General features: G+C 47.7%; 44 protein-coding genes and 2 pseudogenes. 14 read left to right on the forward strand and 32 right to left on the reverse strand.

The window, feature by feature from the left end:
• Positions 1-83: 83 nt before the first annotated feature.
• From KGF65_RS11445 to KGF65_RS11470, 6 genes are all read right to left on the reverse strand, one after another.
• Positions 84-395 (reverse strand): hypothetical protein, encoded by a 312-nt coding sequence (locus KGF65_RS11445; RefSeq protein WP_159255839.1) that lies wholly within the window; start codon positions 393-395, stop codon positions 84-86.
• 23 nt (positions 396-418) lie between these two features.
• A complete protein-coding gene (locus KGF65_RS11450; RefSeq protein ID WP_027822990.1) occupies positions 419-838 on the reverse strand; it encodes a hypothetical protein in 420 nt (139 codons plus the stop codon).
• A gap of 146 nt (positions 839-984) precedes the next feature.
• Positions 985-2379 (reverse strand): virulence-associated E family protein, encoded by a 1395-nt coding sequence (locus KGF65_RS11455; protein ID WP_216748529.1) that lies wholly within the window; start codon positions 2377-2379, stop codon positions 985-987.
• Positions 2379-3179, reverse strand: coding sequence for a bifunctional DNA primase/polymerase (locus tag KGF65_RS11460; RefSeq protein ID WP_216748530.1), 801 nt, complete (start codon positions 3177-3179; stop codon positions 2379-2381). Before KGF65_RS11460 ends, KGF65_RS11455 begins: the two co-directional genes overlap by 1 nt.
• Positions 3176-3394 (reverse strand): hypothetical protein, encoded by a 219-nt coding sequence (locus KGF65_RS11465; protein ID WP_061468359.1) that lies wholly within the window; start codon positions 3392-3394, stop codon positions 3176-3178. Before KGF65_RS11465 ends, KGF65_RS11460 begins: the two co-directional genes overlap by 4 nt.
• Positions 3395-3676: 282 nt before the next feature.
• Positions 3677-3856 carry a helix-turn-helix domain-containing protein gene (locus KGF65_RS11470; RefSeq protein WP_003643619.1) on the reverse strand — a complete coding sequence of 60 codons (180 nt, stop codon included), beginning with the start codon at positions 3854-3856 and terminating at the stop codon, positions 3677-3679.
• Positions 3857-3995: 139 nt separating this feature from the next.
• Between KGF65_RS11470 and KGF65_RS11475 the strand changes: the two genes are divergently transcribed.
• Both KGF65_RS11475 and KGF65_RS11480 read left to right on the forward strand, forming a co-directional pair.
• On the forward strand, positions 3996-4649 hold the full coding sequence (locus tag KGF65_RS11475) for a helix-turn-helix transcriptional regulator (protein WP_015640735.1): 654 nt from the start codon (positions 3996-3998) through the stop codon (positions 4647-4649).
• Between the two features lie 78 nt (positions 4650-4727).
• Positions 4728-5882, forward strand: coding sequence for a site-specific integrase (locus KGF65_RS11480; protein WP_003643617.1), 1155 nt, complete (start codon positions 4728-4730; stop codon positions 5880-5882).
• 440 nt (positions 5883-6322) lie between these two features.
• Here the strand turns inward: KGF65_RS11480 and KGF65_RS11485 are convergent, their stop codons facing one another.
• Positions 6323-6544 (reverse strand): hypothetical protein, encoded by a 222-nt coding sequence (locus KGF65_RS11485; protein ID WP_003637293.1) that lies wholly within the window; start codon positions 6542-6544, stop codon positions 6323-6325.
• A gap of 88 nt (positions 6545-6632) precedes the next feature.
• Positions 6633-6833 carry a cold-shock protein gene (locus tag KGF65_RS11490; RefSeq protein ID WP_003637292.1) on the reverse strand — a complete coding sequence of 67 codons (201 nt, stop codon included), beginning with the start codon at positions 6831-6833 and terminating at the stop codon, positions 6633-6635.
• Between the two features lie 200 nt (positions 6834-7033).
• Between KGF65_RS11490 and KGF65_RS11495 the strand changes: the two genes are divergently transcribed.
• The 3 genes from KGF65_RS11495 (at position 7034) to pgmB (ending at position 11277) form a co-directional block, all read left to right on the forward strand.
• The gene (locus tag KGF65_RS11495) at positions 7034-7477 is read left to right on the forward strand and encodes a pyridoxamine 5'-phosphate oxidase family protein (protein WP_003637291.1); all 444 of its coding nucleotides are present in this window, start codon (positions 7034-7036) and stop codon (positions 7475-7477) included.
• 384 nt (positions 7478-7861) lie between these two features.
• Positions 7862-10582: a glycoside hydrolase family 65 protein gene (locus tag KGF65_RS11500; RefSeq protein ID WP_101872569.1), complete on the forward strand. Its 2721-nt coding sequence runs from the start codon at positions 7862-7864 to the stop codon at positions 10580-10582.
• Positions 10583-10599: 17 nt separating this feature from the next.
• Complete coding sequence (pgmB, locus tag KGF65_RS11505; protein ID WP_050338047.1) at positions 10600-11277, forward strand: beta-phosphoglucomutase; 678 nt, start codon at positions 10600-10602, stop codon at positions 11275-11277.
• A 1021-nt stretch (positions 11278-12298) separates the two neighbouring features.
• Here pgmB and KGF65_RS11510 read toward each other — a convergent pair.
• The 24 genes and pseudogenes from KGF65_RS11510 to dnaA all read right to left on the reverse strand — a co-directional run bounded on the left by KGF65_RS11510 (position 12299) and on the right by dnaA (position 45511).
• Complete coding sequence (locus KGF65_RS11510; RefSeq protein WP_101872568.1) at positions 12299-13066, reverse strand: Cof-type HAD-IIB family hydrolase; 768 nt, start codon at positions 13064-13066, stop codon at positions 12299-12301.
• Positions 13067-13403: 337 nt separating this feature from the next.
• On the reverse strand, positions 13404-15221 hold the full coding sequence (locus KGF65_RS11515) for a glycoside hydrolase family 13 protein (RefSeq protein WP_216748531.1): 1818 nt from the start codon (positions 15219-15221) through the stop codon (positions 13404-13406).
• A 16-nt stretch (positions 15222-15237) separates the two neighbouring features.
• Positions 15238-17640 (reverse strand): annotated as a pseudogene (locus KGF65_RS11520) (glycogen/starch/alpha-glucan phosphorylase).
• 19 nt (positions 17641-17659) lie between these two features.
• A pseudogene (gene glgA, locus KGF65_RS11525) lies at positions 17660-19098 on the reverse strand (glycogen synthase GlgA).
• On the reverse strand, positions 19091-20263 hold the full coding sequence (gene glgD, locus KGF65_RS11530; RefSeq protein WP_101872565.1) for a glucose-1-phosphate adenylyltransferase subunit GlgD: 1173 nt from the start codon (positions 20261-20263) through the stop codon (positions 19091-19093). The pseudogene glgA and the gene glgD overlap by 8 nt, the downstream one beginning before the upstream one ends.
• A complete protein-coding gene (locus tag KGF65_RS11535) occupies positions 20260-21399 on the reverse strand; it encodes a glucose-1-phosphate adenylyltransferase (protein ID WP_003637282.1) in 1140 nt (379 codons plus the stop codon). The genes glgD and KGF65_RS11535 overlap by 4 nt, the downstream gene beginning before the upstream one ends.
• Entirely contained in the window at positions 21389-23296 is a 1908-nt protein-coding gene (gene glgB, locus KGF65_RS11540) for a 1,4-alpha-glucan branching protein GlgB (RefSeq protein ID WP_216748532.1), read from the reverse strand. The genes KGF65_RS11535 and glgB overlap by 11 nt, the downstream gene beginning before the upstream one ends.
• A 459-nt stretch (positions 23297-23755) precedes the next feature.
• Entirely contained in the window at positions 23756-25372 is a 1617-nt protein-coding gene (locus KGF65_RS11545; RefSeq protein WP_101872563.1) for a peptide ABC transporter substrate-binding protein, read from the reverse strand.
• Positions 25373-25403: 31 nt separating this feature from the next.
• The gene (locus tag KGF65_RS17290; protein ID WP_257790726.1) at positions 25404-25529 is read right to left on the reverse strand and encodes a hypothetical protein; all 126 of its coding nucleotides are present in this window, start codon (positions 25527-25529) and stop codon (positions 25404-25406) included.
• A 1214-nt stretch (positions 25530-26743) separates the two neighbouring features.
• The gene (locus KGF65_RS11550; RefSeq protein ID WP_216748533.1) at positions 26744-27982 is read right to left on the reverse strand and encodes a glutamate-5-semialdehyde dehydrogenase; all 1239 of its coding nucleotides are present in this window, start codon (positions 27980-27982) and stop codon (positions 26744-26746) included.
• A gap of 23 nt (positions 27983-28005) precedes the next feature.
• A complete protein-coding gene (proB, locus tag KGF65_RS11555; RefSeq protein WP_003637278.1) occupies positions 28006-28803 on the reverse strand; it encodes a glutamate 5-kinase in 798 nt (265 codons plus the stop codon).
• 20 nt (positions 28804-28823) lie between these two features.
• The gene (locus tag KGF65_RS11560; protein ID WP_101872561.1) at positions 28824-30047 is read right to left on the reverse strand and encodes an MFS transporter; all 1224 of its coding nucleotides are present in this window, start codon (positions 30045-30047) and stop codon (positions 28824-28826) included.
• A 230-nt stretch (positions 30048-30277) separates the two neighbouring features.
• On the reverse strand, positions 30278-31708 hold the full coding sequence (gene dnaB / locus KGF65_RS11565) for a replicative DNA helicase (protein WP_088770332.1): 1431 nt from the start codon (positions 31706-31708) through the stop codon (positions 30278-30280).
• Between the two features lie 15 nt (positions 31709-31723).
• Positions 31724-32176: a 50S ribosomal protein L9 gene (gene rplI / locus KGF65_RS11570; RefSeq protein WP_050338056.1), complete on the reverse strand. Its 453-nt coding sequence runs from the start codon at positions 32174-32176 to the stop codon at positions 31724-31726.
• Between the two features lie 13 nt (positions 32177-32189).
• A complete protein-coding gene (locus tag KGF65_RS11575; protein WP_050338057.1) occupies positions 32190-34202 on the reverse strand; it encodes a DHH family phosphoesterase in 2013 nt (670 codons plus the stop codon).
• A 176-nt stretch (positions 34203-34378) separates the two neighbouring features.
• Entirely contained in the window at positions 34379-34615 is a 237-nt protein-coding gene (rpsR, locus tag KGF65_RS11580; protein WP_003637273.1) for a 30S ribosomal protein S18, read from the reverse strand.
• 38 nt (positions 34616-34653) lie between these two features.
• On the reverse strand, positions 34654-35247 hold the full coding sequence (gene ssb / locus KGF65_RS11585; protein ID WP_050338058.1) for a single-stranded DNA-binding protein: 594 nt from the start codon (positions 35245-35247) through the stop codon (positions 34654-34656).
• A 36-nt stretch (positions 35248-35283) separates the two neighbouring features.
• On the reverse strand, positions 35284-35583 hold the full coding sequence (rpsF, locus tag KGF65_RS11590; RefSeq protein WP_003637271.1) for a 30S ribosomal protein S6: 300 nt from the start codon (positions 35581-35583) through the stop codon (positions 35284-35286).
• Positions 35584-36221: 638 nt separating this feature from the next.
• Entirely contained in the window at positions 36222-38831 is a 2610-nt protein-coding gene (gene gyrA / locus KGF65_RS11595) for a DNA gyrase subunit A (RefSeq protein WP_101872560.1), read from the reverse strand.
• 172 nt (positions 38832-39003) lie between these two features.
• Positions 39004-40950 (reverse strand): DNA topoisomerase (ATP-hydrolyzing) subunit B, encoded by a 1947-nt coding sequence (gene gyrB, locus KGF65_RS11600; protein ID WP_101872559.1) that lies wholly within the window; start codon positions 40948-40950, stop codon positions 39004-39006.
• Positions 40947-42071: a DNA replication/repair protein RecF gene (recF, locus tag KGF65_RS11605; protein WP_216748534.1), complete on the reverse strand. Its 1125-nt coding sequence runs from the start codon at positions 42069-42071 to the stop codon at positions 40947-40949. Before recF ends, gyrB begins: the two co-directional genes overlap by 4 nt.
• On the reverse strand, positions 42072-42305 hold the full coding sequence (gene yaaA, locus KGF65_RS11610) for a S4 domain-containing protein YaaA (RefSeq protein WP_003637267.1): 234 nt from the start codon (positions 42303-42305) through the stop codon (positions 42072-42074). It lies immediately after the preceding gene.
• A gap of 523 nt (positions 42306-42828) precedes the next feature.
• Positions 42829-43968: a DNA polymerase III subunit beta gene (gene dnaN / locus KGF65_RS11615; protein WP_003637266.1), complete on the reverse strand. Its 1140-nt coding sequence runs from the start codon at positions 43966-43968 to the stop codon at positions 42829-42831.
• A 175-nt stretch (positions 43969-44143) separates the two neighbouring features.
• Positions 44144-45511, reverse strand: a complete 1368-nt coding sequence (gene dnaA / locus KGF65_RS11620; RefSeq protein WP_056952913.1) for a chromosomal replication initiator protein DnaA — start codon at positions 45509-45511, stop codon at positions 44144-44146.
• Positions 45512-46018: 507 nt separating this feature from the next.
• Between dnaA and rpmH the strand changes: the two genes are divergently transcribed.
• The 9 genes from rpmH (at position 46019) to lepB (ending at position 57616) form a co-directional block, all read left to right on the forward strand.
• The gene (rpmH, locus tag KGF65_RS11625; RefSeq protein WP_003640225.1) at positions 46019-46153 is read left to right on the forward strand and encodes a 50S ribosomal protein L34; all 135 of its coding nucleotides are present in this window, start codon (positions 46019-46021) and stop codon (positions 46151-46153) included.
• Positions 46154-46265: 112 nt separating this feature from the next.
• Positions 46266-46610, forward strand: a complete 345-nt coding sequence (rnpA, locus tag KGF65_RS11630) for a ribonuclease P protein component (RefSeq protein ID WP_003640224.1) — start codon at positions 46266-46268, stop codon at positions 46608-46610.
• A gap of 15 nt (positions 46611-46625) precedes the next feature.
• Positions 46626-47459, forward strand: coding sequence for a membrane protein insertase YidC (gene yidC, locus KGF65_RS11635; protein ID WP_082230195.1), 834 nt, complete (start codon positions 46626-46628; stop codon positions 47457-47459).
• Between the two features lie 836 nt (positions 47460-48295).
• Positions 48296-49933, forward strand: coding sequence for a peptide ABC transporter substrate-binding protein (locus KGF65_RS11640; protein WP_101874273.1), 1638 nt, complete (start codon positions 48296-48298; stop codon positions 49931-49933).
• Between the two features lie 132 nt (positions 49934-50065).
• Positions 50066-51319: an amidohydrolase family protein gene (locus tag KGF65_RS11645; protein WP_216748535.1), complete on the forward strand. Its 1254-nt coding sequence runs from the start codon at positions 50066-50068 to the stop codon at positions 51317-51319.
• 543 nt (positions 51320-51862) lie between these two features.
• On the forward strand, positions 51863-52948 hold the full coding sequence (jag, locus tag KGF65_RS11650) for an RNA-binding cell elongation regulator Jag/EloR (RefSeq protein ID WP_101874272.1): 1086 nt from the start codon (positions 51863-51865) through the stop codon (positions 52946-52948).
• 231 nt (positions 52949-53179) lie between these two features.
• Positions 53180-54571: a tRNA uridine-5-carboxymethylaminomethyl(34) synthesis GTPase MnmE gene (gene mnmE / locus KGF65_RS11655; protein WP_003640219.1), complete on the forward strand. Its 1392-nt coding sequence runs from the start codon at positions 53180-53182 to the stop codon at positions 54569-54571.
• An 18-nt stretch (positions 54572-54589) separates the two neighbouring features.
• A complete protein-coding gene (mnmG, locus tag KGF65_RS11660) occupies positions 54590-56503 on the forward strand; it encodes a tRNA uridine-5-carboxymethylaminomethyl(34) synthesis enzyme MnmG (protein ID WP_101874271.1) in 1914 nt (637 codons plus the stop codon).
• A 525-nt stretch (positions 56504-57028) separates the two neighbouring features.
• Complete coding sequence (gene lepB, locus KGF65_RS11665) at positions 57029-57616, forward strand: signal peptidase I (protein ID WP_101874270.1); 588 nt, start codon at positions 57029-57031, stop codon at positions 57614-57616.
• Positions 57617-57671: the final 55 nt, after the last annotated feature.

Here is a 57671-nt window from a genome sequence, read left to right on the forward strand (position 1 = left end):
TAGTAATGTTTTCACCAGTGTTATTATTGAACCCTGACATTTTCTCAACGCCAAACTGTACCCGCTTATTTAGTCGACTTAGATTATAGTTCTTCATTGCTACCACCTAACAATCCTGATTTGGGGTTATTGAACCAATCTAGTACCGCTTGGCTTTCCTCTTTGCGTAAGTCTGTTAGTGCCGGATTACCATTTTCTTGATACTGAACAATTGCCACGAAATCAGGCTCTTCGGCAAAATTGTCTTTTGTATTTCGCACAAATTGATAAATATTAAGAACTACCACTTCACTCCCATTTCGTAAATATAAATGTTCATGTTGGTTAGGTTCCCGAGTAACGAATAACTCACATTGCCCCATCTTATTGTCACAGTCAATCATTCTAATTTTCATTATAGTTAGATCCTTTCTATATATTAATCATCTAATTGTTCCAACATCTTGTACGCATTTTTGCGTTGTTCTTCATCGCTTAAAGGATTATTCAAAACTTGGCTTGAAACGTTTCGGATAACGTAGGCGTCAGCTAACCAACCTTGACTTGATTTCTTAAAGTGATCGTCACTAAATTGTGCATATATGGGGTACATGAGTTTTAAGTCTCTTACAGTTTCTGGCTCATATTCTCCATCTTCATTTGGGGCAAAGTTCCCAACCAATCCTTTATCTTTTGCTTTTTGAGTTGGCTCACCATTTTGATCTAAAGCACCTTCTTTAATCAAGGCTCTGTAAATACACGATTTTAATTCATTAACTCTATTTGAGACAATTGGCCCATATTGTTTAACGTAAATGTCAAAAGCTTGCTCAACTAAACTTGGATAAATTACTTTCATTTTTCATTTTCCTCCTGTACTGGAAATGTTTGTTTTAACGTGGTCCACGTGGTCCGGTGGTCCAAACGTTGATATATCAGCACTTCAAAGCCCCCTTGACGTGGTCCATATGGTGGTCCAACGTGGTCCACTTGGTAAATTTCTGATTAAACTTCGCGCATATACCCATGTAGACGTTGGCCATTCATTCTAATTCGTTGACTTTTCCACCCGTCCATATTGTCCATTAACAACTTAATTCGCTTAGCTTCCGAGTTTGTTCGCCCGGTTAAATAACGATCAACTGTTTTATGGAAGACAACTTCCATAATTTCCCGAGTTGTTGTTTGATTGAGCAGTTTCCGTTCATTGCTAACTTGATCTTGTAGCCACTTAGATTGCTGACTGTAGTCACTGACATAGCTTTGTTTTAAGCTGGTACTCATTTTTCCCCAATCTGTGGGAACTTCCATTGCTAAAAATTCTTCAATGGCATCTCGCATAGGGTCAACAGCTTCCGCAGCCATCTGATACGCCTTAGCCTCTTTCACGGTGGCCTGATCCAGATATAGCAGTTCGCCATTCCTAAACCAATACGCGGCCTCCGCCAATACTTGAAGTATATAATTCTCGTCCGGGTGCCATACATCTAATTTGGCCTTGTTGACCCCACATTTAATTGGATAGAAGCGCCGTTCACCGGTCGCGTCCTTTAAATAGTCGGTTTGGTTAGTCGTGCCAATAAATACGCATTTACGCGGGTGTGGCAACGCATAGCGGCCGTAACTATTCCGATATGTGTCGGATTGTGCACTAATAAAATTTTTAATTCCCTCAACGTCCGTTTTTTTCATAGCGGAAAGCTCGGCAACTTCAATAATCCAACTACCTTGTAACTGTTGATAATCGTCTTTCTGTTTCCCCATTCCTTTCAACGAATCATTGAATTTATCCGGGTATAGATTCTTACCAGCCGTACTCTTGCCAAGTCCTTGGCTTCCCTCTAAGATAGGGACAATTTCAAACTTAACTCCGGGAACATAGGCCCGGGCAATAAGACCAGTTAGCCATTTCTTAGTGATGGTGCGGGTGTAGTGATTATCTTCGGCACCTAAGTAATCAATGAAATAACGTTCAGCACGTGGCTGGCCGTCCCATTCTACCGCTTCAATACGAGCCTTAACCGGATTGATTGTCTTGCGGCGTGCTTCTGTAACTACCGCGTCGGTAATGTTTTCCTTGCTGAATAACAAGTTGTAATGATCTTCAATATAGCTTCTCAATAACGTGTCATCACTATCATTCCAAAAACCTTTTTTGAACAGTGAATTGTCTGCTTGTGGTGTTTTGACAATTTGTTCCGAGAACTCGTCAAAGACAACTAGTCCTTTCAACATTTCGTCATGTTCCATAATTAAACGGATATTGTAAAGAGACTGTGTTTTGATCCCATCGTCCGAATTTTTTTTGAAATCATTCTGCCAATCAGCGTCACGTTGCATTTTGATAACATTATTGGCTGCTTCTCGGGTCTCTGCTGGTAAATCCATTGCTTTGCCCATTAATGAACCCCCTTACTCTCTCGTTTTAAAATGGATTGAAAAATAACATTAACTTCCTTGATTGGTAGTGCCGGATCAACGAACGAATCATTGATCACTGACAGCATGTTATAGACTGTCTTGGGACTAGCACCGACGCCAAACATACGACCGGCAATTTTAGTTAACCAAGCATTGCGATTACCTTGGGTTGTCCCAGTTACCATTTCATCTAACAAGCGACCGGTATACTTCTTTTGGCATGTAGCATAGGCGCGTTCTGACGGCCAGTTCACTTTTTGCCCCGTCAACTTATCAACTAACCATCGAGGAGCCGGCTTAACATCCGCCAATGTTCTACCATCTAAGGGTTGATACTGCTTGCCGTTAATCTCGCTTGGTGCGATCACCGTGAAGTCGCTTAACAAGTCAATCCCAGGCCAAACGTCAATTTTGCGAACCTTATCACCGGTATACTTAAAGAAGTAATGAAGACCACCACCAGCGGTCTTTTCAATGTACGTATCTGGCGAAAGTGTCTTGCCTTGACGCTGTAATTTCATCAGGCTATCTTTTCCATTCTTAGTAGAATCATGAATATCAACATCAACTACCAATAAGTGGGACGTGTCTAATCGCAAGCCTAAGTTATAATACGGGCTATTTTTAAACCATGCGAAGATGGTGTTCTGGTCACTAGTTGCGTCTTTATAGCCCGCCACCCCTTTGGGTGGCTTCTTCGTATTCTCAATCAGTGGGTAAACCGTATAGCCTTGCTGGGCCAGCTCAATTGCTTTATCAAGCGTTGCGAACTCTTTCATTGTTCATCACCGCCAAACGTATTAAGATCATCAATATCTGTATAGTGATTTTCTGCATATTGCTTTATGACAGTGATTAGTCCACTCAATTTTTCGGAATGATCAATATTTTTATTAACGAAGTAGTCATAGACAAAATCATCTAAAGCATCTATTGAAGTTACGAGTGATCCAGCCTCAAACACTAGTTCATCTAAATCTTTAGTTTTCTTCATTACAAATTCCCTTCATATAACCGTGCTAACGTGTTAAAATAAGGGAAAGCATATTTTTGATTATTTCTTTCTGACCTACTACCGTCCAAAGTAAAGTAGGTCTTTTTTGTATGCTCTCCCATGCGACTGACCTCACATTCCAAAATACCGACGTGGGTTCTTGATTAACTTAACCACCACGTTGCCGACAAACGACACAATTATAAATTTGATTGCCCATAAGATTGCTGTTGCCATCATGAAATCACCTCCTTAAAATTATTCTGCCCCCGCATGGTGCAATTAAATTGTTTTTGAGGCTAAATATTTATCTAGCTCTTTGCGTTCAATACGTTTTAGTCTACCAATGCTAGTTACCTTTAAACCGTCATTAATCATCTTGTAGACTGTATTCACACTACCAATATGAAGTTCTTCCATCACTTGCTGGTATGTAAGCCAACTTTTTTCTGTGCTGTTCATATAAATTCACCCCCTCTCGATTACATTTAAACAGTAACATAAATTACTGCATGGTTCAATAAAAAAATAACTATCTGCGGTTATTTTTTTTATCCTTTGCAGTCAAGTACGAGTTGTTGTATATTCTAAATATAAGGAAGTGATTGTTTTGATTAAAATAGATTTGAAAAAGCTGGCAAAATCGAAAGGTTTTACTCTGACAGACATTTCAAAGGCTACTGGTATTTCAATGAACACACTATCAGTATTAGGCAGAAACGTGTCAACAGGTATCCAATTCGATACCCTTGATAAAATATGTCGCTTTTTAACCTGTACACCGAATGATATAATCAAGGTTTTACCTGATGATTATATAGTTCAAGTGCCCGCCCAAAAAAGCAAAAACGACGCAATATATGCTATAGGGGTAAAAGAAACAGTCATACACAAATCAATTGTCGAAAATTCTATGTATAATGCTGATGCCGAAGAAAACATTTTTCATGTAAAATTAATTTCATATACTGATAATGAAGCAATCTTTTTTGTTGGCTTGCCAGTTGGTAGTGGTTTTTTAAATACACCAACCGAGTCGGAAGAGAAAACCACAAAATGGCTAGTGTCACTCAACGAAAGAAATCGAGCTTCCATTAGTAAACAAGCTACTGGGATATATTTAGAAAATTATTGGAATAAAAAAATAGCTCTTCCCCAAAAAGTCTCTATTGTATTTAACGTCCCCAATCAAGGAAGCGTATATAGCTTTACATTGCACGAAAAAGATAATCATGTTTTATTGGAAGATCATTAATAACTATGTTTGAGTATTAATATGATTTTTCTCTACATAACACTGCCCCCGCACGGTACGTTATGGAGGAAATTATAAATGGCAACAATCAAGAAATATCAGGACAAGGACGGGAATACCCGTTATCAGTTTCAAGTTTATTTAGGTGTTGATCCTCAAACTGGTAAAAAGAAGTCAACCCGGCGGCGGGGTTTTAAATCAAAAAGTGCTGCCCGTATTGCTTTATCCAGAATTGAAGTAGAGTTACAGCAAGAACCGGTTTTACCAGTTGATAACAATATTCTCTTCGTTGACGTCTATCATGAATGGTACGACCAGTATATTAATACCGTTCGTGAAAGCACTTGGGCAAGGACTGCTGGTATGTTCGATAATCACATCTTGCCGTTGTTTGGTAACAAGCGGTTACGAACCATCACCGTCAACCAGTGCCAGCGTGCTGTTAATCTATGGTTTAAAGAAGTCACGTACAATTACAAGCGTTGGTACAATTATCTGGTATCAGTCTTTGAATACGGCTTAAAACACGGCTATATCACACATAATCCAGCTAGAATGATTACAATGCCGGTCAAGCCTGATAGTTGGGGTGATAAGCCCGATAACTTCTGGGATCGCGATCAACTAAAGACGTTCTTCAAGTGCATTGACCAACAAAAAGAGCCCGAAAAGTATTGCCTCTTCCGGGTACTAGCGTTTGCAGGCGTGCGACGCGGCGAGTGTTTAGCCCTGACATGGCAAGATATTGACTTTGTCCATAAGACCTTGCGGGTTAATAAAACACTTACCCAAGGGAAACGCGGCAAGCAGATTATTCAAGCCCCTAAGACAAAAAAGGGCCGCCGCACTGTCAGCTTAGACAATACGACGGTAGAAATATTACAACGCTGGCATAAACAGCAACGTGAGTATTATTTGTTTTTAGGTTTTAATACGTTACAGCCGGATCAGTTAGTTTTTGCTAACACTAAGAACGGTTTTAAATCGCTTAATACTCCGGGTAAGTGGTTAAAGCGGATCATCACTGATTACCACCTAACCCCTAGTATTACCGTACATGGTTTTCGACACAGTCACGCCTCCGCTTTGTTTGCCGCTGGTGCCACCATTAAAGAAGTACAAACCCGATTAGGCCATGAGGACGTTGCAACAACCCTAAATGTTTACACACACGTCACTAAGGGCCAAAATCAGCAGGCGGCCAATAAGTTAGCTAATTATTTAGGCTTTTAAACTTGGCATATTCAGGCACTTTTTACCAAGTGGACCACGTTGGACCACCATATGGACCACGTCAGGGGGTCTTTGAAGTGCTGATATATCAGCGTTTGGACCACCGGACCACGTGGACCACGTTAAAACAAACATTTCCAGTTCTAGCAGGGAACTGGGTTATTTTAACACTTCATAGTAAAAGTAAGCCAATTGGTAAGCCAAAGGTAAAAAGTCTCACGTGAAACACCGCATAAGCACTGGTTTAATAGCGTTTATGTTTCAGTTGGGTTCAAACCCCTGACTGCCCATCATATAACCACACTAATCAGTTTTCACGCTGTGATAATCCACCGTGAAAGCTGATTTTTTTATACGCCCAAAAAGTGAAAGGACTGATCGCAGCCGTACAGCCGCGCCAGTCCTTTTTTGACATCAGCATCAATCCGCCAATGCTGGGTTTACTTTTCAATGTGGAAATAGCCTTCAGGTGCCTCGCTCGGCTTAGCCTGGTGCCAATGTTGGTTACTGCTTCCGTACTTGGTCGGTTGCGCATCGGGGTCCATCGCGACAAAGCGCCGCCCCACGGCATCCATAAAAATCACGACCCGCTGATACTCACGCGCAGGCGTGACCAACGTACAATTCTCATGCTTAATACCATAAACATCTACAAAATCCATCCTGACCACTTAGCTTTCTTGTTTGTCTGACGGACATCACCAACTGAAAAACCGAACCGTTAACATCAACGGTTCGGCACACTGCTAACTATTGAGGTCGAACGTTCGTCGCTTGCGGACCACGATCACCTTGTTCTTCATCATAGGTTACTTTTTGACCTTCATCTAAGGTCTTGAAACCATCCGTTTGGATCGCTGAGAAATGAACGAAGACATCGGTACCGTCTTCACCCGTAATAAAACCAAATCCCTTATCCGCGTTGAACCATTTTACCGTACCATTTTTCATTAATATAAGTCCTCTCAGAACTGACTGAAGTGGCGACAACGTTAACCCTTAGGACGACCCATCGCTGGAGTGCCCCGCGCGCTAAGTGTTTCAAGTATATCATACCTCGCCCAATTAAGGGCAAATAACGCCATGCATAACGGATGACTTTCCCCCGCAGTTCAGGCATACTAATTAGTAACAAAGGGGGGAAGCTAATCATGCAACATACCACTCGACAAGCAGCGCTCCAGATGATTCAGACAGCCCCCGTCTTCACATTAGCAACCGTTGATGCGGATGGCTATCCGACCATGGTAGCGCTGAGTCCTTTACCAATCAAACGGCGACTGGAAGAACTCTACTTCTACACCAGCCGCCAAACATCAACCACGCAAAATATTCAGAACTGTCGGCAGGCCAGCCTATTTTACTATCAACTCTCGGACTATTCGTCCATTATGTTACGCGGTAAATTGACCCTGGTCGGCAATAATGCGTTTGACCAGGATTGGCGCACGGCGCTGACCGACTTTCAGCAACAACTGGACTACAAGGACCCGGTCATTCTGCATTTTCAGACCAATTCGATCAAAATTCGTCAGATGATGACGATCGACCACCTGGAACTCATCGATCCACCCACTGATGAGCGACCGCATTAAATCTGACCCGCGCGCGCATGTACAGCGTCGTTTCGGGCGTCCGACCGCGTGTGCGCACCTCAAGATATTGCCATTATTATATTCTGAAAGCCGTCATTAGACCGTCGTTTAATGGCGGCTTTTTATGTAAAATCATCCCCGAATTAGCACTGGCCTCTACCTTGACCGTGCACCAAGTTCGCCCCGACAAGGCCACAAGCCCCCCCTTGATTCGTTCATTCACCTTCATAAGTAATGCCGCTTTCATCCCCGTAACGACGTGCTTTCAGCCGCAATATTTGCGAGGCCGCTAAAAAGAGACTAGGCTATAAGTGTACCTAATATTTTCATAGTTATAATTAAATGAATGCAATTTTTAATGACCGAACTAAGGAGTGTGAACTAATGAAACTTATTAGATTGCGAATTGAAAATGATGCGATGGACATCGCCTATCACCCGGTATCGGGACAAGAAGCGACCGTCCATTACCTAATTGCTTATAATCCTGACCAATCAATTGGTGAAAACCTGGAAAACATCAAGGTGCGCCTAGCGGGATTGAAATTTGACGCGGCAATTCTTGAGAACGGCTTATCGTACCCTTTCTCCGATACGATTGTCGGCGTGAACTATGACCGCATTGATGTCGGCTTGGCGTTAACGAACTTGCTGAACATTCCGGTCGTCAGTCAGGCCGCCGTTGAGCAACTCGGACTGGCAGCGGCCGTCAAAGCCAAGAGTGCCTACTTAAAGTGGCATCTCGACTACTACGGCCAGTACCACGGCGTCCGCAATAATGGTCAAGAAGCCATGCTGACGATTGGTAACGGCTACTTCGGGCTACGTGGCGCCTTTTTGGAAAGTCACGCGGACAAGGATAATTATCCAGGAACCTACGTTGCCGGCGTCTTCGACCAAGAAACGACGACCATCAATGACCACCAAGTCACCAACGAAGACTTAGTCAATCTACCGAACGCACAATTCATCACGTTTGGCATCGATCACCAAACGCCATTTCAACTCAATGAACACGACTTACAAGACGTTTATCGGAGCCTCGATCTAAAGACCGGGATTCTGACGACGACCAAACTCATTCAACTGGCTTCCGGCCATCAGCTCAAGATTCGCTCACAAAAGGTCGCTAACATGCAGGACTGGCACCGTTACAGCATCCGCTATCAAGTGACACCGCTCAACTTTGCCGGGAGCTTACAGATTTATTCCGAAATCGATGGCAGCGTCGTCAACAGTAATGTCAGTCGTTACAACGTTTTTGACCAGCATCACTTACAGACGATGGGCATCGAGACTGCGGCCAATACCGTTTTTCTCTCGGGACAAACTAAATCATCGCACATCAACTATACGATTGGTGCCCAACTGACCAGTCCCGACGTACCTGCCATCAAGAATTTCCACAGCACGCAACAATCCCAGGGCGTTCAACAAACCGTCTCGCTAGCCGTCGAAGCTGGTAAGACTTATACGTTTGATAAAGACGTCGTGATCACGACGAGCAACGTCGCTGATGACGCTCAGTTGACCCAGGTCCAAGCCGAACTCGACCAGTCCAGTTTTGACAAAACGGCAAGTGCCAGCAAGGACTATTGGGACGCAACTTGGCGGACGACCGATATCAAAGTTCGCGGCGACATTACTAGTCAGCGCCTGTTGCGGGTGAACATCTACCACAGTTTCGTTTCCGCTGCCGCCATTGAAAGTGGCCAACTAGACGCTTCCGTGGGGGCCCGTGGATTACACGGCGAGGCTTACCGTGGTCACGTCTTCTGGGATGAAATGTTCATTTTGCCGTTCTACACCTTGCACCGACCAGAATTAGCCAAACAACTCCTGTACTATCGTTACCGGCGATTACCAGCGGCTCGTAAAAATGCCCAGGCGGAAGGCTATCGCGGCGCTATGTTCCCGTGGCAATCCGCTTCAAAGGGTGACGAGCAGTCGCAATTCACCCATCTGAATCCCATCACGAAGACCTGGGATCCAGACAACAGCCGCCTACAACGCCACGTCTCGTTAGATATTGCCTACAACGTCTGGTTCTACTACCACGTCACGCAAGACCGCGACTTTCTCAATCATTATGGGATGGAATTATTGCTCTCAATTGCCGCATTTTGGATCAGTAAAGCGACCTATAATGAAGAAACTGGACGATACGATATTAGTGGCGTGATGGGTCCCGACGAATTCCACGAAAATTACCCGAACAGTACTAAGCCGGGATTGAAGAATAACGCCTATACCAATATCATGGTCGCCTGGCTCTTCGATATCATTACGAAGTTCAAAGCACAAATGCCACAGTCGGCCTTCCAACAAGCGGCTGAAGCGGCCAGTTTCGATACGGCCACTAGTCAAAAGTTGACGGATATTAGTCATCATTTGGCCTTAGAAATCAACCGTCGCGGGGTCATTGCCCAATTTGAAGGATACTTCAATCTGCCGAAACTTGATTTTCAGGCTTATCATCAAAAATACGGCGATATTGCCCGGATGGACCGCATCTTGAAGGCGGAAGATAAGACACCGGATGCCTACCAAGTCGCCAAACAAGCGGACGCCCTGATGGCCTTTTACAACTTTGACGTGCCAACGGTCCAGGGTCTGATCGAACAAATGGGGTATCAACTCCCTAAAGAGTATTTGACCCACAACATTCAGTACTACCTGGCCCGCACGACCCATGGTTCGACCCTGTCACGCATCGTTTACGCGGTCTTGAACCAGCTGGATGACAACGATGATGACGCTTGGAAACTATTCTCCGAAGCCCTCGCCTCTGATTACTATGATATTCAGGGTGGGACCACGGCAGAAGGCATTCACTTAGGCGTGATGTGTGCCACTTTAAATCTGACCACCCGCAATTTTGGTGGCGTCAGTCCCCTCGGTGAGCACCTGCAAGTCAATCCGCAGTTGCCAGACCACTGGCAGACTTTGAAATTCAAGCATCTGTTCCGTGGTATCCACTACGTCTTTGTCATTGACCATCAGCGCGTCACCGTCACCGCTGATCAACCAAGCACGATCATTATCGGCAAGCAATCGTACCAATTACAAGCTAAGAAACCACTGTCAGTCACTTATGCCAGTTAAATTAGGAGGAAAAAACGATGGTTGAATTTGCAGCAATCAAAGGATTTGTCTTCGATCTCGATGGCGTCATCACGGATACGTCGGTCTTTCATAGTCAGGCTTGGCATCAAATTGCGGACAAGGTCGGCGTAAGTTGGGATGACCAGTTGGCCGACGCGCTCAAAGGTATCAGCCGGATGGATTCACTGAACTTGATTTTAGCCCGTGGGCATCGAGAAAATGACTTCACCCCTGACCAAAAAGCCGCGTTAGCTGCCGAAAAGAACACTAATTATCTCGCACTGGTCAATCAAATGACGCCCGCTAACATTTTGCCAGGCATCACTGATTTCTTAGCAGAATTGCAAGCCCATGGTTATGCCATGTCGCTGGCTTCAGCCTCTAAGAATGCGCCACTAGTGTTGAGCAAATTAGGCCTGGGGCACTACTTCACCAAGGCCGTTGATCCCGCCACGCTAACGCATGGTAAACCAGATCCAGAAATCTTCCGGCGCGGCGCTGAAATTTTGAATCTGAGCCCCGCTGAATGTATCGGGGTCGAAGATGCGGCTGCCGGCGTCCAATCCATCAACGGCGCCGGCGAAACATCGATTGGTATCGGTGACCCCACCGTGTTAGCTGCCGCCGACATCAACTTCACCGACACCACCCAATTGACCTTAGCCAATATTCAGTCACAACTGGTTACGGCCTGATTACTGCCTGAATGCCAATTTAATTAGTCTCTGTTTTCAACGTTCGCATCAAAGTAGCTTGATGCGGGCGTTTTTTTATTGGGCACATTAGCCGGATTTTGGTATCTGACTTAGTGATTAGTAGGATTCCTGTTCGTCAGCCGATGCGCGCCCGATTCCGACTTCCGGGGCCGGCTGACAATTGCTGGAACGTAAGCCGACATCGATTTGAACTCACGCAGAAGACCACTGCGCAATTTCAAATACGAGTCTTATTCTAAGCCGGAAGAACCCCACTTCCAGCTAAGAATAATTTGGCTACTGAGCATTGTCCGGCGGGCCGGACAGTCGGGAACCCACTCAAATGGCGGATGAACGGCCACCTATCTGGGTGCAATTGACCATTGAATATTAGGTGGATGATCCTTCAGAAAAAAATTTTAAATCAGTATTTATGATGGTTTACGGTATTTAAATGCTGACAAGACGACTTGAAGATTACTGGCTAGCGTCAGGGAAACCAGTCCTGAGATTAGACGCTAGAGTTGTTATTAGTGCAGAATTCAGAGTTTTACTCTCTTAGATGACTCAAAAATGTTGGCGAGATAACTTAGCTATTATTGGGAATCAGCCTTACAGTTGAAAGCCAAGATAACTGTTTACTAGGAACCAACGACCAGTCCGTCAAAAGTTGAGTCCGCAAATGTCTGCCTTTCGAATACTATCCAGGCTGGAGGGCATTCTGGGCAAGGCCCAGTGGTGAAATTTCACTTAGCAAGCGTCCTTTGCTTGGTTAGTGAAAGACCAGTATTTAAGACGTGGGCTGGCGGCTTAAATCTGTGTCCACCACGTTCCGGCCATTGCCCAGAATGCCTGGAAGCCGGCTTAGGACGCGGCATCCAGGCAATTTTACACTAACTCGCCCTATTTCCAGCGGTTCTAAGCTGGCGGGCTTGACTTTATGTCCTAAACCAAAAGCGACAAGCCGTCTAATCATGACGCCTTGCCGCTATTGAATTCAAACTAGTTTTGTCTCAATGCTTCAAATCAAGTCAAAGTGCTTTAGCCCCTGTGCGATCCCATCGTGCATGTTGTCGGCGGTAACGTAGGCAGCGAGCCGTTTGACGCGTGGATGACCGTTGCCCATTGCGATTGGGGTCTGGACCATGCGGAACATCTCAATGTCGTTTAATTGGTCGCCGAATGCGTAGGTCGGGACGGTCGTCAGGTGCGCTTTGGTCAAAATATCGCGGATGCCGACTGCTTTAGAAACACCCCACTGCATCGTGTCCAAGGCGCGCGGATTATTGCGAACGAAATGGAGCCGACCACGGTAGCGACGTGCATACTGCGCGGCATTCAGTGGGTCAAAAGTCAGTAAGAAATTAATGTGGCGGTGTTGGTAGAACTGCGGGTCGACCGTTGCCGTCTGATGGAGCGTTTGATAATTATCGACGGTGAGGGCATCCCGATGGCTCAACGCAAAACCGGCGTTATTATAGTAAGCCAAGGCATGCTGCTGACGATTGGCGAAGTGGGTCACATCCGCCAAGAGATCCTTATCGAGTTCGTGCGCGCTCAAAAAGTGGCCCTGATAAGCCACATAACTACCGTTGGCGCTCACGATCGAATCAATCCCAGTCTGTTGCATGATGTCGCGCACTTCAAAGACGTTGCGGCCCGTCGCAATGACTGGCAAGATGTGATTGGCTTTTAATTGTCGAATGGCCTGAATGCTACTTGGCGCCACCGTCTTGTCGTCGCGCATCAGGGTGCCATCCAAATCAAAAAATACAACTGCTTGATACACACAATTACCCCCTATAATAATTCAACGTGTGACAATCTCAGCTCACACGAAGCTGTGTACAGGTCTATTATAGGCGGGTCGTGCAAATTGAGCTGGAATTGTGCTTGAACTTTCATTCCAGCTGGCCATGCACACGTCCCACTTGGGCAATTATCAAGGCATAACAAAACACGCAGCTTTTCAAGAAAAGCTACGTGCAATCTAATACCGCAACGCAAGGATTGCTAGGATACTTTTTAACATGTCTGATCTCCATGTTATTAGCGGGGTGCTATTAAAAAGTACATCCTTAATGTACTGCAGACTAAGTTATTCAACTATCAATTTTCTGTAAAGTTCAAGTAAAGTTTTCAATAACACGACACTGTTCGCCACCAATCGTCCGGGTCACCAAGCAATGTTGAATCGCCCGTGCTAAGTCCAGCGGCAAGCCGCTTAACTTCAAGTCATGGCTGGTGACCGTCCGCGGCTCAGTCGTCACATTAATCACGACTAAGACAGTTTGGTCGCCTTGCCAGTAACTGTAGCCGATTCCGTAGTCCGCTAAGTAAAACGGCGCAAAGTGGGCCGCATTCAACCAAGGATGTTGCCGGCGCCAGTGCAGCCATTCGGTCACGAACTGCACCTGCGCTTGATCAGCGTCAGCCCACGGATAAAAGGCCCGATTGTCCGGATCCTTGCCGCCAAGCATCAGGGCTTCATCGCCGTAGTAGAGGCACGGTACTCCCGGAAGCGTCAATAGTAACTGGACCGCTAAGCGCAGCCGTTGCTGGTTCTCTTCTAGCATCGTTAGGATTCTCGGCGTATCGTGTGTCCCAATATTATTAAAATTATACTGGAAGGTCGACGCCGGATAGTTTTCCTTCAACGTCATCAGCTCCCGCCACCATTCTGCGGGGCTGAGTATGCCGTTCAACACGTGAATGATCAAGCGCCGGAGTGGGTAATTCATCACGGCGTGCAGTCCGCCGCCTTCCAGATAGTGCCGTCGTAATCCGTACGCGAGCTTGTGCGAAGCATCTTCCCAGACTTCGCCAATCAGCACTTTGTCTGGATAGCGGTCCAAAGTCCGCCGAATCCCCGCGATAAAATCATCTGGCAGTTCATCGGCCACATCCAATCGCCAGCCATCAACGCCCCGCTGCGTCCAATAGTCGATCACCGAGTCGGGTTTGCCGAAGATAAAATCCCGGTAGGTCGGGTCTTCCTTGTCGACCGTCGGCAAGTCCCGAATCCCCCACCAACTGTCATAGTTTTGCGGATAGTGAATGAAGGTAAACCACCGATAGTAGGGGCTATCCTTGGACTGCGTCGCCCCCACGGTGGGATACTTTTCAGCCTGATTAAAATACTTAGAATCCACGCCCACATGGTTGAAGACGCCGTCCAAAATCAAGCGCATCCCGGCTTGGTGCAGCGCGGTGACCAGGTCATCGAAGTCCGCTAGCGTGCCCAAGACCGGATCGATTTTCAGAAAATCACCCGTATCGTAGCGGTGATTGCTACTGGCTTCAAAAATTGGCGTCAGGTAAACGATCGTCACGTCGAGCTGTTGTAAATAAGGAATCTTCGCGCGGATGCCCCGCAGATTGCCCCCATAAAAGTCCCAGCGCAAAATCGCCCGGTGTTCATCACGAACGTACAGTGGCCGGTCGGTCAAACGACCATAGATAAAGCTATTCGCTTTCGGTGCATTGACGTGTCCATCCGCATTGCCATTATTAAAGCGGTCCACAAAAATCTGATAAGCGACGCCCTCTCGGTACCACTGGGGCAAGGTCTCGATCGCCTTTAAAATCGTCAATTGGTACATCTGAACGTGTTCTCGCAAAACGTATTGCACACCGGGGCCGCCATAGCCGCCATCGACACAGCCGTAGAACACCGTCGTGGTGGCCGTTTCGATGCGAAAGTAATAGAAGTAGAGCCCCACCTGAGTTGGGATAAACGTCGTCGTGTAGGTCGTTGGACTCACGGGTCGCAGCGGTAGCGTGGCCTCGTCATCCCACTGGCCATCATGCGCCACACACAAGTCGACCTGTTTGACCGGCGTGACACTTTGAATGCCGATGGTGAATTGGACGGGCGTCTGTTGGGTGACCGCGCCAAAGGGTGTCTTGTATGTCGGTAAAAACGAGTTATACGTGACCTGCATTGTCACCCTTCCTTTCTTAATTCAGCCGCTCGTGCGGCACTTGCCAAATATCGTCCGCATACCGGGCGACGGCCAAATCAGCGGCAAAGTGCCCGGAGGCCGCGATGTTGGCTAGTGACCGTTGTTGCCAGGTCGGCTGGTCTTGAAAATCACGACTGATTTGTTGTTGTTGCGTGACGTACGCGCGATAATCCGCCAAGACAAAGAATTCATCGTTGTACCGCAGTAGTGAATCGTAAATCTCGCGGCCGACCGTTGGAATTCCTGGAATCGTGCCATCGACTAAGCTGTCCAAAATGCGTTTTAATTCTGGATCAGCCTGGTAAAAGTCCGCTGCGTGATAATTGCCACGATGGTAGTAGTCATAGACCTCGTCCACTTTCAGACCGAACGGATACTCATTCTCCGCTCCGGCCGCTTGGATAATGTCGATGTTAGCACCATCATAAGTCGCCAGCGACAGCGCGCCATTCGCCATCAACTTCATATTGCTGGTCCCTGACGCTTCCTTAGAGGCGGTCGAGATCTGCTCGCTCACATCCGCGGCGGGAATGATCAACTCAGCGATAGACACGCCATAGTTCGGAATGAAGACCACTTTCAACCGGTCCCCGATGGCCGGATCCTGATTGACTAGGTCCGCCACCACGTTGATCAGCTTGATAATTGCCTTGGCATAGTGGTAACTCGGGGCTGCCTTAGCGCCAAAAACGTGCACCCGCGGGACGAACGGTGCTTGCGGATGGTCCTTGAGTTCAAAATACTCCCGGAGAATCTCAAACACGTGCAGTAGTTGCCGTTTATAGGCGTGCAGTCGTTTGATTTGGACGTCATAGATGGCATCGGTCCTGATTTTGATGCCCATCGTCCGCTGTACATACGCTGCCAAAGCCTGTTTATTAATCTGTTTGACTTGTCCTAATTGGTGCAAAAAGTGATCGTCTTGTTGATACGGCAGTAACGTCTGCAACAAATCAGGCTGTCGCCGCCAATCCGTGCCGATCGTCTGATCGATCAGGTGTGCTAAGGGTTGGTTGGCAAGTTGGACTCAGCGCCGAGTCGCAATCCCGTTCGTCTTGTTATTAAAACGTTCGGGATAAACTTGATACAGTCCCCGTAACACGTCCGTCTTCAGTAGCTCGGTATGCAACGGTGCGACCCCGTTAACGCTGTGGCTACCAATCACTGCCAAGTAGGCCATCCGCACCTGACCATTGCCCAAAGGCGCCGTCTGATCGACCAGTGCCTTGCCAAAAATGGGCGTCTGTTGTTCCCGATAACGCCGGTCGATCTCCACGATAATCTGGTAGATTCGTGGTAACAGGCCCTTAAACATGTCGATTGGCCACGTCTCTAAAGCCTCCTGTAAAATCGTATGGTTGGTATAACTCATCACTTGGGTCGTCAACGTCCATGCCACGTCCCAGGTGCAGTGATGCTCGTCCATGAGTAGCCGCATCATTTCCGGAATGACGAGCGTCGGATGGGTATCATTGATGTGAATCGCGACCTTTTTGCCAAGATTGCGTAAGCCATGATGACTCGCACAAAAGTCCCGGACGATACTTTGCACACCAGCGGATGAGAAAAAGTATTCTTGGCGCAGTCGCAGCTGTTGTCCGGCTGAATTGGAGTCATCCGGATAGAGCACTTTGGTAATATCGCTGATGCGGTCCCGTTGTTCCTGCGATGAATAACTTTCAGACGCACTAGGTGGCAGTTCTGCCGACCATAAACGCAAGGTGTTCGTGATGTCATTGTGGTAGCCGACGATGCCGACGTCATAGGGAACGGCTAAGACATCATCCGTATTTTCATACTGTGGCTGGAGACTGCCATCAGGTTGCGGCTGGAGCCAGACGTTGCCGCCGAATTGAACGAGGCAACTCTTATTATCACGGCGCGTCTCCCAGACATTACCGTGATGTAACCAATCATCGGGCAATTCGACTTGGTAGCCGTCCATAAAGACTTGTTTGAATAAGCCATAGCGATAGCGGATGCCGTTACCATTACCCGCGATTTTCAAACTAGCCATCGCATCCATGTAACAAGCTGCTAATCGCCCTAAACCGCCGTTACCCAGTGCGGGGTCGGGTTCCGCTCGGCTGATGGTCTCGAAATCTAAGCCCAACTCTTTTAACCCTTTTTTGACCGTATCCAGTAAATTCAAGTTCAGCAGGTTAGAAGCCAGGAGTCGACCTGGCAAAAATTCGATAGAGAAGTAATAGACTTGTTTTTGATGCTGGTCGCGATACAGTTTCGCCGTCCGCGTCCAGCTTTGACTGTTGTAACGCCGGACTAACTGCCCGAGCGCAATAAACTGGCCGATCGTTGACGTGTCATTCAGTGCTGTCGAATACAGCGTCTCAATTTCACTTAAAAAATCTTTCTTAAACTGTGCGCACGTTAATTTCAAACTCACACCCCCACTAAACCTAACGCATTAACTTCAAATAGGTCGTTCGGTACTGTTGCGCCGACCGTTCCCAGCCAAAATCACAGGTCATCGCCTGATGTTGTAACTGTCGCCAGATTTGCGGGTCGTGCCGATATAAGTTCACGGCGACCGTCAGCATCTTGCGGAACACTTCTGGTCGGTAATCATCGAAGCTAAACCCCGTGCCCTGACCAGTATATTGATTATATGGCAGCACCGTATCGCGCAACCCACCGACCGCGTGCACGACTGGCAGACTCCCATAATGCATCGCCATCATTTGCGATAAGCCACAGGGTTCGAAGGCTGACGGCATCAAGAAGAGGTCACTAGCCGCGTAGATTTGCTGAGCTAGCTGCGTATCAAACTGAATCGCGGCCACCACTTTTTGCGGGTACGCCTGTTGATAGGTCCGCCAGGCTTGTTCGAGCGCCGGCTCACCGGTTCCCAGCACGACTAATTGCACATCTTGGCGCTGCAAGAAGGGATTTAATGAATCGAGCAACAGATCAATCCCCTTTTGCCGTGTCAGCCGTGAGATGACGGCCAATAGTGGGACATTTTTTCAGGTAAGCCGAGACGCCGTTGCAACGCCCGTTTGTCCAATCGCTTCGACTTTAAGTCCTTGACCGTATAATTGACCTTTAACGCCGGGTCAGTCGCTGGATCATAGACCTGGGTGTCGATGCCATTCAAGATGCCGCTCAGCTTATGCCGATTGGCCCGCAAGACCCCGTCCAGGTGCTCGCCAAACGCCGGGGTCTGAATCTCCTGCGCATAGGTCGGTGAGACGGTATTGACGGCATCCGCAAAGTTAATGCCACCCTTCAGCCAGTTCACACGGTCATAGAAGGCGACCCCCGACTCGGTATACGTCTCGGTCCCGATGTGAAATAGGCTATCTAAGATGATCGGGTCATAAATGCCCTGAAATTGTAAATTGTGAATCGTCAGCAGCGTCTTGATATCGCGATAGGCTTCGATCCAGTAGTACTTCTCGGCAAGTAAGACCGGGATAAACGCGGTGTGCCAGTCGTTGAGTTGCAAAATGTCTGGAATGTAATCGATGCGTTCCATCATTTCACAAATCGCCATCTGGAAAAAGGCGAAGCGTTCGCCGTCATCCCAGTAACCGTATAGGCCGTCGCGGCCAAAGTAGTCTAAATTATCAATTAAATAATATTGAACGTGCGCCACCGTCAGCGTCTTAACGCCACAATACATCGCGTGGGCGCCCACCTGAACGGTAAAGTGCGTCACCGGTTTTAGCTGCTGCTGATACTCAGCTGGCATCCGCCGGGGATAGTAGGGAATCACGACCCGCGTCTCGACACCTTCTGCTTGTAACGCACGCGGCAGGGCCATGCTGACGTCACCCAGTCCCCCTGTTTTATAAAAGGGGGCCGATTCTGCCGCTGCAAATAACACCCTAGTCATTGACCGCCACCTCCGCTTGCTGAAAGACGCGCTGGCCCTTGCTGATAATTAACGGTGCAGTTGGCGTGCCTTTGAGTACCAGGTTAGGCCCAATCACGGCATCCTTATCAATAATGACATTTTCGAGCTTACAGCCAGCTCCGATCCGGGCGCCTTGCATAATGATGGCATTCTTGACTTGGGTATCGCGATTGACCAGAACATCTCTGAAAATAACGGAATGCGTGATTTGACCCTCGATGTAACCACCCGTTCCGCAGAGGCTGTCACGACACAGTGAGCCCGTCGCAAAGAAGGTTGGAATCTCGTTTTTGACCTTGGTATAGATTCGCCGTGAACTGTAGAACAGCGCCCGGAAGTTGGCTTCATCCAGCACGGCCATGTTGGCGGCGAAATAACTCTTTATATCATGAATATTGGCTTCAAAACCAGTGTATTCAAAGGCGTTCGCGTTGTGCTGAATCACGGCTTGGCGCATCAATTCTTCCAAACTGATCATGTCGCCGCGCTGGTTTGCAGACTGTAATAGTTCAATCAGGTCGACCGTACTCATCAGATAAATCGCCATACTTTTGGCCACTTTTTTAGTCCGCGGCCCGATTTTCGCCTTACTCATTGGCACTACCGCCGTTGCGTCACCCTTGGCGGTCAATTGTAAAATGGTGTTTTCAGGGATCAAGCTGGCCGGGTCGACCCGTTTGTAAACAGCCGTTACGGGACTATTACGTTCCTCGTGATAGCGTAACAACGCCTTCAAATCAATGTTACCGACGTTGCGAGTACTCATGACGACCGAATACTCACTCTGACTGCATTTGAGGAACTGAATCGAATTGTCGTAGTAGTGATGCAACAGCGCCGCTTTCTTCTCCGGGGCGACTAGCTTCAAATCGTTATAGGGCGATAGGAACAGTCCCCCGCGAATCGTGTTCAAGCTCCAATCACGGCCGCTTCTGAGATGGTCAGCAACGGAGCGACCAGAACGGGGCACCGTCACCATCACATTTTGAATACCGGCATTAATCACGCTTGAAAGTTGAAAATCGACTAAGCGGTACCGCCCGCCAAATGGTAGCATACCGACGGGTCGCACGGCCGTTAAGGGCTGTAACTCATCACTTGGTTCTAGTAGGTTGATAATGGCACTAACTTGTTCACGTCTCATGGCTGTTCCACCCCCATCGTTTCGTGATACCCAACGACTGCAATCTCATCATCCGTTCCGATGATTTGGGCATCATCACCAATCACTGCATCTTCCCCAATTAGTGCGTGGTCGATCACCACGTTTTTGCCAATCGTTGCGCCCGGCATGACCATACTGTCGACGATGCGACTGCCCATCCCAACGGAGACCCGCTGTGACAAGATCGAATGGTCGATCTCACCCGCGACGTAACAACTATCGACGACCATCGCGTTATTGACCTGACTCGTCTCAGTCAAAAACATCGGTGGCAAGACTTCCGCTTTAGAATAGATGCGCCAGTAACGGTCGCCAATATTCAACCGATTATGTGGCGACAAGAACTCCATGTTGGCTTTCCACAGACTCTTGATGGTCCCGACATCGCGCCAATAACCCTTAAACGCGTATGCGTAAACGGATTCATTATTGGCCAGGTAGGATGGGATGACGTTCTTCCCGAAGTCTTCCAACGACTTATCGGTCGCATAACTCTTGACGAGGTAGTCCCGGAGCGTCGGCCAGTTAAAAATGTAGATGCCCATCGAGGCTTTGTCGCTCTTGGGATGTTCGGGTTTTTCTTCAAACTCGATGATCCGGTCAGTGGCATCGGTATTCATCATGCCGAAGCGCTTCGCTTCTTCCTTAGACACCGGAATCACGCCGACCGTCAGTGACGCTTTCTTCTCCTGATGATATTTCAGCATCGCGTCATAATCCATTTTATAAATATGGTCGCCAGACAGGACGAGCAAATACTTCGGGTCCTGTTGGTCGATATATTCGATATTTTGATAAATGGCGTGCGCGGTTCCTTGGAAGAACTTCTCGCCTTCACTTGACGAATACGGCTGCAGAACAGTCACGCCACCATTCAAGCTGTCAAAGCCCCAACTAGCGCCACTGCCGATGTGCGCATTCAGCTCTAAGGGTTGATACTGCGTAATGACGCCGACCGTGTTCACGCCGGAGTTCGCACAGTTACTGAGTGTAAAATCAATGATCCGATAACGGCCACCAAACGGCACGGCTGGTTTGGCCGTATCCTTCGTTAACTTACCTAGACGGGTCCCTTGACCGCCCGCTAAAATGATTCCTAACATGTCATCTTGCATGCTTAACTCCCCCTCGCATTATTTTGACTGGTCGAATTAACAGCGCGCCCATCGCGGGTAACGTTACTGTAAAGCTGGCTGGTTGGCCGCGATACGGAATCGCGTCGGCCGTAAAGTCCATTTCGAGCTTGGTCCACGTGCCGCCAAAGGCTTGGTCTTCTGTATTGAGTAACAGTTCGTAATGACCCCGATATGGGACGCCGATGCGGTATTCGCGCCGTTCGACGGGCACAAAGTTAAAGGCCGCTACGACAAAGCTGTACTTGCGTTTGGCTTGGCGAATAAAACTCATCGTCGAGCTTTCTGGATCATCGGTATGGGTATAAATAATCCCTTCAGGCGCATGGTCGAGTTCCCATAGTGGCCGATTTTGCCGATAAACTTGGTTCAAGGTCGCGGTAAAGTGCTGCATCCGCTTATTTAACTTGTCCTTCAAGTCGACCCATTCCAAGGCACTCCAATCCCGCCATTCCAGGAACTGGCCCCATTCGGCCCCCATAAAATTCAGCTGTTTGCCTGGAAATGCCAGCATGTACGTCAGCATCGTGCGTAGATTGGCGAACTGATTGTAGCGATCGCCCGGCATTTTATGCATTAGCGACTTTTTGCCATGCACGACTTCATCGTGAGAAAACGGCAAAATGAAGTGCTCATCGAACATGTAAACAAAGGCAAAGGTCAGCAGGTTAAAGTGGTCATGGCGATAGAGCGGATCCATCATGAAGAAGTCGAGCGTATCGTGCATCCAGCCCATATTCCACTTATAGTTAAACCCCAGCCCACCGTCAGCGACCGCCCCGGTGACTTGGGGGTAAGCGGATGATTCTTCGGCAATCATCAAAACGTCTGGATGACGCGCTAGAATCGTCGTATTGAGCTTTTGCAGAAAGGCGATACCTTCGAGATTGCGATTATCACCATACTGGTTGACCTGGCCCTCACGTCCTTCGTCATAGTCGAGGTACAGCATGTTCGAGACGGCGTCGACGCGGAGCCCATCAAGGTGGCACTGGTCGAGCCAGAAGAGCGCACTTGAAATCAAAAAGCTTTGGACCTGCGTCTTACCAAGATCAAAGTTCCAAGCCCCCCAGCGCCGATTATCCGCTCGTTTCGCATCCGCATATTCAAAGGTCGGCGTCCCGTCGTACTGATACAGGGCATCGTAATTGCGAATGAAGTGGCCGGGCACCCAGTCGACTAACACGCCAATGTTAGCTTGATGGCACTGGTCGACGAACTTCAGAAAGTCATCGCGACTGCCAAACCGACTCGTCGGAGCAAAGTAACCGAGCTGCTGATAGCCCCACGAAGCATCTAATAAATGTTCCATCACGGGCATCAGTTCAATGTGCGTATACCCCAATTGTTTGACGTAGGGAATCAATTCCGTCGCCAACTCAGCATAGGTCTCATAACTATCATCCGCGTGCCGGCGCCACGAGCCTAAGTGGACTTCATAAATATTGATTGGTCGGTTGACCGCGTGTGATTTTTTCCGCCGTGCGAGCCATAAACTGTCGTGCCACACCATTGAGACGGGTTCGACGACGACGCTCGCATCGCCGGGTTTACGTTCAAACTGTTGGGCAAACGGATCAATTTTGAGCGTCACCTGACCAGTCGCGGTCGTAATTTGAAACTTGTATAAGTCCCCCGCATGGACGCCCGCGAGTTGTCCCTGCCAAATGCCGGTCGCCCCTAATAACTTCAGGCGATTCGGCTGCCAATCGTTAAAATCACCGACAACGGCGACCGCTTTTGCATGTGGCGCCCAGACGCGAAAGACCGCGCGACCTGTCGCTGCTAAGTGGCACCCGAGGTAATCCTGACTGTTAAAACCCGTGCCGGTATTAAATAAGTAACTTGCATCGTTTATTTCAGTAACTTGTTTGACCAACACCTCACACCCCCTATGTGATTAACTGAGCAGTTCCATAAAATTAATCTTATTATAAGTAGTTGATTGTCGTTTGCCTATTCTTGATAAGGTGGCCTTACATAACCCCTTCAACCGGTACAAACGCCGAAAATATAAGGATTATTATTGGTTGGTCGTCAATTCTCTGCAAACTGAGTCATGACAACTATTCGCAGTGAAGCCCGTGGTGACTAACGTTAACTTGTCTAGTCTCACAATTGATCAAAAAAAGCCGAAAAAACGTGGTTTTTTCGGCTTAGTTGATTTATTCAATTACATTTCTATCAAATTATTAATATTCCTGGCGGTGGTTGGACCTAAAAACGCCATTCAGGCGCGTAGACCTGAATGGCGTTGTGGTTGAGAGTTGGCACTTCAGAAGCTTCTGATTTGAAGCTTCTAAAACTTCTTAAAGTAGTGTTTGCCCCACATAAAGTACTATTTCCAATAAGCGTACCGATAAAGCGTATCCCGCAACAGGGTGAAGTGTACGCCGCCGACTTTTTTACTGATCAGGTGTGCGGCCGACGTTTGATAGATTGGGGTTACCCCTTGTTCTTGAGCAACTAACTTAGCAGCTTGTTGCATCGTCTGGTAACGCGCCTTGGTGGACTGCTTATCAGCGGTGATCGTTGAAATCAGCTTCTCGTACTTGGCGTTGTTGAACTTCCCGAAGTTAACGGAGTTGGTCATTGACGCCTTGTTCAAGAAATCAATCGGGTCTTGGAAGTCACTGGACCAGGACAAGGTCGCAAAGTCAAAGTCACCCTTGCTGAGCGTTGAAATTTCGTTGGTCAGTGGAACTGACTTCACGTTGACGGTCACCCCTTTGAGATTCTTCTGGATGGCTGCTTGAATGTATTCAGCGACAGATTTATTAATATCATTGTCATTCGTTAGTAATTGCAGCGTCAACTTCTGGTTACCAAGACTAGCCTGGGCTTTCTTCCAGTATTGCTTGGCCTTCGCGGGACTGTATGGATACAAATTACCCGTATCCGTATTGAAGTCCTTGCCGGTCGTTGGATTCGTCGTATTGCCTGATGGGACTAACGACGTCGCCGCAACGGAACCATCCTTCAGAATGTTCTTGACCAGCGATTGCCGGTTGAGCGCGTAGCTAACCGCCCGCCGTAAATCGGTGTTCTGTAGCGCAGACCGTTTCTGATTCCAGAGCATGAAGTAGAGCTGGTTCAGCTTCGTAATCTTCAACTGACTCTTAAGCGACCCGCGTTCTGCCTCGGAGACTTGAGTCCCGGTAATCTGGGTCACTTGAACCTGATTGCTTTGGAACAAGTTTTCAGCGGTACTATTATTCTTGACCGTCTGAACCTTGACGTTCTTGATTTTAACCTGTTTATGCCCATAGTAATACGGGTTCTTCACGTATTTCCACGTGTCATTAGTTCCCGTCCAACCCTTGAGGACGTATGGGCCATTCGACAAGGTCTTCGTGGCTGAAGTGCCGTACTTATTGCCGTATTTTTCTGTAAAAGTTTTATTCAACGGATAAATTTCCGTAGCCAGCCGGTAGTTGAAGTACGGCACCCGTTGTTTCAGCGTGATTTGCAACTTGTACTTGCCCAGCGCCTTAACGCCTAACGTCTTAACAGCTTTTTTACCCGCCGTGATGGCCGTAGCATTCTTGATTTCAGCCACGTGCCCAACTTCTTGGGACTTCGTATTCGGATCAACTTGCCGTTGTAAAGAATAAACGAAGTCGGCCGCCGTGACTTTTTTACCATTCGACCACTTCGCATTGTGCCGCAGATTGAAGGTGTACGTCTTCCCATCATTAGTTGGTTTGACGACCTTCTTGGCAATCGCGGGTACCACTTTACCCTTTTGGTTGGTGGTGTATAGCCCTTCCATGAACTGTGCAATGGCGGCCTGGCTGACGATATCATCAGCTTTATCGGGGTCGGCCGTTGCCATCGCTTGGCTGGCAGTGACGTTCAGAGTCTTCTGCTGACTAGACTTCTGACTGCCACACCCTGCTAAGACTAACCCTAGTAACGCAATACTGACACCGCTGACCCATAATTTAATTTTCATCACTCATAACCCCTCACCTAGTAATCCTGTGTTATTGCCGACTGTCAATTGCTTGGCAACAACAACACATCAACGGTAAGCCGCCATTATCCGTCGTGAGCCGCATACTGCCGGTCTTCACAACTAATTGACCGTTTTGTGATCCTAAGTTAGTCATCGTGATTCCTCCCAAATAATTAAAAACTAGTTAAGATAAGATTAGTGCTAGAGTTTACATCTGTCAACTAAAAGTTTTCATAGGCGCGTGTAACTGTCGCTGATTAAGGGTTTCAGAGTGTGAGGTTCAGACGGGTTGGGACTGAGGATTAGCCTAGCTAGAGCGTTAAGCGGTGAATTTCCGCTTGGCGTTCTAGCGTAGCTAACCGGAAGTCCCAGTCTGACCCGAACACGTTTCGACAATATTGCTGACGAGCCAAACTTGTTTTTGTCAGCATGGTAAATGAGAGTTGACCCTGTACTAGATGATTAGCTGTGTCTAAGGTGCGCTAAGCAATTGGTTTACTGTTCGTCAGCAGATACGCGCCCTAGTTCGACTTCCGGGGCCGGCTGACAACGCTGGAACAGGGCGGATGAACGGCCACCTATTTGGGTACAATTGAACGTTGAACATTAGGTGACTGGTTCTTCATGCAAACTTTTAAGTAGCATCGATGACGATTTATTGAGCTTAAATACTAATATGATTGCCTGAAGATTATTGAGCAACTTGTTGAATGGAAACTATCCTTCAAGTTAGACGACGTATTTGCCATCCGTTTAAAATTTAAGACTTTTACATTGTAAGTGCCTAGGGAAATTTCTGACAATGTTCAGTGATGCTGCGTACTCCTATTAATTAGAATACGAGTATGATTGCTTTTATCAGAAGCTTATCTTACAGTTTATTACCAAAATGACTGTTTACTAAGAGTCAACGACCAGTTCATTTAAAGTTGGGTCCGCACATGTCCGCTTTTCGAATACAATACCGGCTGGAAGGTATTCTGGGCAAGGCCCAGTGGTGAAATTTCACTTAGCAAGCGTTTTGTGCTTGGTTAGTGAAAGACCAGCATTTAAGACGCGGGTTGTCGGCTTAAATCTGTGTCCACCACGTTCCGGCCATTGCCCAGAATGCCTGGAAGCCGGCCTAGGACGAACCTACAACTGAAAGTTTACGCTAACTTGCTTTGTTTCCAGCGGTTCTCAGCTGGCTGCCTTTGAACTTAATCTTAGTTTTTTAATCATCTTTAGTACTAAAATACTGAAGTACTAAGACATTAAAGTACTGAGGCACCAAAGTACTAAAATACTAAAAAAGTGCCACAGTGCACAGTCATCCATCAGGACTAACTGTGCACTGTGGCACTTATATTGGCTTAAGTTAACATCCGCTTAATGGCGAACTTGGCCGTTACCGTCAATCACATACTTATACGAGGTGAGTTCGGCTAAGCCCATTGGTCCACGGGCATGTAATTTCTGCGTTGAAATGCCGATTTCAGCCCCGAAGCCAAATTCAAAGCCGTCGGTAAACCGAGTTGAGGCGTTGATATAAACGCAAGCCGCATTGACCCGTTGCTGGAAGATCTTACCTGCTTGGTAGTTATCCGTCACAACGGCTTCCGAATGTTGCGTATTGTAGCGGTTGATGTGTGCAATGGCCGCTGCTTCTGAATCCACGACTTTCACCGCAATGATCAAATCATTGTATTCAGTACCCCAGTCAGCATCCGTCGCTGGTACGACGTCCGGTACGATTGCTTGGGTCGCTTGGTCACCACGGACTTCGACACCCTGGTCACGTAACGCTTGAATCATGCTTGGTAAGTACGCTGCCGCAACGTCTTGATGGATCAAGAGTTTTTCGGTGGCGTTGCAGACGGAAGGCCGCTGAACCTTACCGTTAATGACAATGTCTGTGGCCATTTGCAACTGCGCATCCTTATCAACGTAAACGTGGCAATTACCGGCACCCGTTTCAATGACGGGCACCGTGGCTTTGGCGAGGACCGTCTGAATCAAACGTGCACTGCCCCGCGGAATCAAGACATCCACGTAGTCCGTCAGTTGCATGAACTTCTCGGCCGTGGCGTGCGAGGTATCTGTAATTAATTGGATCGCGTTTTCATCCACGTCATTAGCACGTAAGGCGCCGCGGAGGACTTGAACTAACGCTTGGTTAGAGTGAATTGCTTCCTTGCCACCCCGTAAAATGACGGCGTTGCCCGTCTTAAAACAGAGCGTGGAGGCGTCGACCGTCACGTTCGGGCGTGCTTCAAAAATCATTCCGATAACTCCGAGTGGCACCCGTTCCTTAGCGATCATCAGACCGGCTTCATTGCGCCAAGCGCGGTCGACATTGCCGATTGGATCGGGTAAAGCGACCACTTGTTTGAGACCAGTAGCCATCGCTTCGATCCGGTCAGCAGTCAGTCTGAGTCGGTCCACGAATTTTTCAGGAACTTGCGGGTTTTCTAAGTCCTTCGCATTGGCTGCTAGAATTTCATCCTGCTGGGTCGTTAAGGCCGTTGCCATCGCTAACAATACTTGGTTCTTTTGCATCGTGGACAGTAATCCCAGCGAATAGCTGGCCTGCTGTGCGCGCTGCCCTAATTGTGCTAAGTCTTCCATGCGATTTGTCCTCCTATTCTTGTCTAACCAAAGAGCGTGCCGACGGGTTCACCTGCTAAAATTTGAAAAATCACGCTAGGGTCCGCTCCATTCGCCAAAATCATCTGGCCGTGCGCGTCAATCATCCGTTCTGCGGCTTTGAGCTTCGTGACCATCCCACCAGTGCCGAAACGACTCCCACTACCACCAGCGAGTTCGTACGTGTGCTGGTCGACCTTCTCGATATGGGCCAGTAACTGCGCTTGCGCATCAGCATTCGGATTCCCATCATAAAAGCCATCGATATCGGATAGCATAATCAGTAGATCCGCCCCAATATTGGTCGCCACGATGGCCGAGAGTTGGTCGTTATCACCAAACTTAGTCTCATGGTCCAATTCATCCACGGCGACCGTATCATTTTCATTCACAATTGGCACCACGTTTTGTTTGAGCAACGCTTCAAAGGTATTCAACACATTGTGATGACTCTTGGGGTAAACAAAAATATCGCGCGTTAATAGTAACTGGCCGATTTTTTGCTCATAAATGGCAAACCGTTCTTTATAAATCGAAATCAATTCAGTTTGACCAATTGCTGCGATCGCCTGTTGCTCTGGAATCGCTTTGGGCCGTTGCTTTAAGCCCATATAATTCAAACCGACACCAATGGCCCCCGAGGAGACAAGTACGACCTCGCGTCCCCGATGCCGCATTGCACTAATCACAAAGGCTAATTGATCGATTGCACGTAAATTGATCGACCCATCGGGATAGACCAACGTACTCGTCCCAACCTTGATTACGACGCGTTTGGCGTGCAATTTTCGCATCACTTTCATGACGACACCATCTTTTCTGATTATTTTGTTTCACGTGAAACATTGGTTTTTAAATCTGTTTTCATATAATTAACCGCGCGGGGACGATTCAGATGGACCACCCCAACATTGACTGCTAACACGATTAGTAGGACCACGAACGCCAGGAGAAACAGCGCTTTATACGACCAGTTGTCAATGATCACCCCACCGAACAGTGGCCCGAGTGAACGTCCCAGCGCACAAAAGGCCTGGACTAATCCTTGGTAGCGGCCCTTGGCACTGATTGGCGACAACTGGCTGACTAGCGTTGGCATTGCCGGCGACCAAGTGGCCTCGCCAATCGTTAAGAGGACCATCGCAAAGATAAAGTGCGGGTAGTCATGAGCAATCACTAACGATAAAAACGATAGCCCGACAAATAACATGCCAAAGAAGAATTGATAATAGAGATTTTTGATTCGGTCGCCTAACAAGCTCAAGATACTTTGAATCAGCACCAGCAAGCCCGCGTTGATCGTCCACAAAAAGCTGTAGTTGCGCAGTGGCATCCCCAGGTTGGTCATGTAGACCGAGAGATTGCTGACCCATTGCTCATATAACAGCCAAATAATAAATAAACTAATAAAGAAGGTCCACACGATATGGAAATTAGCACGGGGCAATTGGACATTTTGACCCTGCCGCGGATCAACGCCCGTGACATTCGATGAATCCACGTTGTATTCAAACAGCGCGATAATCAAGAAAATCACGAATAAACTGGTCGTCAGTGAAAACAATAGCTGCATGCCCATGCTGTAAACGATTCCCACCAGCATCGTCCCGAAGACCACGCCAAGATTGGCGGCTAAGTACATTAACGTAAAGGTTCGCCGAACTTTGTCGCGGGGCACACTGGCCGCCAGCGCGTTAAACATCGTATTCAACCAGCCACTGGCAAACCCGGTCACCACTAATAGTAACGGATACCAGGGCCAACCATGAAAGAAGATCAGCGCGAAGTTAGCGAGTCCGTTCAGACCAATTCCCATTAATAACAAGTGGTACGGATTACCGCGGTCAAAGATCCGCCCGCCGATGGTGCTTGCTAACACGTTGGCGACCGAATTAAGCATTAAGACCACACCCGTCTCCGTTAACGACTTTCCTAAGACGTTATGCATGTAAATCGTTGTTAACGGCCAAATAAAGCTCATACCGATGTTATTCATGAACTGCCCGGCAATCAGCCAGGGGGTCTTAATCAACTGTTTTTGTGCCACACCATCACCACCATCTTCTACCTAAATATTGATTAATACTTACTTTGAGCGAACGCCATCCAGGATTTATTGAAAAGCGTTTACTTGAGATTTTAATCCGTCTACTTTTCATCATAGCAAAATTTATTCAAAATAACAGGGGCATTTATATTTTGATTGCCGGCTCTCATCCGGTCCCCCAAAAAAGCCAGCTAAAAAAGCCCCCTTAAGGACAATTAAGGAGGCTTGGTTTAAGCTTGCGGATCCTGTGCATAGGATACCGACGAGAATTTATTGAATGGTTTGACGAATAATAATTTGACTGTTCCCCGCGCACCGGCACGGTTCTTTTCAATGATGACTTCCACTTCACCAACGTCTTCGGAAGCGTCCTGCTCACGAGGATCACCACCGTTAAAGTCGCCGCCACCACCGCCAAAGTTACCGCCGCCATCTTCATCGTCGCCGCCTTCACGTTCGTAATAATCTTCCCGGTATAGGAAGGCAACGATATCCGCATCTTGTTCAATTGATCCAGATTCACGAATATCAGACAGCACTGGGCGCTTATCTTGACGTTGTTCAACGCCACGTGACAATTGAGATAGCGCAATGACGGGCACGCCGAGTTCCTTTGCCAGCTTCTTCATTTGCCGTGAAATTTCAGAAACTTCTTGTTGCCGGCTTTCGGTATTACTACCTTCGATCAGCTGCAAGTAATCGACGACGATCAGACCCAGGTTACCTTGTTCCTTCGCCAACCGCCGACTCTTGGCACGAATTTCAGACATCTTGATCCCAGGCGTGTCGTCAATGAAGATGCTGGCCTTGGAGAGACTCCCCATCGCGACCACCAAGTGTTCCCACTCTTCTTCATTCAACTGCCCCGTTCGCAAGTGGCCGGCATCGATACTACCTTCAGCACACAGCATCCGGTTAACTAACGATTCGGCCCCCATTTCAAGACTGAAAATTGCCACTGTCGTATCGGTCTTAGTCGCCACATTTTGCGCAATGTTTAAGACAAAGGCCGTCTTACCAACGGCCGGCCGGGCTGCCAAGATAATCAAGTTATCCGGTTGCAGTCCCGCCGTCATCTTGTCGAGTTCGGCAAAGCCAGTCGGTAATCCGGTAATATCATCGTCATTTTGGTATAACCGGTCGATTTCTTCGATGGACGCATTCAACACATCCGAAATCGACTTGAACCCACTCTGATTACGCTGTTCCGACACATTCATGATGTCGCGCTCGGCATCATCCAACAACGTCGTCACGTCGTCATTTTCAGTATAGGCTTTTTGCGTGATTTCCGTCGCGGTCTTGATCAACCGCCGCACTGTCGCTTTTTGCGCCACGATTTTAGCATAGTAGCCCGCATTAGCGGCAGTTGGTACTGAACCAGCCAGTTCAGCAATGTAGCTCATCCCACCGACGTCTTCCAATTGATTTTGGGCCGTCAATAAATCGCTGACCGTCACCGCATCAATCGCTTCGTCCCGGTCGTTCAAGGTCACCATGCTAGCAAAAATGATTTGATGTGCGCGGCGATAGAAATCTTGCGCTTCGACAAACTCCATGGCTTCCACGAGGGCGTCACTATTCAGGAAAATGGCCCCTAAGACCGCTTTTTCAGCTTCAATATTTTGTGGTGGGGTTTGATCCAGCACATCGTTGTTCATTTATGATCCGTCCTTTTACTTTTCGACAACGTGCACGCGAATTTTCGCCGTTACTTCTGGGTGTAACTTAACGGGCACGTTGGTGTAACCTAATACCCGAATTGGTTCTGGCAATTCGATTTTACGTTTATCTAACTTGACTTGGTATTGGTCAGCTAAAGCCGTGGCAATTTGTTTGCTAGGAATTGAGCCGAACAAACGGCCATCAGTACCAGCCTTAGCCTTCAATTCAACGACTGTTTCGTCAGCTTCAAGCACCGTTTTGACTTGCTTAGCTTCCGCTAACTCTTCGGCAGCCCGGGCTGCTTCGGACTTCTGTTCAGCCTTCAACGTATTGATGGCTGCTTTGGTGGCTTCCTTCGCCAATCCTTTTTTGATTAAAAAGTTAGTGGCGTACCCATCCGGCACGTTCTTGATTTGACCACGTTTTCCTTTTCCACGAACATCACTCAAAAAAATAACTTGCATCTTGTCTTCACTCCTAATTAGATTCTGAATCGGTCGTATCAGTGGCCGTTAACAAATCAATCAATGATTGTTTGACCTCATCAACCGACTGGCCTTCAATCTGAGTTGCGGCGTTAGATAAGTGACCGCCACCACCCAGTTTTTCCATATAAACTTGGACGTTGATCTCGCCTAGGGACCGTGCGGAGATGCCGACTCGACCGTCTTCACGGCGTGTAATCACAAATGACGCATCGACGCCCGACATGGACAGCAATGAATCCGCAGCTTGAGCCGCCGTCACCGGATCATACACTTGGTCGTTTTCACCAACACAGAGCGCCATGTCCTGGTTAACAAACTCAACCGTCTCAATGAGGTGATTGCGTTGGAGATAACTATCGACATTTTCCTTCATAAACTGTTGTACGAGCAACGAATCAGCACCCGCTGAACGTAAGTAACTAGCCGCATCGAAGGTCCGTGAACCAGACCGCAATGAGAACGACTTGGTATCAATGACGATCCCCGTCAACATTGCAGTGGCTTCGATCTTATTGATTGGTTCCGCATCATGAGACTGATATTCGAACATTTCAGTAATCAGCTCACACGTCGATGAGGCATATGGTTCAATATAAACCAAAACTGGGTTTTCTGGAAATTCTTCGCCCCGACGATGGTGGTCAATAATCATGACGCGATTTTCAAGCCGTTCATAAAGCGCCTGCGACATCGAAATACTTGGCTTAGAATGGTCGGCCATAATCAATAAACTTTGGTCAGTGGCCTTTTCGAGGGCCTCCTCTGGTGAAATAATCGAAGCTTCGATATCTTCATCAGACTTCAATTGATCTAGTAACCGTTGAATATCTGAATGGACATTTTGTTCATCCAAAACGATCCAACATTGTTTGTCATTCATTTTGGCGATCCGCCGAATACCCAAGCAGGCCCCCACCGCATCCATATCTGGTTGGCGATGCCCTTGGACAAAGACCTGGTCGGACTGATTCATCAATTCCTGTAGGGTCTGACTAATCATCCGTGCCCGGACCCGCGTCCGTTTTTCCATCGGGTTGGTCTTACCACCATAGAAGCGTGCTGGTTCATCTTCAGCCTTCACGACAACTTGGTCACCACCCCGCCCTAACGCCAGGTCCATGTTACTTTGCGCTAAGTCGGCTAAATTATTCATATTTCGTTCGCCGTAAGCAATCCCAATACTCAACGTTAATGGGAAGTTTTGCTTCGAAGTCGATTCTCGAATGCGGTCCAGGATGCGGAACTTATTTTCTTCGACCCGGCGCAAACTGCTTGCATAACCCAGTAAGAAAAAGTGGTCATCATCGAGCCGCTTCAAGTACATGCCGAACATCTGCGTCCACTTGGACAATTCGTTGGTCACGTAATTATTCAAATTGGAAATGTCCGTATCCGTCATCGACTGGGTGATCTCATCGTAGTTATCGAGGAAAATCTGACCAATCACCAACTTTTCGTCCTCAAACTGGTCGGTCAGTTCAGCGTACTTGGTGACGTCCATCATATAGACGGTATTGGTGCTCTGTTGGACGCGTAAATCAAATTGATAGTCTTGCCAGCGAATCGTGGCTGGTTCGTCCATATGCGCGCTCAGCGTCTCTGCCAAGGCTGGATCGATATCTTCCAAGCGATAACCTAAGACGTCCTTATCACCAAAATACCGTTGCAGATAAGGATTGACCCATTCGATGGTCTGATCAGCGTTAAAAATCATCACACCAATTGGCATCTGAATCAAGGCTTCCTGCTCACCGCGTTTGATACGATAAGACAAATCCGAAATATATTCGTTAGCACTCGAGCTCAGCTCAATTAGCGTATTGTAGGACATCACGCCTGCCATCACAATTAAGATGAGGACAACTGTCCCAAAAATCCAGTTCATCAAATAACCGGTCACGAGCATAATTAGCGACAAGCCAAAAATAACCAGCGCTAAGAGCCGTAACTGTTGGTTTTGTAAGAAAAACGGAATTTTTTCGCGCGAAAAGATCTTTTTCATTTTAAAAATCCCTCAAGCCTTCTCAGTAATGTCTATATTTTATCACAAACCACCATTTGCTTCAGCGATTGGTGTTGAACAACGTAAACGCTTCATTTGCCGTGGCTAGCCTATCCTCATCACTTTCAGGGTAAATAAAAACCACAGCACTGAAGTCTGTGGTTTTAAATGACTGATTAGTCTTCGGATACGAATGCTAATAAGCCCATGATCCGTGCACGCTTGATAGCGATCGTTAAAGCACGTTGGTTCTTAGCACTAGTCCCAGTTACACGACGTGGCAAAATCTTTCCACGTTCTGAAATGAAACGACGTAATAAGTCAGTATCTTTATAATCGATGTATTCGATATGGTTAGCGGCGATGAAGTCGACTTTACGACGACGACGGCCACCTCTTCTTTGTTGTGCCATTGATAGTTCCCTCCTCGATGTCTGTCTAAGCAATTAGACTAGAATGGTAAATCATCATCCGAGATATCAATCTGATCGCCATTATTCGCAAATGGATCGGCTTGGTTATTGTTCGCACTGCTTGATGGTGCGGCACTGTTCGCATTACCGGCGTTACCATTCCCAAATGGGTTGTTGTTATTCGCTGATGATTGTTGAGGAGCCGCATTTTGGCCTTGATTACTATACCCACTATTATTGTTGTAATTCGAATTACCATTGTTGTAATTGTTATTACTACCACCATTAGCAGCCTGATGACGTTCAGACTCTGCACGTGATTCTAGTAGTGAGAAGTTTTCAACGACAACTTCTGTAACGTAAACTCGTACCCCTTGTTGGTTTTCGTAGTTCCGGGTTTGAATCCGGCCATCGATTCCAACAAGCGAGCCTTTATGGGTGAAGTTAGCAAAGTTTTCAGCAGCTTTACGCCAGATGACGCAGCTAATGAAATCTGCTTCACGTTCCCCATTTTGATTCGTGAATTGACGGTTTACGGCAATTGTGAATGTCGCGACGGCGGCACCACCATTCGTGTAACGTAATTCCGGATCTCTTGTTAGTCGGCCAACAAGAATTGTACGGTTAATCATGCAGAAGCGCTCCTCTCTTGAAATTAATTTTGTCTATTAGTCTTCGCGTTTAACGATCATGTGACGTAAGATGTCATCATTGATCTTTGAAAGACGGTCGAATTCGTTCAAAGCAGCATCGTCAGTAGCTGTTAAGTTAACGATATGGTAAGTACCTTCGTTAAAGCCACCGATTTCGTATGCGAAACGACGCTTTGACCAGTCTTTTGAATCAATTACTTGCGCACCGTTATCAGTTAAGATTTTGTCAAAACGATCAACTAAAGCTGTCTTAGCAGCATCGTCGATGTCGGGACGTACGATGTAAGTAATTTCATATTTCTTTGATTCACTCATGAAATTTGCACCTCCTTATGGACTTCAGGCCCTTCTCTGCGAAGAGCAAGGAAAGTAATCTAGCAAACGCCAGATACTCACGAATTTAAAGTATATCATCTAAATCAGTTTGTTGCAAGGGTTGAAGCGGCCGACTGTTACAAAAAGATCCTGAATCCGTTACATCAGTTAGTTACGCAGAAGTGGGGTAATTTCCGTTTTATTTCCCGGGAAATATTTTTATTTTCTGAAAGTGCAGGTCAATTTTGCACGTGGCGCCCCAACTCGGGGTTGAATGTACCACCACACATTGCATAGATTGCCGAACTCGCTCAACCTCGTTATTGTCAGCTAGTTGTTATTTAACATTAGCGCAGAATCTTTTAATCAAGATTTGTCTGACAGTTTAATGACAAACTTGCTGTCTGCTAGAAATCAACAACCATTTCAATCCAAACTAAGTCCGCACATGTCTGCCTTTCGAATGCCATCCCTGCCTGGAAGCCAGTGTAGGACGTCCCTACAACAGCAGGTCTCTGCAAAGCTCGCCCCTTTTCCAGCGGTTCTAAGCTGGCGGCTTTTGACCTTGGGGCTTTCCCGATTTAAGTTCAAAAAAAGCTTCGCGAACACTGCCGCGAAGCTTTAAAATCATTAATTCACTATTCAGCTGAATCGTCTGAACTATCCGTATTATCTGAACCGTCTGAACCAGTCGTGCCGTCGTTTGGCGTAGCGGCTGGGGTTTCTTCAACTGACGCAGTCTCGCTTGCGGCTGTGTCATCAGTAGCGCCTTCAGTTGCGTTAGCATCCGTTGGTTCGTCACCTTCAGGCTCTGGATCGACCTTGGCCATCGTGGCGACTTTGCCGTCATCGTCTAAGCGAATCAAGCGAACACCTAACGTGGCCCGGCCAGTTTGTGAGACCGTCGCAATGTTGAAACGAATCATCACACCTTGGTTGGTCATGACCATGATGTCTTCTTGACCGTCAACTGTCGTCAAGCCAGCTAAATGACCGTTCTTGTCAGTCACGTTCGCCGTCTTGATTCCTTTACCACCACGACCCTTGATTGGGTAATCAGCGGCTGGCGTTTGTTTCCCGTAGCCTTTTTCAGTGATGATAAAGACGTTGCTGTCAGGTTTCAAAACGTCAAAGCCAATGACAAAGTCATCGTCGCGGAGGCGAATCCCACGAACCCCAGAAGCCGTCCGACCCATCGAACGTACAGTAGTTTCATCGAAACTGACCGCATAACCGTCATGGGTCCCGATGATCACGTTCTGGTGACCGTCAGTGATCGTGACGCCGATCAATTCGTCGTCATCTTTCAACGTAATCGCCTTTAAGCCGTTACTCCGGATATTGGCAAATTCTTGAACTGGTGTCCGTTTAACGACCCCGTTGACCGTGGTGAAGAACAAGTAGTTGTCTGACGCACTGGCATCGCCCGTAACGTTAACGACCGCCTGAATCTTCTCACCGGAATTAACGCCCAATAGGTTGATGACTGGAATCCCCTTAGCGGTCCGGCCGTATTCAGGAATTTCGTAGGCCTTCATCCGATAGACCTTACCAGCATTCGTAAAGAAGAGTAAGACGTCGTGCGTCGATGTCGTTAAGAGGTGCTCGATAAAGTCATCATCGTGCACGTCCATCCCTTGAATCCCACGGCCACCACGATGTTGCGACTTAAATTCAGTCGTTGGCAAGCGTTTGATGTAGCCATTGTGCGTCAAGGTCACGGCAACTTCTTCTTCTTCGATCAAGTCTTCGTCTTCGATACTTAAGACTTCACCGACCATGAGTTCAGTCCGGCGCTTGTCACCAAATTTCCGTTGAATTTCCATTAATTCTTCGTAGATGATTTGGTTGATGCGTTCCTTGCTGCCTAGAATTTCTTTGTAGTCCGCGATCGACTTCAGTAAGTCTTGATACTCGCTCTCAATCTTTTCACGTTCCAAACCGGTCAGGCGAACTAACCGCATATCCAAGATGGCTTGGGCCTGTTTGTCTGACAAACCGAAGTTATCCATCAATTGGTTCTTAGCGATTTCACTCGTTTCAGACTGACGAATGATCCGAATGATTTCGTCGATATGGTCAAGCGCGATTCGTAACCCTTCTAGAATGTGGGCCCGTGCTTGGGCCTTCTTCAAGTCGAATTCCGTCCGCCGCCGAATAACGTCTTCTTGGTGTTCCAAGTAATAGATCAAAATCTGCTTGAGACTTAAGACTTTTGGCGCACCCTTGACGATGGCCAACATGTTGAAACCAAAGTTCGTCTGCATCAACGTCATCTTGTATAAATTATTCAAGATGACGGAGGCACTGGCATCCCGACGAACATCAATCACGATCCGCATCCCTTCACGGTCACTTTCGTCATTGATGTCGGTAATGCCTTCGATTTCCTTGTCCCGAGCCAGGCCCGCGATTCGTTCAATCAACTTGGCCTTATTGACCATGTAAGGTAATTCGGTCACGATGATCCGTTGCTTGCCGTTCTTCTGGTCTTGAATATCGACCTTGGCCCGCACGATAATGTTACCGCGTCCGGTCTGGTAAGCTTTCCGAATTCCAGACTTACCCATGACGATCCCGCCAGTTGGGAAATCTGGTCCTGGTAAGACTTCCATCAAGTCCGCAGTCGTTGCATCCGGATTATCCATCAACAAGTGAATGGCAGAAATAACCTCAGCCAAGTTATGTGGTGGAATGTTGGTCGTCATCCCAACGGCGATCCCGGTCGCCCCGTTGACTAATAAGTTAGGGAAACGGGCAGGTAAAACTGCTGGTTCCCGTTCCGTATCGTCATAGTTAGGTTGCCAATCAACCGTGTCTTTATTAATATCGCGCAGCATTTCAACCGCGATTTTACTCATCCGGGCTTCGGTATACCGCATGGCAGCGGCACCATCACCATCGACGGAGCCAAAGTTCCCGTGACCATCGACTAGCATGTAGCGATAACTAAAGTCTTGGGCCATCCGCACCATTGACTCGTAAATTGCGGAGTCACCGTGGGGATGATATTTCCCCATGACGTCCCCGACGATCCGGGCCGATTTCTTATAAGGTTTGTCCGGCGTCACACCCAGTTCACTCATCCCGTAAAGGATCCGCCGGTGCACTGGTTTTAATCCATCTCGCACATCCGGTAACGCCCGCGCCACGATAACACTCATGGCGTAACTTAAGAATGACGTCCGCATGGTTTTGGAGAGGTTCACATCCGAAATGCGATTGTTTGATAAATCTGAATCAGCCAAAATATTCGTCCTCCTTCATCCATTTTGCCGCAATTAAAGCTCGTTTAATAATATGTCTACTGGGCAGTCCTACCGCCTAATCGGTTGAGCAGAACTGACGGATTGACCAGGTCATTAACTAACCATGCCAATGTCTCCCAGCCACTCAGCGTTGAACCACTAAGCTGACACACTAAACATCCAGATCCTGGACGAACTTGGCATTATCTTCAATAAATTCCCGGCGCGGTTTGACTTGGTCGCCCATTAACATCGAGAAGACGCCGTCAGCATCGGCCGCATCTTCATCACGAACGCGCAAAAGCCGCCGCTTGTCTGGATCCATGGTCGTTTCCCATAATTGTTCCGCGTCCATTTCACCAAGCCCCTTGTACCGTTGCACAACTGGCTTAGGTGATGGGGCCAATTGTCCCAAGACCTCGCTCAATTCTTCATCGGAATCGATATACTTCACGAATTTACCTTGGCGCACTTGATACAACGGTGGCTGGGCAATATACACGAACCCAGCGTCCACTAACGGCCGCATATACCGGTAGAACAACGTTAAGAGTAACGTCCGAATATGCGCACCATCGACATCGGCATCGGTCATGATGATCAACTTGTGGTAGTTGGCCTTGCTCAAGTCGAAGTCACCACCGAAACCAGTGCCCATCGCTGTAAATAGTGACCGAATTTCTTCGTTAGCTAGAATCTTATCGATGCTGGCCTTTTCGACGTTTAAAATTTTCCCCCGGATTGGTAGGATCGCTTGCGTTAACCGCGAGCGACCCTGCTTAGCTGACCCACCGGCGGAATCCCCTTCGACGATGAATAATTCACTGATTTCAGGGTCTTTACTGGTGTTATCGGCTAATTTACCGGGCAGATTACTGATTTCAAGTCCGCTCTTCTTCCGCGTCACTTCCCGCGCACGCTTGGCAGCGACCCGGGCCTTGGAAGCAAGCATCCCTTTATCAACCACTTTGCGCGCAACACTTGGGTTTTCCATCAAGTACTTACTGAAGTGTTCTGAGAACAAGCGATCCACTGCAGCCCGCGCATCGGAGTTCCCCAACTTGGTCTTCGTTTGACCTTCAAATTGTGGGTCCGGGTGCTTGACACTGACAACGGCCGTCATTCCTTCACGCACGTCTTCACCAGATAGGTTCGCGTCGTTTTCCTTCAACAGGTTATTCTTACGCGCATAGTCGTTGATGACCCGCGTTAAGGCGCGTTTGAACCCTTCTTCATGGGTCCCACCTTCGTAGGTATGAATATTGTTGGTAAACGTCATCAGATTGCTGTGGTAGTCATCCGTATATTGGAGTGCGACTTCCACAGTGATACCGTTTTGTTCCCCTTCCACGTAGATTGGTTCTGGGAACAAGACCGTCTTGTTCTTATCGAGGTATTCAACGTAGTGCCGAATCCCACCTTCATAGAGAAAGTCGTCTTCAGTCGGTTCGTCTGGTCGATTGTCGCGAATCGTGATACGCAGGCCCTTGTTCAAGAAAGCCAGTTCACGAATTCGCGTCGTTAAAATATTAATATCATAGGTCGTCGTTTCACGGAAAATATCTGGATCCGGCACAAAATGAACGGCCGTTCCATGCGCATCGTCCGGTGCGTCACCGATAATCTTCATCGGTGTCTTCACTTTCCCACGTTCAAAGTCCATGTAATAAACATGGCCATTCCGGGTAACTTTAACATCCAGGCTTGAGGACAGTGCGTTAACGACTGAGGCCCCAACCCCGTGCAGACCACCGGAGACTTTATAACCGCCACCGCCAAACTTACCACCGGCATGCAGAATCGTATAAACCGTTTCGAGGGCTGGTTTACCAGTCTTTTCTTGGATATCGACTGGAATCCCCCGCCCATTATCGGTTACCGTGATACTGTTATCCTTTTCAACGGTCACGTGAATGACGTTTGCAAATCCTGCCAACGCTTCATCGATCCCGTTGTCCACGATTTCCCAGACCAAATGATGGAGACCTTGGCTACTCGTGGTACCGATATACATTCCGGGACGTTTCCGGACAGCTTCTAATCCTTCCAAAACTTGAATCTGACTGGCATCGTATTCACGAGCCTGTTCAAGTTTGGTTTCTTTTTCGTTTTCGGTCAATGCGGTTCCTCCTCTTGTAAAGTGCCGTGACTAACTTCAAATACTTTTGGCGCATTAATTAATTTGCGGGCCACCCCGTCGAGACTCGGCGTGGTTAAAAAGGTCTGCACTTTATCTTGTATCGCTGTCAGCAGATGGGTCTGCCGCGCAGCATCTAATTCTGATAAGACATCGTCTAATAATAGGACTGGGTATTCCCCAGTCTCCGCTTTCATCAGATCAATTTCAGCAAGCTTAACCGACAAGGCGGTCGTCCGCTGTTGGCCTTGGGAGCCATACGTTTGGACATTTTTCCCATTGACACCAAACTGCAAATCGTCGCGGTGGGGCCCTAAGAGGGTCGTGCCTTGAAAGATTTCTTTGGCTTGCTGTTGCTCATACAAAGCTTGTAGCGTTTGATAAATATGGTCGACCGATGTCTGGTCGGCATCTGGGACTTGTGTGACATAGTGAAAGGTCAGTTGTTCTTGCTGCTGCGTGATTTCGCTGTGAACGGCCTGGGCCCACTGTTCGAGTTGTTGCAATAATTCCAGTCGTTTATGGATGATCTCCGCGCCAAATGCCGCTAACTGGTCTGATAAAACGCCCAAATAGACCTTATCCTTGGCTTGTTGCCGATTCAACTGCCGTAAATACTGATTACGCTGTTTTAAAATCGTGCGGTACTGGCTCAAGTTATAGAGGTATTTCGGACTCATCTGACCAAATTCCATATCCATAAAGCGCCGCCGAACTGAAGGCGCGCCTTTGACGATTGATAAATCTTCGGGCGCAAATACAATGACGTTCAAATTACCCACGTATTGGGATAACTTGGCCTGTTCGAGGTGGTTCACCTTGGCCCGTTTGCCCCGTCGACCGAGCTCAAGCTCCAGTGGGACGGTACCGGTACTTTTATGTAACCGGCCTTGCAACGTCGCCGTAGTGGCCTGCCAACGAATCAGTTCTTTGTCATTAGCAGTTCGGTGACTACGCGTTAACGCTAACACGTAAATGGCCTCTAGCAGGTTGGTCTTGCCCTGGGCGTTCTCACCGAGTAATACATTGACACCCCAACTAAAATCAATGGTCAGATCCGCGTAGTTTCGAAAATCATGCAAGACTAAATTTTCTAAGTACATCTAATCAGTCGTTTCTTGATTTGAGCGAATAAAAAATGACCCGTTGTCTTCAACTTCAATCGTATCGCCTGGATAAAGTTTCCGACCCCGCCGATCATCTGGTTCACCATTCACTAATACGGTCATTTCTTTTAAAAACCACTTAGCTTGACCACCTGACCCAATGATGGCCGTTTCTTTTAAGAGCTGCCCCAGTGTCATATATGGGGTATTGATATCTATTGGCTGTTTCACAATGTCACCTGCCTATCTGATTACAAGCTATTAAACGATCGTCTGAAGTGTGACGCACACTCCTAACAGGTTATATTATACTTGTTTTTTAATGAAAATTCAATTTACAACCGCGCTCAGAGCCATTTTAAGCCGATTTAAGCCATTTAAATATCGGGATACTAACCCCGGGGTAAATTTGCTGAAATTCGCAAAAATGGCGGATATTCATAAAATATCTTGTTTTTTCGCACACAAATTAGCTGAAAACGCAACTGTTGATTCTCGGATTAGTCAGCAATCGTCCGAAATTGATCAGTCAGTCTCTTCAATCAGCACTTGATATGGGCCTTAACGACACGTCGGTCATCAGCGAGCACCAACACTTATTTTTGAATATGCACGATTCAGAACTTCAAAAGTTACACCACAACAAACTAGCGGCTGTACCAGCATTCTGGCAGTTTTAACTGCAGCTAAAAAGGCGCCCAATCTGCATGCGATTGGGCGCCTTTTACTTGTAATTGTATATTTATTCAGCTAATTAGAAAGTCCGAACTGGCGTGATCAGTTGGATGAAGTTTTCGCCTTCTTCAGTTGGAACCAACGTGAATGGGCGTAATGCCATCGTGAATGAAATCTTGATCATCGCTTGACCGAATGAACGTAAAGCTTCTTTCATGTAATCAGGGTTGAACGAAATTTCAAGTTCATCCCCGGCTAAGTCAGTCGGTTGCAACTGTTCCGTTACTTCACCGACATCTGGTGAGTTCCCAAAAATCGTGATGGTTTTGTCCGTTGGGTTAACGGAGAAACGAACCACGTTATTGCGGCTTTCGTGTGAGAGCAAGGATGCCCGTTCGATAGCTGCCGATAATGCGGGTGCTGAAATTTCGACCGTCGTATTGGATTCTTTAGGAATCAAGCGGGACGTGTCTGGATAATTGCCTTCCAGTAACCGGGAATAAAACGCCGTGTTACCAAGCACGAAGAGCACTTGATTTTCAGATAAGCGCATTTGAACATCTGGGTTATCATCGCCGATCATCCGGGATAATTCCGTGAGACTCTTCCCAGGGATAATCACGTCATAGTTGGCATTATTGGCTTCCGGTAACTTGATGCGGCGTTGACTTAACCGGTGTGAGTCGGTTGCGACGGCTAGGAATTCACCATTGGCCAAAATAAAATGAACCCCGGTCAAGATTGGCCGACTTTCTTGATTAGAAACGGCAATAACGGTTTGTCCGATCAATTCTTTGAGCACGTCACCGGCTAACGTAATGGTATTCGTCGTGTCGATTTCAGGTAAGTGCGGATAATTTTCAGGGTCCAAACCATTGATGGTAAAGGAAGCTGCACCAGAAGTGATCTGGGTCTGGAAACCATCCGTAACGTTAACGGTCATGGTATCTTCTGGTAATTTCTTAACGATTTCACTGAAGAACCGTGCAGGTAATACGATGGAACCAGCATCTTCAACGACTAACGTATTGTTGTCATCACTGGCTGGAATCGTCGTTTCGATTGAAATATCGGCGTCACTACCAGTTAAGGTAATGGCATCGGTACTAACGTCTAATTTTAAGCCAGTCAAAATTGGAATCGTCGTCTTTGAAGAAATTGCACGTTGGACATTATTTAATTCTTTGATGAACGCTGATCGATTGATCGTGAATTTCATAAGTTACATCCCCTCTTTCTAGCGACGGGCACTAGATATAGATTAGTAATAAAAGTTCGTAGTAATAGTAGAGCAGTGGGTACTGTGGAAAACTAAGTAAAAGCTAACGGCTATTGAGTTTTCCACATGTGCATAAGTTGTGGAAAACTTTTTGCGTTATTCTTTTTTATCCACACTACGATTTAAGCTGACCAGTCAGATCACCCACGGCTTTTTGTAACTCGGGGTCGGTTTTGAGGGCCTTCGTTATTTTGTCATGGGCGTGAATGACGGTCGTATGATCCTTGCCACCAAATTCGTTCCCGATCCGTGGGAGTGAACTTTCTGTCAGTTCGCGTGAGAGATACATGGCGATTTGGCGCGGAATCACGATTTGTTTGTTGCGTTTCTTCCCTTTAAGGTCAGCCATTGAAACGTGGAAATACTTGGCGACCTTTTCCTGAATGACGGGAATTGAGACCTCTGATAGTTTACTGCTAAGGTGCAAACTCTTCAACGCATCGGCCACTAAACTAGTGGTAATTGGCGAATTATTGAGTCGCGAATAAGCTTGAACGCGGGCCAGTGCCCCTTCTAGTTCACGGACATTGGAATCGATTTGTCCGGCGATATAACTGAGCGTATCGTCGGGAATCTCGATGCCTTCTAAATCAGCTTTATTCCGCAAAATGGCGATCCGTGTCTCGAGGTCCGGAGGTGTAATATCAACGGATAAGCCCCATTTGAATCGCGACACTAACCGATCTTGCAGTTGCGGAATTTCGTTTGGCAACCGGTCTGAAGTCAGCACGATTTGCTTATCATCTTCATATAAAGCATTAAATGTATGGAAGAACTCTTCTTGCGTTGCTTCCTTATTGGCAAAGAATTGAATATCATCGACTAATAACAGGTCGACGTTGCGGTATTCTTCCCGAAACGCTTCCTGTTTTTTCGTTTGGATGGCATTGATCAATTCATTGGTGAAGGATTCGCTAGTGACGTATTTGATGTTACTAGTCGGATCGGTTTCTAACAATTTGTTACCGATAGCGTGCATTAGGTGGGTTTTGCCCAGACCAACGCCCCCGTAGAAAAACAACGGATTATACATTGTCCCGGGCTCTTCCGACACAACTAACGCTGCGGCATGGGCCATTTGGTTCCCCTTGCCGATGACGAAAGTATCAAATGTATATTTCGGGTTGAGTTTCGTTTCCCGCATAAATGTGGGGGTAGTTGCGGTTGTTGGTTGTTGTCCCGCAACGTTACCGGTAGTCGCCTGCGCGTCGTTATCACGCGTAAGCTGCTGACGTTCTTCTTCCGTTATCATCACCGGCCGGATCTGCTCGTTAGTCGCTTGCATCGCAATGTCCGTGAACTTTGCGGCCAAGTTTTTCTCCCAGTAATCACGATGAAGTTGTGTTGGGACTTCGATCGTCATCTGGGCCTTATCGAGTTGGAGCGGTTTTGCCGGTTCGACAAACGTTTGAAACGTGATCTTGGATAGATCTTGTTCCATAGAGAACTTAATGAGATTCCATAAGTCATTACGTTCCAGCACGTGGATACCCCTTTTCTTAAAAAACGTAATTCTATTTTAGCATGAACATATCGAGTTTTCCACAGGTGGACAAGTTAAAGTTAAGAGAATTCACAGGGTGGTGATTGGCAATCCACAGGCTGTCGAAAAATAAACTGTTTTGAGTAAAATTAACAGTTATCCACAAAAACGAGTTTAAAACTAGCCTTGATATAGCAGCCTTTAAAATGGTTATGCACACAATAAATACGTCCTGTGGATAACTAAATAACACCCCGTGATTTTGTCGAAAAGTCTGTGGGCAACCTGCGAATAACGGAAAGTTGTGCTTGGGTCGTCCACAATGTCATTCGCAACTAACCGGTCGTTAGTCCAGCAATCAGGTGAACGAAAATTAAATTTACTGGTTTTCAAATAAAGTAAAATATGCTATAGTAGTCAGGAAATGCATTTAGGATGTAAACTGCGTTTTGAAAATAACGACTTAATCGAATTGATTCATGTCATTATGGAGAAGGAGGTGTCATGATGAAGAGAACTTACCAACCAAAGAAGCGCCATCGTCAACGTGTACATGGCTTCCGCAAACGGATGAGCACCAGTAATGGCCGCAAAGTGTTAGCCCGTCGCCGCCAACGAGGCAGAAAAGTATTGTCTGCATAGGCCACTGATTATCAGTGGCTTTTTCTTTACAGTCCTGGACCGAGTGTTTAGGGCTGTAAAGTCGTGTAGCAATTCGCTCAGGTGAGCTTGAGCGCACACATGGAGATGGATTATGCGAAAATCATATCGGGTAAAAAAGGAAACTGAGTTCCAACAAGTTTTTGAGACCCGCAACTCGTATGCCAATCGTCAATTTGTCATTTACGTTTTGGAAAAACCGGGGCAACCTCATTTCCGCGTGGGTATTTCAGTCGGTAAAAAGATTGGGAATGCCGTTGCGCGTAACTGGGTCAAACGCCGGATTCGGCAATCAATCACCGAGCTAAAGCCGCAGCTTAAGCAAGATGCGGACTTCCTCGTCATTGCCCGACCAACCGTTGCCGGTAAGTCGCAAGCCGAAACCAAAGCTTATCTAAGCCATGCGCTAAAGCTAGCGCACCTGCTGGACAATGATTAAAGTGAGGACATTCGTTTGAAAAAGTACAGAAAAATACTGGCAATGCTGGCCGTACTAGCACTTGTACTAGTTTTGAGTGGGTGTAGCAATACTCCCATCACGGATAAGAGTACCGGATTTTGGGATGGCTTGATCATCTTGAACTTCTCACGGGCGATTATTTGGTTATCAAACTTGTTCGGTCATAGTTATGGTCTCGGGATCATCGTCTTTACGTTGATCATCCGGGTCATCATCTTACCATTGATGATCTTCCAAACCCGCAACATGGTAGCCATGCAAGAGGTCCAACCGCAGATGAAGGCTTTACAAAAGCAATATTCATCACGGGACATGGAAACTCAGCAAAAGCTCCAAGCGGAAATGAAGAAGTTGTACGCCAAGCATGGTGTGCATCCAATGGCCAGCATGTTGCCATTGCTAGTTCAGTTGCCAATCTTGATTGCATTGTACCAAGCAATCTGGCGGACCCAAGTCCTGAAGACCGGTTCGTTCTTATGGCTTCAATTAGGTAGTAAGGACCCGTACTACGTCTTGCCGATTCTGGCGGCGATCTTCACGTTCGCCAGTTCCTGGTTAGCGATGAAGTCGCAACCAGAGCAAAATGGGATGACGACTTCGATGACGTACCTGATGCCCGTGATTATCTTGATTACGGCCATCAACGTGCCATCAGCCTTGTCCTTGTACTGGGTGATCTCCAACGCATTCCAAGTTGGACAAACCTTGCTCCTGCAAAACCCATTCAAGATCAATCGCGAACGGGAAGAGAAGCAAAAAGCAGAACGAGAACGCAAGCGGGCTTTGGAAAAAGCTAGAAAGCGTGCGATTCGCAATCATAAACGTTAAATACAAATGGACCTGCCGTGTGGTGGGTCTTTTTTTGTGCCTCGAGTTTATTTTTACTGAACGGTCAAAATTCGCCGTCCGGGTATTTGTCAGCCGGAAATGTATCCTAGTCTGAACTGCGAGGCTGCCTGACAGCGTTGGAACGGGACACTTCAACGCTGACAATTCTCAGCAATGAAATTCTACTTTAGTGAGCGTTGTGTGCTTGGCTATTGGAAGACCAGCACTTCAGAAGTGGGTGTCCGGCTTAAATCTGTGTCGCGTTCCGGTAGCGTCAGAAATTTCTGGAAGCTGGCGCAGAATGAATCTATCACTGTAGGTTTACGCCGATTTGCGCTGTTTCCAGTGGGTCTATGCGAGCTGTCTTAAGAACGTGCATTTTTTTAACCATCCATGAATAGGCCTGATACGATAGCAATCTGCTAACCACATTTGCGCGCGCACTTAAAAAATTCGAAAAAAGATTTGACAAATCCAAAAATCACCGCTAAGATGTGAATCACATTAAAAAATAATTAGATTAAACGAACGGCCATCGAGGAGTCGGTTATCAGTCAGTCACAGAGAGTCGCGGCAGCTGCAAAGCGACCTGCACTGATCACTCAAAGTCGATAGTTAGTGAGCAGTCGTGTGAAGCGGCTGCCGGTTGTACCCGATAGCGTACCAACATATCGTCAATTCATTTGGCCGTATGTAAGTGGCGAGTTGTCTTGACTCGCAATGAGGTGGTACCGCGTGAAGACGTCCTTTTAAGCAATAGCTTAGTGGGACGTCTTTTTGTGTTTATCGGACGCCGGTTTAAGCTGATTAAGACCATACATATGGAGGGATTAGGGATGCAGGCAAAGTATACATATAGCATTATTGGGGTTGTGAGTGCCTTATTATTAACCGGCTGCTTAGGAACGGTCTCTAATTCTTCAAAGACGACCAGTGCGGCTAATCAGAATAAGACGTTGGGCATCACGATTCCTGGGGAGCCAATGACCAGTGATCCAACCACGTCGATTGAAACCAATGGTGGTGCCGTCATTACACAAACCGGCGAAGGTATTTATCGCAAAAATGCGAATAATAAGATCGTCGCGGGGGTCGTTGAAAAGAAGGTCAAGCCGACTGAGAATAAGACCCGCTACACGTTTACGATTCGAAAGAATGCGCGCTGGCAGAATGGCACGAAGATCACGTCACAAGACTTTGTCACGGCATTACGGCGGCAGGCTAATCCGAAAACGAAGTCACAAAATCTAGATGCAATCAGTTACATCAAGAATTTCGATGCGGTCAATAAAGGGAAGATGGCGGTCAATAAGCTAGGTGTCACGGCGATCAACAAGCGCACGTTTTCAATTAAGTTGAGCAAACCCGTGCCGTATATGAATTACGAGTTCACCAGTTTTTACCCACTCAATACGGCCGCCGTCAATAAGTACGGGTCCAAGCTCGGTAGCAATTCTGCGACAACGGTTGCGAACGGGGCCTATGTCATCAAGGGCTGGAAAGGATCCAATGATAGTTGGTATTACGTCAAGAACAAGTATTACTGGAATGCCAAAAATGTCAAAATCAAGCGCATCAAAGTCACGGTGACTAAGGACGATAATACCGCGCAGAACCTATTTAACGCTGGGACCGTGCAAGTGACAAATATTTCGGGACAATACGTCAAGAATAATGCCAACAATAAGGAGATGACGGTCACCAAAACTGGGCGGAATAATTACATTTACTTCAATAGTAAGAAGTCGGTCACGGCTAATGAGAATTTCCGGCACGCCCTGAGCCTCGTCGTTAATCAGAAGACGTTGGCCAAGGATGTGTTACAAGATGGCTCGCAAGCGGCAACGAACATCGTCCCGAAAAACTATGCGAGTGATCCAACGACCGGTGAAGATTTCGTCAAGGAAGTCGGCAATCTATCGCCAACGAATATTAAGAAGGCCAAGCAATATTGGCAAAAGGCCCAACAAGAGCTAGGCAAGCAGAAGGTCACGTTGAACTTCTTGTGTGATGACACGGATACCGAGAAGAAGCTGGCGGAATACGTTCAGGGCGTGGCTGAGAAGTATTTGAAAGGTGTGACGATCAAAATCGTGGCGGTGCCACACGCGACCCACGTTTCACGAGATTTCACGGGGAACTTCGACCTAGTCACGGTTGGCTGGGGCCCAGATTACCCGGACGCGCAGAACTTCTTGGATGGCATGCAGAGTTCTAACAGCATCAACTTCACCCAGTGGAAGGATGCCAAGTATGATGCGTTGATGGCGAAAGTCTCCGACACGGCCAAATACACCGCGGCACAGCGGTGGGCCTATGAGAAACAAGCCGATCGCCGGTTGATGAAGCTAGCAGCGGTCATTCCAACTTATCAAGCCTCATCCGCGTTCTTGGTCAGCAAGGATGTCGGTGGATTGAAGTGGGATGAGTTTTCTGGAACGGCCAGTCAACTTCAATATGCTTATTGGAAATAATAGATAACCCTGAAAGGTGGTGAGGCGTGGTGGCCAGTCAGTTAAAGAACCAACAATGTTGTGATGAAAACGATGGTCCGTTACCGTTATTGGACGGAACGCGACCTGCCAAAATGAAAGGAAGTCATTATTATGACCAAAACCAACTATATCAACGCCTCAATCTACAGTTCAGAAAAGCAAACGTTTATCGACAATCAGTTTATGACCGTTGACGATACAACTGGTAAAATCATCGCGATCGGTACCGGGACACCCGATACGATTGCTGAACAGACGACCGACATGCAAGGTAAGTACGTGATGCCGGGGATCATGAACGCGCATACGCATATCACCAGTATTCCAACGTATTGGTGGCATGATGGGCAAGAAGACCGCCATCCAGCGTCTCGTGAATACAATACGATGTACGCCATTCGCAATATGCAGGATATGATCAATCATGGCGTCACCTACATCCGCAATGTGGGGGCTCAATATGATATTGACGTCGCCATTGCCAAAATGCAGCGCGAAGGTAAGATTGCCGGACCCCGCGTAATGACGTCTGGGCAAGCCTTCTCGATCACAGGTGGTCACGGTGCGGATGGCGGTCATGAAGTTGATGGTGTTGACGCGGTGATTCACGGCGTTCGACAAGCGCTCAAGATGGGCGTTGACAATATCAAGATGATGGTCACGGGCGGCGTGCTTCGCAATGGTGAAACGCCGGATGACATTCAATTTAACTTCGAAGAGGTCCAGGCAGCGGTCGAAGAAGCCCATCATAAAGGTAAGACAGTCGCGGCCCATGCCCAAGGTAATGCGGGCGTCAAAGAAGCCGTTCAAGCCGGCGTCGATACGGTCGAACATGCCTTTGATATTGATGATGAAACCATTGAAATGATGCGTAAACACGGCACGGTCATTGTGCCGACGATGAATGCGATGTATGCCATTTATAAATATGATGAAAAGACTGTGCCAGCCTGGGCGCGCGAAAAAGTTATCGTGAACATCAAGAAACACTTTGCAAGTATCACGAAGGCAGCTGCAGCGGGAATCCCAATTGCGATGGGGACGGATGCCGGGACGCCGTACAACGGGTTCGAGGATGAATCCGCTTATGAAATGCAGCTCTATGTCGATAAAGCGGGGATGACACCGGCTCAAGCCATCGATACAGCGACGATCAACTGCGCGCGGGCGATGCATGTGGATGCCGAATACGGGACGATTGCGGCCGGCAAATTCGCGGACTTTATTGCAATGACGGCCAACCCAATCGAAGATATTCGCGTGATTCAGCATGACAAAGACGTCTTCCAACACGGTATCCAAGTCCATCAGGCGGCCCAGGTGGCGGATGTTGAAGAAAATGAACCAGTGCGGCAAGTGGGCTAAGATTGGTCGGATGCCTGCTGGGTGTGGGCAGCGGGCAGTGCTGAACAATAATCTGAACGAGATGGTCAGTAGTCTGAACAAAAGCCATTTTGAAGGCGACGGTTTACTTTGAAACTGATAAACTAGTCGGCACGCGATGATGGCTAATCAACTGAATACTTAGGTTAATGACGAACCGATTTTCTAGGATAGTACTGCTAGAAAATCGGTTTTTCGTTGGAGATGGATGAACGACTGAATGGTTAATGGCCATGAATCTGGAGCAGACCAAAACGAGTGCACTGTCGATGTTGGGAGGCTAGGCGTCGATTTCTATTGCCCAGGTGCTAGTTTAGTAGGATTTCAACTGATAACTAATCTAGCACGGTCGCCATAGATAACGGTGCAATCTAGTGAATGTGGACCCCGGCTGCACGACAAATGCAGGTCGTTACGCCAGCCGAATCGTTGTAAGGGTTCATTAAGTGTTGCTAGTCAGCTGTTCGCAAGGGGAATGGTAATGCTATAATGAGAACAGGATTGTTAACGAGGAGGATTTAAGTCATGACAGTATTTGAAGGTAATACCGTCGCGGCCGCAATTGCGGCCGGTTTAAAACAACTGCACCGAACACGCGACCAGGTGACTGTGGAAGTCATTGCTGAAGCGAAGAAGGGCTTTTTAGGGCTGGGAAAACAGCCGGCTCAAGTTAAAATAACGGCGGTGCCGGCCTCCACAGCAGCGGCGAGCGCAACCGAACAGCCGCAGTCCGCTGAAACGATTGACCAGTCATCAGCACCCGCATCCGCGGAAACGTCGCCTGCTAAGTCCATTGTGACCCCGGATGTCAGCACGGGTCCCGTCGTTCCTGGTGATGCTGGGTTAGCGGATGAGACGGTTGCCCCGGCAGACGCAACACGGCATTCAGCCAACGTTCAGCCTACTGAAGTGCAGGACGTTGAAACTAAAGTGAGTGCTGCTGGCAAGCCTCAAGCTGGCGTTGAAACCAAAACGACGACTAAAGTGGCAGCCACTAAAGCGGTGAATACGCAGAACGCCGACCACCAAACCAATGGCAAGGCGGCTAAATCAGCAGCGCCCAAGGCCAAACCGGCTAAAGCGAAAGCAGCGCATGACGCAGCAGCAACCACCCCAACGCCACGGACGCCGGCAGAAATTGCCGCCCGCCAAGCTGCTAACGAAACGGCGATTCGGGATTTGAGTGCCTACTTATTGGAAGTCGTCAAGCAACTGGGCATTGCCGCGGACCTCGATGTTGATTTTGGCAACCGGTACGCGACGTTGAACTTCAACACCGCCAAACAGGGCTTGCTGATTGGGAAGCATGGGCGCACCATCAATGCGTTGCAAGATCTCGCGCAAGTCTATATGAATCACCACGGCGCTTCCCACGTCAACGTCGTCTTGGATGTCGATGATTATCGCGATCGGCGCGTGGCGACCTTGAAGCGTTTAGCTGAAAGTACGGCGCGGGAAGTAATTGCGACTGGCAAGCAAGTCTTCCTAGACCCGATGCCGTCGTTTGAACGCAAATTGATCCACGCTGAATTGGCCAATAACCATCACGTCACAACTTTTTCAGAGGGACGGGAGCCGCACCGCGCCGTGGTTGTTGCGATTCGGAAATAGTTCATAACGGTGAACGCAAACAGGCGTTTGACAAACTCCGGGTGAGCTATTATAGTAGGTGTTAATCATTCTTATCTTTTAGATAAAGTAGTCAAAGTGCTTTATCCACGCTTTAAGGTGGCGTGGACTAGGCGCTTTTTTTCTGCATTTTAGGACATATTATTAACTAATTGTAAGTAAATTTGGTATGGTATTAGGCGATGAAACGCTGACAAGAAAGGACATGATGGTATGCCAACGACCACAGAATTTGATACGATCGCGGCAATTTCAACGCCGCCTGGTGAAGGTGGTATTTCAATTATTCGGATTAGCGGGGACCAGACGTTTAACGTGGTCACCCAGATTTTCAAGGGCAAGGACCTGAGTCAGGTCAAATCTCATACGATCAACTATGGGCACATTGTTGACCCGGACACCCATCAAGAAGTCGATGAAGTGATGGCGTCTGTGATGCGGGCACCTAAGACCTATACCCGTGAAGACGTGGTCGAAATCAACTGTCACGGGGGCCTGGTTGCGACCAACGAAATCTTACAACTGATTTTGAGTCACGGTGCGCGGATGGCGGAACCCGGTGAATTTACCAAACGGGCCTTCTTAAATGGACGGTTGGACTTGTCACAAGCGGAAGCCGTTATGGATCTGATTCGCGCTAAGACGGATAAATCCATGAAGGTCGCCCTAAACCAATTAGATGGTGATTTGTCGAAGCTGATCCGGCATTTACGCCAGGATATTTTGGACGTTTTAGCTCAAGTCGAAGTTAATATCGATTATCCAGAATACGACGCGGTCGAGACGATGACGACCAAGATGCTGAAGGAAAAGGCCACTGAAGTTGCGCAGAGCATCGACCAATTGTTGGCGACGGCCAAGCAAGGGAAAGTCCTACGTGAAGGGCTGGCGACCGCCATTATTGGTCGACCAAACGTCGGAAAATCAAGTCTGCTCAATCATCTGCTACACGAAGATAAAGCAATCGTGACGGATGTTGCCGGGACGACACGTGATGTTATCGAAGAATACGTCAATGTTCGCGGGGTGCCGCTCAAACTGGTCGATACGGCCGGAATTCGCGACACTGAAGATAAAGTCGAAAAAATTGGGGTCGAACGCAGTCGTAAAGCAATTGGCGCTGCCGATTTAGTGCTATTAGTCCTAGACAGCAGTCGGCCGTTGACCACGGAAGACCAGGAATTGTTGCAAGAAACAGCGCAGTCGAAGCGGATCGTGATTTTAAACAAGACGGATCTGCCCGCCCAGCTGGACCAAGCTGAACTTGCAAAATTCGTGGACCCCAAAGACGTGTTGAGCATGTCCGTCCTCGAACAGAGCGGCGTGACGCAATTGGAACAACGGATTGCCAAGATGTTCTTCAGTGAAGGCATTGAAAGTAATCAAAACAGTGTTATGGTCACGAACGCCCGCCACATTGGTTTGCTTAACCAAGCCAAACAGGCGCTACAAGACGTTCAGACGGGCTTGGCCGCTGGCATGCCAGTGGACTTGGTCCAAATCGACATGACCCGTTGCTGGGAATTTCTCGGTCAAATTACCGGGGACAGCTATGAAGATGAATTATTAGACCAGCTATTTAGCCAGTTCTGTCTGGGTAAGTAGTGGTAGGAGGAAATTGTAATGACAGAAGTAAAGCAGTATCAGGGCCGCGACTATGATGTGATCGTCGTTGGTGCTGGTCATGCCGGTTCAGAAGCTGCACTAGCCGCTGCCCGGATGGGAAACCGGACACTTTTAATGACCATTAACCTGGATATGGTGGCATTCATGCCATGTAACCCGTCCGTCGGTGGCCCGGCGAAGGGAATCGTTGTTCGTGAAATCGATGCGTTAGGTGGCGAGATGGGCCGCAACATCGATAAGACTTACGTTCAGATGCGGATGCTCAATACGGGTAAGGGTCCCGCTGTCCGTGCATTGCGGGCCCAAGCTGATAAGCATGCATACCACTCAGAAATGAAGCATACGATCGAACGTGAACCTAACCTGACGTTACGCCAAGGTATCGTTGATGGCTTGATCGTCGAAGATGGCGTCTGCAAAGGGGTCATCACGAATACGGGGGCTCATTATCGTGCTAAGAGTGTCGTGTTGACGACTGGAACGGCTGCGCGTGGGAAGATCATCATTGGTGAATTAATGTATTCATCTGGTCCAAACAACTCACAACCGGCAATGAAGCTATCCGGTGACTTGGAACGCTTAGGCTTCAAACTGGAACGGTTTAAGACCGGGACGCCACCACGGGTCGATGGTAATACGATCGATTACAGTGTCACCGAAGAACAACCCGGTGATCCAGAACCCCATCACTTTAGTTTTGAAACGAAGGACGAAGATTACCTTGATTTGACCCACCAGTTATCGTGCTGGTTAACGTATACCAACGAGACGACGCACAAGATCATTCGGGAAAACTTGGACCGGGCACCGATGTTTACGGGTGTCATTGAAGGTGTCGGTCCGCGTTACTGCCCATCGATCGAAGATAAAATCGTGCGGTTCGCGGATAAGAAGCGCCACCAACTCTTCTTGGAACCAGAAGGCCGGAATACGGACGAATGGTACGTTCAAGGGTTGTCAACGTCGATGCCAGAAGAAGTTCAACAACGAATCTTACACTCCATCAAGGGGTTGGAAGATGCTGAAATGATGCGGCCGGGTTATGCAATCGAATACGATGTCGTCGCCCCTTATCAATTAAAGGCCACGCTGGAGACGAAGCTCATCAAGAACTTGTATACCGCTGGTCAAACGAACGGGACGTCTGGTTATGAAGAAGCCGCTGGTCAAGGCTTGATGGCCGGTATCAACGCCGGTTTGCGGGCACTCGACCGGGGTCAATTCACCTTGAAGCGTAGCGATGCCTACATCGGGGTCATGATTGATGATCTGGTAACGAAGGGGACCAACGAACCTTACCGGCTGTTAACGAGTCGGGCCGAATATCGTTTGATCTTGCGTCACGATAACGCGGACTTGCGATTGACGGACAAGGGTCATGAATTAGGCTTGATTGACGACGACCGGTATGCGGCTTTTGAGGCCAAGCGGCAAGCAATCAAAGACGAACTTGACCGTTTGGGCAAAATCCGTATCAAACCTAACGATGACGTCAATGCCTTCTTACGGGCCCACAATTCTGGTGAGCTGAAAGATGGGGTTCTCGCTGCCGATTTCTTAAAGCGGCCAGAAGTGCGGTACGCTGATTTGATGAAATTCATCCCAGCGGCGCCAGAACCATTGGAACGCCACATCATTGAACAAGTTGAAATTCAAATCAAATACGCAGGTTACATCGAAAAAGCGGAAGAACGCGTTGAACGTTTGAAGAAGATGGAAGCTAAGAAGATTCCGGACCGGATCGACTATGACGCCATTGACGGTCTCGCAACTGAAGCTCATCAAAAGCTGAAGAAGATCCAACCAACCACGATTGCACAAGCGTCTCGAATCAGCGGTGTTAACCCCGCTGATATTGCAATCTTGAGTGTTTACATTCAACAGGGCCGGATTGCGAAGGTTAAGGACTAGGCTTAAGCTGATAAGCGCTGGTGACCTGAATTCTGGGTCGTGTTGAATCAGTAGTGCTTGCGTTAGGAATCAGTGCGAAAATCAAAAGTTAGTGCGAAAGGCCAAGATTAATGTAAAACTAAAATGAGTCGTTTCAAGAATTATGACTGGTACGTGGGTGCCGCGTGATTCTTGGAACGGCTTTTTTGTCGTTCGCCTAAAGGTCTGTTTGTCGGGCGAAGCACTAGAATTGGAAGGGCCTGCTAGTTTCTCGTTTAAACGGGGCTGCAGGTGTTACGGATGCCAACCTGAAATTGACGTTAAAGCCCGTGGTGTGGTGATTGCCAATCCATGTTTTCAGTCGAATCAAGATGATCGTCCGGTCTGCTGGTTTGCAGCCAAACGACTTCCACACATCGGAATTAATTGACGGCCGTCATTAGTGAACTTATAAAATCTTTTTAAAGGGGTCATCGATTCCAGACAAGCCGGGTCGATTGGACTATAATAATTGAAGGTTAAGCGTGGGGTAAGGGAGAACGTTGGATGAAAACTGTTAAAAGCATTATGAGTTGGGTGTTACCGATCGTGGTCGGCTTACTGGTCGCCATGGTGATTCGCCATTATATATTTACGATGGTGCGGGTGGACGGCCCATCGATGGAACCTAATCTGGACAATAATGAACGGGTCGCCGTGGTCAAGACCGCTAAGATTCGGCATTTGAGCGTGATCGTATTCAATGCGTACCATGTCGATCCAGATGCGCGGTCGAAATCGGTCAAGTATGTCAAACGAGTGGTCGGGATGCCTGGCGATACTGTCAAGTCTCAGAACGGCAAGCTATATGTGAACGGTAAGCTAGTCTCGCAACAGTTCATTAGTCAATATGAGCGGACACAGGGCACGACCAACTGGACCTTGAATACCTTGTCGACGCGCTATAGTTGGCGGTTAAAGACGACCAAGGTCCCGAAAAACACGTACTTTGTGCTCGGTGATCATCGCTCGGTCTCCAACGACAGTCGCTACTGGGGCTTCGTTCCCGCTAGCAAAGTGCTCGGCGTGGTCAAGGTGCCATTTTGGGACTCCAGTAGTACGAAGCGCCACAACGTCAATTCAATCAGCTATTAATTATCAACAGGTGTTGCTCACGGTGGGCAGCGCCTTTTTTATTGGCAGGCATGCG

Origin of the sequence: Lactiplantibacillus sp. 30.2.29, assembly GCF_018991255.1 — a bacterium.
Taxonomy (GTDB): domain Bacteria; phylum Bacillota; class Bacilli; order Lactobacillales; family Lactobacillaceae; genus Lactiplantibacillus; species Lactiplantibacillus pentosus.

Bases quoted from the DNA above. Each gene is read 5' to 3' on its own strand.
- KGF65_RS11500 (WP_101872569.1), top strand. From the start codon at position 7,862: ATGAAACTTATTAGATTGCGAATTGAAAATGATGCGATGGACATCGCC.
- rpsF (WP_003637271.1), bottom strand. From the start codon at position 35,583: ATGAGTGAATCAAAGAAATATGAAATTACTTACATCGTACGTCCCGAC.
- KGF65_RS11445 (WP_159255839.1), bottom strand. From the start codon at position 395: ATGAAAATTAGAATGATTGACTGTGACAATAAGATGGGGCAATGTGAG.
- proB (WP_003637278.1), bottom strand. From the start codon at position 28,803: ATGAAAGTGATGCGAAAATTGCACGCCAAACGCGTCGTAATCAAGGTT.
- KGF65_RS11575 (WP_050338057.1), bottom strand. From the start codon at position 34,202: ATGAAAAAGATCTTTTCGCGCGAAAAAATTCCGTTTTTCTTACAAAAC.
- pgmB (WP_050338047.1), top strand. From the start codon at position 10,600: ATGGTTGAATTTGCAGCAATCAAAGGATTTGTCTTCGATCTCGATGGC.
- mnmG (WP_101874271.1), top strand. From the start codon at position 54,590: ATGACAGAAGTAAAGCAGTATCAGGGCCGCGACTATGATGTGATCGTC.
- dnaB (WP_088770332.1), bottom strand. From the start codon at position 31,708: ATGAACAACGATGTGCTGGATCAAACCCCACCACAAAATATTGAAGCT.
- KGF65_RS11485 (WP_003637293.1), bottom strand. From the start codon at position 6,544: ATGGATTTTGTAGATGTTTATGGTATTAAGCATGAGAATTGTACGTTG.
- KGF65_RS17290 (WP_257790726.1), bottom strand. From the start codon at position 25,529: ATGACTAACTTAGGATCACAAAACGGTCAATTAGTTGTGAAGACCGGC.
- KGF65_RS11535 (WP_003637282.1), bottom strand. From the start codon at position 21,399: ATGCAAGATGACATGTTAGGAATCATTTTAGCGGGCGGTCAAGGGACC.
- KGF65_RS11550 (WP_216748533.1), bottom strand. From the start codon at position 27,982: ATGGAAGACTTAGCACAATTAGGGCAGCGCGCACAGCAGGCCAGCTAT.
- KGF65_RS11455 (WP_216748529.1), bottom strand. From the start codon at position 2,379: ATGGGCAAAGCAATGGATTTACCAGCAGAGACCCGAGAAGCAGCCAAT.
- glgD (WP_101872565.1), bottom strand. From the start codon at position 20,263: ATGAGACGTGAACAAGTTAGTGCCATTATCAACCTACTAGAACCAAGT.
- mnmE (WP_003640219.1), top strand. From the start codon at position 53,180: ATGCCAACGACCACAGAATTTGATACGATCGCGGCAATTTCAACGCCG.
- KGF65_RS11470 (WP_003643619.1), bottom strand. From the start codon at position 3,856: ATGAACAGCACAGAAAAAAGTTGGCTTACATACCAGCAAGTGATGGAA.
- rpmH (WP_003640225.1), top strand. From the start codon at position 46,019: ATGAAGAGAACTTACCAACCAAAGAAGCGCCATCGTCAACGTGTACAT.
- KGF65_RS11645 (WP_216748535.1), top strand. From the start codon at position 50,066: ATGACCAAAACCAACTATATCAACGCCTCAATCTACAGTTCAGAAAAG.
- lepB (WP_101874270.1), top strand. From the start codon at position 57,029: ATGAAAACTGTTAAAAGCATTATGAGTTGGGTGTTACCGATCGTGGTC.
- ssb (WP_050338058.1), bottom strand. From the start codon at position 35,247: ATGATTAACCGTACAATTCTTGTTGGCCGACTAACAAGAGATCCGGAA.
- KGF65_RS11545 (WP_101872563.1), bottom strand. From the start codon at position 25,372: ATGAAAATTAAATTATGGGTCAGCGGTGTCAGTATTGCGTTACTAGGG.
- KGF65_RS11460 (WP_216748530.1), bottom strand. From the start codon at position 3,179: ATGAAAGAGTTCGCAACGCTTGATAAAGCAATTGAGCTGGCCCAGCAA.
- KGF65_RS11495 (WP_003637291.1), top strand. From the start codon at position 7,034: ATGCAACATACCACTCGACAAGCAGCGCTCCAGATGATTCAGACAGCC.
- KGF65_RS11515 (WP_216748531.1), bottom strand. From the start codon at position 15,221: ATGCAGGTCACGTATAACTCGTTTTTACCGACATACAAGACACCCTTT.
- dnaN (WP_003637266.1), bottom strand. From the start codon at position 43,968: ATGAAATTCACGATCAATCGATCAGCGTTCATCAAAGAATTAAATAAT.
- KGF65_RS11465 (WP_061468359.1), bottom strand. From the start codon at position 3,394: ATGAAGAAAACTAAAGATTTAGATGAACTAGTGTTTGAGGCTGGATCA.
- KGF65_RS11490 (WP_003637292.1), bottom strand. From the start codon at position 6,833: ATGAAAAATGGTACGGTAAAATGGTTCAACGCGGATAAGGGATTTGGT.
- rnpA (WP_003640224.1), top strand. From the start codon at position 46,266: ATGCGAAAATCATATCGGGTAAAAAAGGAAACTGAGTTCCAACAAGTT.
- KGF65_RS11640 (WP_101874273.1), top strand. From the start codon at position 48,296: ATGCAGGCAAAGTATACATATAGCATTATTGGGGTTGTGAGTGCCTTA.
- rplI (WP_050338056.1), bottom strand. From the start codon at position 32,176: ATGCAAGTTATTTTTTTGAGTGATGTTCGTGGAAAAGGAAAACGTGGT.
- recF (WP_216748534.1), bottom strand. From the start codon at position 42,071: ATGTACTTAGAAAATTTAGTCTTGCATGATTTTCGAAACTACGCGGAT.
- rpsR (WP_003637273.1), bottom strand. From the start codon at position 34,615: ATGGCACAACAAAGAAGAGGTGGCCGTCGTCGTCGTAAAGTCGACTTC.
- KGF65_RS11450 (WP_027822990.1), bottom strand. From the start codon at position 838: ATGAAAGTAATTTATCCAAGTTTAGTTGAGCAAGCTTTTGACATTTAC.
- KGF65_RS11480 (WP_003643617.1), top strand. From the start codon at position 4,728: ATGGCAACAATCAAGAAATATCAGGACAAGGACGGGAATACCCGTTAT.
- jag (WP_101874272.1), top strand. From the start codon at position 51,863: ATGACAGTATTTGAAGGTAATACCGTCGCGGCCGCAATTGCGGCCGGT.